29 protein-coding genes and 1 pseudogene (1 of these 30 running past the window's edge) are annotated in these 43377 nt (G+C 68.1%); 15 read left to right on the forward strand and 15 right to left on the reverse strand.

Annotated features, from left to right (window positions below):
* From ABD116_RS08120 to ABD116_RS08135, 4 genes are all read right to left on the reverse strand, one after another.
* On the reverse strand, positions 1-4054 hold the 5' portion of the coding sequence (locus ABD116_RS08120) for a LamG domain-containing protein (protein ID WP_343966512.1). It extends 2597 nt beyond the left edge of the window; only the first 4054 of its 6651 coding nucleotides appear in the window; the start codon lies at positions 4052-4054; the stop codon falls past the left edge of the window.
* Positions 4055-4222: 168 nt separating this feature from the next.
* Positions 4223-5842: an amidase gene (locus ABD116_RS08125; protein ID WP_343966514.1), complete on the reverse strand. Its 1620-nt coding sequence runs from the start codon at positions 5840-5842 to the stop codon at positions 4223-4225.
* Positions 5842-6144 (reverse strand): hypothetical protein, encoded by a 303-nt coding sequence (locus ABD116_RS08130; RefSeq protein WP_343966516.1) that lies wholly within the window; start codon positions 6142-6144, stop codon positions 5842-5844. Before ABD116_RS08130 ends, ABD116_RS08125 begins: the two co-directional genes overlap by 1 nt.
* Positions 6145-6549: 405 nt before the next feature.
* On the reverse strand, positions 6550-9192 hold the full coding sequence (locus tag ABD116_RS08135) for an MXAN_6230/SCO0854 family RING domain-containing protein (RefSeq protein WP_343966518.1): 2643 nt from the start codon (positions 9190-9192) through the stop codon (positions 6550-6552).
* A 457-nt stretch (positions 9193-9649) separates the two neighbouring features.
* Here ABD116_RS08135 and ABD116_RS08140 point away from each other — a divergent pair, with 457 nt between their 5' ends.
* Entirely contained in the window at positions 9650-10891 is a 1242-nt protein-coding gene (locus tag ABD116_RS08140) for an MFS transporter (protein WP_343966521.1), read from the forward strand.
* 83 nt (positions 10892-10974) lie between these two features.
* On the opposite strand, the gene ABD116_RS08145 is transcribed toward ABD116_RS08140, so the two are convergent.
* A complete protein-coding gene (locus ABD116_RS08145; RefSeq protein WP_343966524.1) occupies positions 10975-11160 on the reverse strand; it encodes a DEAD/DEAH box helicase in 186 nt (61 codons plus the stop codon).
* Between the two features lie 117 nt (positions 11161-11277).
* Here ABD116_RS08145 and ABD116_RS08150 point away from each other — a divergent pair, with 117 nt between their 5' ends.
* Positions 11278-12612 carry a GGDEF domain-containing protein gene (locus tag ABD116_RS08150; RefSeq protein WP_343966528.1) on the forward strand — a complete coding sequence of 445 codons (1335 nt, stop codon included), beginning with the start codon at positions 11278-11280 and terminating at the stop codon, positions 12610-12612.
* 94 nt (positions 12613-12706) lie between these two features.
* On the opposite strand, the gene ABD116_RS08155 is transcribed toward ABD116_RS08150, so the two are convergent.
* A complete protein-coding gene (locus ABD116_RS08155) occupies positions 12707-13681 on the reverse strand; it encodes a zinc-binding dehydrogenase (RefSeq protein ID WP_343966530.1) in 975 nt (324 codons plus the stop codon).
* 142 nt (positions 13682-13823) lie between these two features.
* Between ABD116_RS08155 and ABD116_RS08160 the strand changes: the two genes are divergently transcribed.
* Together ABD116_RS08160 and ABD116_RS08165 are read left to right on the forward strand one after the other, a co-directional pair.
* Positions 13824-17240 carry a DEAD/DEAH box helicase gene (locus tag ABD116_RS08160; RefSeq protein ID WP_425552061.1) on the forward strand — a complete coding sequence of 1139 codons (3417 nt, stop codon included), beginning with the start codon at positions 13824-13826 and terminating at the stop codon, positions 17238-17240.
* A complete protein-coding gene (locus ABD116_RS08165; protein ID WP_343966534.1) occupies positions 17233-18522 on the forward strand; it encodes an SWIM zinc finger family protein in 1290 nt (429 codons plus the stop codon). Before ABD116_RS08160 ends, ABD116_RS08165 begins: the two co-directional genes overlap by 8 nt.
* On the opposite strand, the gene ABD116_RS08170 is transcribed toward ABD116_RS08165, so the two are convergent.
* Positions 18505-18696 carry an iron chaperone gene (locus ABD116_RS08170; RefSeq protein ID WP_343966536.1) on the reverse strand — a complete coding sequence of 64 codons (192 nt, stop codon included), beginning with the start codon at positions 18694-18696 and terminating at the stop codon, positions 18505-18507. The genes ABD116_RS08165 and ABD116_RS08170 overlap by 18 nt on opposite strands.
* A 207-nt stretch (positions 18697-18903) precedes the next feature.
* Here ABD116_RS08170 and ABD116_RS08175 point away from each other — a divergent pair, with 207 nt between their 5' ends.
* Together ABD116_RS08175 and ABD116_RS08180 are read left to right on the forward strand one after the other, a co-directional pair.
* Positions 18904-21840, forward strand: a complete 2937-nt coding sequence (locus tag ABD116_RS08175; RefSeq protein WP_343966538.1) for an AfsR/SARP family transcriptional regulator — start codon at positions 18904-18906, stop codon at positions 21838-21840.
* A gap of 104 nt (positions 21841-21944) precedes the next feature.
* Entirely contained in the window at positions 21945-22910 is a 966-nt protein-coding gene (locus tag ABD116_RS08180; RefSeq protein WP_343966540.1) for a glycoside hydrolase family 6 protein, read from the forward strand.
* 21 nt (positions 22911-22931) lie between these two features.
* Here the strand turns inward: ABD116_RS08180 and ABD116_RS08185 are convergent, their stop codons facing one another.
* The 7 genes and pseudogenes from ABD116_RS08185 to ABD116_RS08215 form a co-directional block, all read right to left on the reverse strand.
* Positions 22932-23909: a GDSL-type esterase/lipase family protein gene (locus tag ABD116_RS08185; RefSeq protein ID WP_343966542.1), complete on the reverse strand. Its 978-nt coding sequence runs from the start codon at positions 23907-23909 to the stop codon at positions 22932-22934.
* A 135-nt stretch (positions 23910-24044) separates the two neighbouring features.
* Positions 24045-26945 (reverse strand): CBM35 domain-containing protein, encoded by a 2901-nt coding sequence (locus ABD116_RS08190; RefSeq protein WP_343966545.1) that lies wholly within the window; start codon positions 26943-26945, stop codon positions 24045-24047.
* Positions 26946-26988: 43 nt separating this feature from the next.
* Entirely contained in the window at positions 26989-27864 is an 876-nt protein-coding gene (locus ABD116_RS08195; RefSeq protein ID WP_343966547.1) for a carbohydrate ABC transporter permease, read from the reverse strand.
* Positions 27861-28745 (reverse strand): carbohydrate ABC transporter permease, encoded by an 885-nt coding sequence (locus tag ABD116_RS08200; RefSeq protein WP_343966549.1) that lies wholly within the window; start codon positions 28743-28745, stop codon positions 27861-27863. The genes ABD116_RS08195 and ABD116_RS08200 overlap by 4 nt, the downstream gene beginning before the upstream one ends.
* 6 nt (positions 28746-28751) lie before the next feature.
* Positions 28752-30113, reverse strand: coding sequence for an ABC transporter substrate-binding protein (locus tag ABD116_RS08205; RefSeq protein WP_343966551.1), 1362 nt, complete (start codon positions 30111-30113; stop codon positions 28752-28754).
* A gap of 12 nt (positions 30114-30125) precedes the next feature.
* A complete protein-coding gene (locus ABD116_RS08210; protein WP_343966552.1) occupies positions 30126-31271 on the reverse strand; it encodes an alpha-amylase family glycosyl hydrolase in 1146 nt (381 codons plus the stop codon).
* Between the two features lie 43 nt (positions 31272-31314).
* A pseudogene (locus ABD116_RS08215) lies at positions 31315-31719 on the reverse strand (alpha-amylase family glycosyl hydrolase); the annotation flags it as partial.
* Positions 31720-31845: 126 nt separating this feature from the next.
* Here ABD116_RS08215 and ABD116_RS08220 point away from each other — a divergent pair.
* Both ABD116_RS08220 and ABD116_RS08225 read left to right on the forward strand, forming a co-directional pair.
* A complete protein-coding gene (locus ABD116_RS08220) occupies positions 31846-32862 on the forward strand; it encodes a LacI family DNA-binding transcriptional regulator (RefSeq protein ID WP_343966554.1) in 1017 nt (338 codons plus the stop codon).
* A 98-nt stretch (positions 32863-32960) separates the two neighbouring features.
* A complete protein-coding gene (locus ABD116_RS08225) occupies positions 32961-33410 on the forward strand; it encodes an Hsp20/alpha crystallin family protein (RefSeq protein WP_343966557.1) in 450 nt (149 codons plus the stop codon).
* Between the two features lie 74 nt (positions 33411-33484).
* Here the strand turns inward: ABD116_RS08225 and ABD116_RS08230 are convergent, their stop codons facing one another.
* Positions 33485-34288: a TrmH family RNA methyltransferase gene (locus ABD116_RS08230; protein WP_343966559.1), complete on the reverse strand. Its 804-nt coding sequence runs from the start codon at positions 34286-34288 to the stop codon at positions 33485-33487.
* Between the two features lie 212 nt (positions 34289-34500).
* Here ABD116_RS08230 and ABD116_RS08235 point away from each other — a divergent pair, with 212 nt between their 5' ends.
* From ABD116_RS08235 to ABD116_RS08265, 7 genes are all read left to right on the forward strand, one after another.
* On the forward strand, positions 34501-35487 hold the full coding sequence (locus ABD116_RS08235; protein ID WP_343966562.1) for an ATP-binding cassette domain-containing protein: 987 nt from the start codon (positions 34501-34503) through the stop codon (positions 35485-35487).
* Positions 35484-36308 (forward strand): ABC transporter permease, encoded by an 825-nt coding sequence (locus ABD116_RS08240; RefSeq protein WP_343966564.1) that lies wholly within the window; start codon positions 35484-35486, stop codon positions 36306-36308. The genes ABD116_RS08235 and ABD116_RS08240 overlap by 4 nt, the downstream gene beginning before the upstream one ends.
* A gap of 194 nt (positions 36309-36502) precedes the next feature.
* A complete protein-coding gene (locus tag ABD116_RS08245; RefSeq protein WP_343966566.1) occupies positions 36503-37693 on the forward strand; it encodes a hypothetical protein in 1191 nt (396 codons plus the stop codon).
* Entirely contained in the window at positions 37690-38391 is a 702-nt protein-coding gene (locus tag ABD116_RS08250) for a hypothetical protein (protein WP_343966568.1), read from the forward strand. Before ABD116_RS08245 ends, ABD116_RS08250 begins: the two co-directional genes overlap by 4 nt.
* Complete coding sequence (locus ABD116_RS08255; RefSeq protein ID WP_343966571.1) at positions 38391-39044, forward strand: hypothetical protein; 654 nt, start codon at positions 38391-38393, stop codon at positions 39042-39044. The genes ABD116_RS08250 and ABD116_RS08255 overlap by 1 nt, the downstream gene beginning before the upstream one ends.
* Positions 39041-42334 carry a coiled-coil domain-containing protein gene (locus ABD116_RS08260; protein ID WP_343966574.1) on the forward strand — a complete coding sequence of 1098 codons (3294 nt, stop codon included), beginning with the start codon at positions 39041-39043 and terminating at the stop codon, positions 42332-42334. The genes ABD116_RS08255 and ABD116_RS08260 overlap by 4 nt, the downstream gene beginning before the upstream one ends.
* A gap of 279 nt (positions 42335-42613) precedes the next feature.
* Positions 42614-43267 carry a hypothetical protein gene (locus tag ABD116_RS08265; protein ID WP_343966576.1) on the forward strand — a complete coding sequence of 218 codons (654 nt, stop codon included), beginning with the start codon at positions 42614-42616 and terminating at the stop codon, positions 43265-43267.
* Positions 43268-43377 lie beyond the last annotated feature (110 nt).

Here is a 43377-nt window from a genome sequence, read left to right on the forward strand (position 1 = left end):
TACCGCTCGGCTCGTCCAGACGCCAGTTGTGCGCCAGGGTCAGATCCCGCCCGGCCATCGCGCGGATCTCGTCGGCGAACAGCACCCGGCTGTAGACGTTGACGTCATCGATGGAACCCGGGAAGAAGTCGACCTTGTCCCCGTTGCCCCAGGTGGCCCGGCCGATCTGGACAGGTCCGGCCGCATAGTCCCAGGTGTGCTTGTAGGCCTGGGTCCCGGCGAGCACGCCGTTCACGTAGATCGAGATCAGTCCAGCTGACGCGTCGTACACGCCGGCCAGGTGAGTCCACGCCCCCAGCTGCGGAGCCGGTCCGGTCGCTCGGGTCTCGGTGCAGTTCCAGCTGGCGTCGCAGCTGCGCATCGCGACCACCCACTTCTTGTCCCAGGCCAGGTGCATGTTGAAGGCACTGATCCGGCCCGCGTCCTGGGAGACCACCGCGGCACCGTGGGCGTCGGAGTCGAGCCGCACCCAGGCGGTGGCCGAGAAGCTCTGCTTCAGGTCGAGAGCCGCCGGCGCGGAGACGTGCGCGGTCGTGCCGTTCAGCTTCAGCGACAGGTCGCTCGGCGCGGGGTTGGCCGTCTGGCCACCGGCCCAGGCGACGCCGTCGCCGAGGGTTCCGTTCAGCGCCGGGGTCCGGCCGGAGGTGTCGTTCGCGTTGCCGTCGAGTTTCCAGCTGCCGGCCATGACGTTGCTTCGGGCAACAATTCCCTGGAGCTCGGACTCGGACAGCTCACGGTTGTAGGCACGCAGGTCGTCGACCGAGCCCAGCCAAGGACCGGTCAGGGTGCCACCCCACTTGCCCCGGCCGACGGTCAGCGGCCCGGTCGCGTTGAAGCCGGCGGTCTGCGCGACGGTACCGGCGAGCTTGCCGTCGACGTACAGCTTGATCTGGTGGGCCTGCGCGTCGTAGACACCAGCCAGGTGGGTCCAGACGTTGAGCTTCGCCGTCACGTTGGACAGCACCTGGGCATCGGCCGCACGCGGTGTGCCGGTGTCCGCCGATGGGGAGAGGAACTCCCACTTGCCGACGCCGCTCACGGTGCGATAGCTGAAGAAGAACGCGCTGTTCACGCTCCCCTCGGCCGACATCGCCACCAGGGCCTGGCCCTCCGGCGGCGCCTGGGTCAGCTTCACCCAACCGCCGACGGTGTAGCTCTGGTCGGTCCGCATGACCGGTCCGCTGGTCGCGGCGAAGCTGGTGATGTCGCCATCCAGCTGTACTGCGCCACCCACGGCACCGCCGCTCGTCGGACCGGTCAGCGTCGCGTGGCCGTTGAGCACCAGGTCAGAGCCGCCGTCGACGTCGTTGCGGGCGGTGGTACCGGGCAGGTCGTCGAACTTCCACTGGCCGGTACGGACGTTGTCGCGACCGACCGAGGCGCGGACATCGGCGTCGGTCAGCGCCCGGTCGAAGACCTGCACCTCGTCGATCGAGCCCTTGAACCAGTCGCCGAAGTTGCCGTTCCACTTGTCCCGGCCGATCGTCAGCGGACCGCTCGCGTGCCAGGCGTAGTTGGCCGGTACCGGCGCTTCGCTGACCTTGGCGCCGTTGATGTACAGCCGCAGCTTGTTGGCCTGCTTGTCGTAGACGCCGGTCACCTGACTCCAGGCACCGATCGGCAGCGCCGGCCCCTGGGCCCAGACCGCGTTCGGGCTGTCCTTGTCCTCGCTGGTCAGCTGGAAGGTCGTCTTCTCACCCTCCGCGCGGTAGTTCAGGTAGAACGAGCTGACCCGATCGCCTTCCTGGGTGGCGATCGCGGCCACCCCGTCGGTGACCGGCAGCGACTCCGGCTTGACCCAGGCGGACACCGAGAAGCTCTGGTCGGTACGGACCGCGCTCGGTGCTGAGACCGAGTCGTCGAGCCCGTCCAGCCGGATCGCGTTGCCGAGCGCGCCGGTACCGTACGTCGGTCCGCCGGACAGCGTCCCGTCGTGGTCACCGAGGAACGCGGTGTCGTCCGCGTTCCCGTCGAACGGGTACTGCGAGTACGCGCCGTTGCCGGCCCGGACGTAGATGTGATGGGTGGTGACGGGGCTCTTGTTGCCGGCCCGATCGACGCTCTGCACGAAGATGTCCTGCGGACCGTCGAAGTCCGGGGTGAACGTCGCAGTCGCCGGTCCACCCAGCGCGCCGGTCGCATCGACCGAGTTGTCCGGCGGGTTGACCGTTCCCCACAGGTAATGGTCGACGTCCGCCGTGCCCGCGTCGGGCAGGGGCTGCGATGTGCGCTCGAAGGTCAGCGTGTCCGGTACGCCGACGCCGCCGTGCCAGCGGTTGTCCTGACGGTAGAGCCCGGCACTCACCTTCGGTCCCGAGGACGGCGCCGTCTTGTCGACGATGAACGGACCCGGCCCGTGCACGAAGGCGCTGGACGCCAGCCGCTGGCCGTTGTCCTCATTGGTGTCCCAGCCGCGGACGTACCACTCCATCGTCTTGCCGTCAGTCAGGTTGACCGTGGTGTCATGCGTCGCGCCGTTGGCCTGCAGGCTTCCGTACCGCGTCTCGAGGGCGCCGTTGGTGTAGATGTCCCACTGCGGCAGCACGCTGTTGCCGTCCGGGTCGGACAGCCCGGCGATCAGCCGGATCGAGTTGCCGGCGAAGTACTGCTTGCCCGCGCACCACTTGCAGGGGCTGGCCAGCGCGGGGTCGGTACGGACCGAGCCGGGCGTGTTCGGGGACGCGTTGAACCTGATCCGCAGCTTCGTGGACGCCGGGTCGTACTTGCGCCAGAACGACGAGTCGCCCTCGTTGCCGGCCTGGATGTAGTACGTCGACAGTCCACCGGGGTTGATCTGGTTCGTCGGCAGCCCGAAGGAGAACGGCTTCCAGCCGCCACAGCCGCCGTTGTCGTTCGCGCGGGGCGCTGAGGCGCCGGCGATCTCGGGACCCTGCGGCATGTTGTTCCAGGTCGTACCGCCGCCGACCGCACCGCTGACGTGCAGCGTGTGCCAGCTGTCGGTGCAGTTGCCGCTGTGCACCACGGCCGTGTCGAGCCAGACGCCCATGATCGCCTTGCCCTGCAGGATTCCGCCCGCGCCGGTGTCGAACTGGAAGTACGAGCGCGCGGTCCCGATGCCGTTGCAGCCGCTGAAGTTGCACAGACCGACCTGGGCGACCGTGTTGCCGCCGGGGCTGGTGTTCGGATAGGCAGTGCCTGCCTTGCCGGAGACGACCGAGGTCCAGAAGTTCTTGTCGTAGGTGGCCCAGTTCGGGTCGACAGTGATCGGGAACTTCGCCTTCGGATCGGTCATCAGCTTCAGGTCCGGGGTGAGGGCGAGCTGGCCGGCCTTGATCTCGACCTTCGCGACCGAGCGCAGCGTGCCGGCGTCCCACATCGCCGACGGCGGTGCGGTGAACGCGATCTGCCCCTTGGCGTCCTTGGCCTCCAGACCCCCGGTCTTCGTCGTCGCGACCGTCAGGCCGGTCGTCTTCAGACCGAGCTCGACGCGGGTCAGCTTCTTGGCCGCTTCCGCGTTCTTGACGACGAGGTGCTGCGTGTAGCCGGAGGCCTCGGCGGTCATCACGAGGTCGACGCCGGGGAGGACTTCCTTGTACGTCGCAGTTGCGCCTTCGAGGTCTGGTGTCGGCAGGTTTGCCGGCCAGGTCAACGCCAGGCGCTTGCCGTCCTTGCCGAAGGCCACCAGCGGGGTCGTCTTGCCGCCGCCGGAGAAGCTGACGTCGAGGGTCGCCGCCTTGGGGCCGACCGAGCCGTCGGTACGGCGTACCAGGTCCGTCTCGACGCCGACCCAGGAGTCGCCCCGCTTGACCCGCACGGGGACCGGCGACAGCTCGAGGTTCATCGCGCCGGTCGGGTCGGCGAAGACGGTCTGCTTCTCGGTCCGGAGGTTGGTGACCTCGACCTTGGAACCCTGCCGGCGAGCGGCCGACCGGGCACCCTGGACGTCGGGTGCACCGGCGACCGCCTTCGGCTTCGGCGCCGTCGCCGCCCCGGCGGTTTGGACGATCGGTGCCATCGGCAACAGCGCTGCCAGCATCGCCACGGTGATCGCTCCGGCGACGCGCCTGCCCAGATATCCCTGCAACGGACCCACGGCCCACCCCTCCAGTCACGGCAGGCTGTCACCCCGACAGCCATCGCCGGAGAGGACGCTAGATGGGCGAGGACCGCGGCGCATCACATTCGACCGACGCTGAAAGGGGGACCGTCGGCAATCGATATCCGGCGCTGCTACCTCACGTCCGGCTCCGAGTTGCGGGCGCTACTGCATCAGGTCCGGGACCTCCTCCGCGCGGATCCGGCCACGGTCCTGGCCGATCGTCCTCGCCCGTGCCCCGCCCTGCTGCTCCCCCGGACGGACGCCTTGCGGGTCTTGAGGTCGCCGGTGGTGCCAGTCGGTGAGCGCCTGGTAGGCGGCCGCGACGGCCAGCAACCGCTCCTCGCCGAACGGCTTGCCGCCCAGAATCGTGCCGATCGGTACTCCGGCCGAGCTGAACCCGATCGGTAGGGCCAGCTCAGGGAGGCCGATCGAGTCGAACGGGTTGGGACTGGTCTGCACCACGACATCGCACTGCGCGAACAGGTCGTCGAGCACCCGTCGGAGCAGGAGCACCTTCGCGCGCTGGCCGATCAGGTATTCGTCGGCGCCGAGCAGCGCGCCCTGGAGCCAGCCCGTCACCGAGACGCCGAAGCCACGCAGGTCGGCGCGCAGCATCGGGAGGAACGGCTCGCTGCGTTCGGGGAGCCGGACGTTGTTGAAGGCGGCGTTGGTCAGGACGTCCCATTCGTCGGGCAGGGTGACGTCGACGACGCGGAGGTCCTGGACGTCGGCCAGGGTGTCGAGGGCGGCTCGGCGGGCCGCTGCCACCTCGGTGGTTCCCGCGGTGAAGCCGGGGATGACGCCGACCCTGGTCTTCCAACGGACGCGGACTTTACGGTTTCGGAGTACGGGGGTGGCTGCGGTGATCAGGTCGGGGACCGGCGGGAGGCCCTGGGTGCGGGGATCGTTCGGGTCTTCGCCGGCCATCGTCGTGAGCATGATCGCCGCGTCCATCGCGTCGCGGGCGAGCGGGCCGGGGTGGTCGCGGGTGTAGCTGAGCGGGACGATGCCGTGCAGGGAGACGCGGCCCATCGTTGGTTTGAGGCCGGTCAGGTTCTGCGCGTTCGACGGCGCGATGATCGAGCCGCCGGTTTGGGTGCCGACGCTCGAGGTCGCCATCCGGGAGGCGACGGCGGTGGCGGATCCGGAGGACGAGCCGCCTGGGTCGGTGCTCGGGTTGCCCGGCGTCCAGGCGTTGACCGTGGTGATCCGGCCGTCGGGTGTGGTCGCGCGGGTGGTGGCCAGCGGACCCATCTGGGTCTTGCCGATGACGATGGCGCCGGCCGCTTTGAGTCTGGTCACGGCGGTGGCGTCGAAGGGCGGGACGAACTTCTCGAACAGGTAGGAGTTGGCCGTGGTCGGGATGCCGCGGGTGTAGTAGTTGTCCTTGATCGCCAGCGGGATGCCGTGGAGTGCGCTTCTGCCGCGACCGAGCTGCTTGGCGCGGGCGAGGGCCTCGTCGGCGAGGACGAGGTTGAACGCCTGGTAGATGCCGTCGTATGAGCCGATGCGGGCGAGGTACGCCTCGAGCAGCTTCTCGGGCTTGAGGCGGCCGGTGCGGATGAGGGTGGCGGCCTCGGCGATGGTCAGCTCGGTGACGTCTAGTTGCGCTTCCGGCCGGACGGTGGCGGTGGCGGTGTCTTGTGTCGGCGTGGTGGGCGGGCCGGCGTACGCGATCTCTGGGAGCGCGACGGTGCCGACGGTTGCGACGGCTGCGAGGGCGCTGGCGCGGTGGAGGAAGGAGCGGCGATCGACGCGGGTGTCCTGCGGGGCGTCTTCCATCAGGACTGCCGTTTGATGTCGATGGACGGGTAGAGCGAGGGCGGCGAGAGTTGCTGGGCCAGTGCGGCCCGGTCCTCATCACCGTCCAGGCCCGGTACGGCGAATTGGTACGCGGCTAATGGGGCGACGGTCGTCCGGACGAAGCTGCGGAGGCCGGCCAGCGCGGTGTCGCGGCCGGGGCTGCCTGTCTCGGGGTCCGGCTGGGTGCCGGGTGGGAGCTGATCGAGATCGATGCCGAGGGAGGCGAGACGCGCGCGGATCATCACGTCCAGCTCGGCGTCGGTGGGTTGGCTCAACGTCACCGGAGTACTCCTCAAGTCTGCGGCGGAAACCTGCAGACTCGTTATGTCACGACATGTGAGTCCCCAGGTTTCGCTGACGTCGCGGCGGTGTTAAGGGTGCACGGGAAAGTCTGCTGTCCGGAGGGAGGGACCGCCAGCCCATCAATCGAGCCCACCTTGCCATCGGCACCGCCGTCCGGCAGGCATCGAGCTGCCCCATTGATGGCCTGGCGGTTCTGCCCCGCCGTCAGGACCCTGTCGGGCCGCTGACCAACCGGGGGCAAGCAGGCGCGGTCACCATGGCCGCAATCGAGCAGACCACCCGCCAGAACGGCGAGTCACGCCTACTCGGTCACTCCCGGCGGCAGGCGCCGCGCCCCCAAACGCTCGACGCCCGCCGTCCCCATCGCTTGGCTGAGCTTGTAGTCAGTGGGTCGGGAGGGTGGCTCGGGTGTCCGGAGCGAGGGTGGTGAGCAGGTGGGAGGCGTCGATCAGGTTGAGGTTGGCCGGGTCGAGCAGGTGGGGGTGGAGGGCGTAGACCTCGGCGCCTGATTTGGGGTCGATGTCGCCGTTGACGACCGCGGCGAAGTCGGCGCGGTTGGCGGCGTCGAGGTCCCAGTGGCGGTCGGGCTCCAGGCGCGCGGTCAAGCGGCGGGCGAAGCCGGCGACGTCCTCGGTGCCGCCGCGCAGGTAGCCGACGATCGAGTTGTCGGCGCAGCGGACGACCACCTCGTTGGTACGGGCGGCGGCATGCCAGCAGGACAGCTCCCACAGGCTGACCCGATCGCCTGCACCGTGGACTTCCTCCATCGCCGCGGCCATCAGCGCGATGTGACCGCCGTACCGCGCGATGTTGTGCCCGTACCCGGCTGCGCTGAGGTTGACGTCGTACCAGCGAAGCTCCTTCGTCCGCAGGTCGATGCCGAACGGCAGCAGGATCTTCGCCGGCCCGGTCAGGTCGAACCGCTCCTCCACCGCCACCGGATCGAACAACCCCGACGGCTGCCGCATCACCCCGACGAAGCCACGCTCCAGATGCTCGAAGGCGACGTCGTTGTAGCTGAACACCACCGGCAGCACGTACCGGCCGCCAACCCGCTGCACCGCGACGAGATCCAGGTCGACGAACTCGGTCGCCCCCAGCGGCAGCGGCGCCGACGTCAGATCACCCGAGTGCACCAACGCGTCCTGATCGAACCGGTACCGCGTGTAGTCGCACAGCCCGACGAACGCCCAGTCCTCATCGAACACCGCCACCGAGAGATCCAGATCGACGCGCCGCCCCTCGGGCTCGACCCAGTGCAGGAAGAGCCGCAGCAGGTCGTCCTCCGGAATCGGCTGCGAACTCCCTCGGGTCATCCGCAGCAACGACGAGGACGCGCTCCGCTCCGACCCCGGCGCCGAGAGCCGGGACAACTCCTCATCCAGGAACGCCCGGCGCACCCGCGGCAAAGCCGTTGCCCGACGCAACAACTCCCCCACCAGTACGCCGCCCAGCGCCGCGGCCAGCTCGGCCGGCAACGGCTCCCGCTCGTCCACCGCGGTCCAGATCCGCGTCGCTCCCCCGCGCGGAAAGAACAGTCGCAGATCGCCCGGCGGCGTACGAACCTGGCCGAGCGCAGCCGTCAACACGACCGGCGAAACATCCGACACAGCGGTCGCGGCAGCCTCGACCAACGTCGCCTGCGAATCCCCTTCCACCACCCGAGCCAGTTGCACCAACCGCCGCAACATCTCCCCCGGCCTGGCCCGCAACAACTCCAACGCCAGCTCGGGCCGCCCATAAGCGAACGCCCCTTCAACCCGACTCGCGAAGGTGCTCATCACAAGCTTGCTGTCTTCGAGCCGGATCAGCGGATGACGAGCTGCCTCACCCAGCACGGCGCGCCCGGCTGGGGTCGTCGCGTCGAGTTTCGTCTTGCGCAGGACCGCGAAGGCAAGCGCAGCCGTTGGATAGCTCGCGGCGAACTCGAACGGGTGCAGGTTCTCCGCGAGCCGCTTCCACGCGCGCTCGTGCCGCAGCATGTCCTCGACGAGCAACTCGACCGGCAACCGATCCAGCCGCCCCAGCACCGTACGCCGAACCGCCCGAGGCAACGATCGCCGTCGCACCGGCGGCGTCCGCAACCCGGGATCCGCCCCCATCAGTGCGTACAGCAACCGCAGCGCATCCGTCGCCGTCTGCACCAGTTCGTCAACCAACGCAGGGAATCGCGGCATCAACTCCGCCAGCACGACCGCCCGCGTCTCGCGCACCGGAATCACGTCCGGCAACCAACTCGGATCCGCCTCAGCCAGCAACACGGTCAGATCCAACCGGTCGCGCGCCGACAAGGGAGCCCGCCGCGCAAGCAACTCACCCGCCGTACTCCGCACAGCATCCGCCGGCGCAAGCGACAACAACCGCAGTCGCTCAGCCCGCGCAGACCCCGGGCCCGACCCGGACCCTGACGTCGAACCCAAGCCCGAGCCCCGCCCAGACGCCGAGCCCGACCTTGACGCCGAGCCAGATCCCGACGTCGGAGGCTCGTTGGACAAAGGCTCGAGGAAGGGGTCGCTGAGGTTGATGCGGCGGAGGCAGAGTGGGCAGGCGCTGAAGTCGGCGCCGTCCCAGCACGACCAGCAGACCAGATGCGCGCACGGCGAGACCGGGTGGACCGTCTTCGCCTCGCCGCACAACACGCATGGCTGCTCCGGCTCCTGCAGCAACCGGGCGAAGACCCGATCGATGTAGAAGGTCTCCGTATTGCCCGGCACGCTCTCGGGGAACCCACGGAAGAGCGGCACCTGAGACGCGCTCGCACCCGACTCCTCGTCGAGCAGCTCGAGCACGGCTTTGCCGAGGCCGGCCAGCGCGAGCGGGCTCAGGCCGGCGCAGTGGCGATAGAGGTCGGCGGACAGCAGCAGCCCGCGCTGGATGAGGTCGGCCTGCAACGCGGTCAGCCCGGCCTGGGTGCTCAACGGGTGCCGGAGCCACTGCCAGGCGGATCGGCGTACCGACGGGGTGAGCCGGCCCGCGTCGACCAGCCGTCGGCGGCGCAACAGCAGCGCGGCCACAGAGTCAGGCACGGCGAGCCTCCCCGAGGCGCCCGAACGGCGGGCGAAAGCGTCACGGACATGAGCGCCAGGGGCGGAGAGCGGACGCGCTACATGCCTGGTGAAGGAGAAGGAAGCACGTCCAGGAGCCGCCCCTGGCAATCAGAACGCTACCGGGCCCCACCGACAGTTTCTGTGGCCCATCCGGGAAGAAAGTCACCGGACATGAAAGAGGTCCGGCACCAGGGTCGGGGCCGCCCCGCCCAGACCCCGGTACCAGACATCACCAGGATAGAGCGGCCGGACAAGGAGTGCTGCACCGGCTGCCACTTTTGACACTGATCTGCCCCTTCAAACGCCTGAATTCTGCACACCAGTGCCACCGCTGGTACTGACCAGTGACCGAGTGCTCGCTCACCGCAGCCAACCGCCGCGCGCGGGAAAACCCTAGGTCTCACGGCATGGAGGTGTCGCGCTACGGATAGTGGTTATGTTCGAAGGTGTGGCGGATGCGGTGATGGCGAGGGCTCGGTGGCGGGACGTGTTCGGTCATGCCGAGTTCCGTGCCCTGTTCGTGGCCGGCGTGCTGTCCGTCATCGGCGACCAGCTCGCCCGGGTCGCACTGTCGGTCCTCGTCTTCGACCGCACCGCGTCTGCCGGGCTGACGGCTCTTGCCTACGCCCTGACGTACGTTCCGGATCTGCTCTTCGGGCCGCTATTGGCCGGATTCGCCGACCGCTACCCGCGGCGGCGGGTGATGATCGTCACCGACCTTGCCCGCGCAGTGCTCGTCGCCTTGATGGCGATCAACGCGCTGCCACTGTTGGTAATCATCGGCCTGCTGGTCGCACTGCAGGCTTTCGGCTCCCCGTTCAACGCCGCACGGGCCGCAACCCTCCCGGTGGTACTGCCAGACGACCACTACGTCCTGGGCAAGGCCGCGAACGACATGGTCGTCCAGTTCAGCCAGGTGCTCGGCTTCGGAACAGGCGGTCTCGCGGTGGTCGCGGTGGGGACCTCCGGAGGCCTCCTGGTGGACTCCGCGACCTTCCTGCTGTCCGCTGCGTTCATCGCTTTCGGCGTACGATCGCGCCCTGCACCCTCCCAGAACTCCGGGGACGAGCCCAGGCGCAGCTACCTGAAGGACCTCGCCGCCGGAGCATCTCTGGTGGTCCGTACTCCGTCCCTGCGGTCTCTGGTCGCGCTGGCCACTGTTGCCGGGTTCTACGTCACAGTGGAGGGCGTGGCGGTGCCGTACGCGGCCGAGATCGGGGGCGGGCCAGAAGCAGCCGGGCTCCTGCTGGCCGCCCAGCCCGCCGGTGCCGTCCTGGGGATGTGGCTCATCACCCTGTGGGCGCCCGAACGCCGGATGCGATTCCTCGGGCCGCTAGCGATCCTCGCCTGCGTTCCGTTGGTGTTCTGCGCGCTCCAGCCAGGCTTGCTCGTCACGATGGTGCTCTGGGCCCTGTCCGGCGCCGCGTCGGCGTACCATCTGCCGGCCAGCGCGAGCTTCGTCCAGGCCGTGCCCGACAACCAGCGTGGCCAGGCGTTCGGTGTCGCGAGCACCGCCCTGCGCTCCAGTCAGGGCCTCGGAATCCTGCTCGCCGGGGTCCTGGGCGAGCGATTCAGTCCGTCGACGGCATTGGCCGTGATGGGCTCGGCCGGTGCATTGGCGGCGGTCGGGGCGGGCACCGCCTGGCGGCGTGCCCGCCGAATTCCGGCTGCTCCGTAAAATCGATGTAAATCGATTCTTGAAACACCTCACCGGAAATCAGTCCGGCCATCCGTAAAGAGACGGTAAAGATTTACCTTTCGTCACCAGTCGTTACCGCCGCCGGCGGCCGGGACGAACCAGTCGTTGCCGCCGGTGAACCAGTCGTTCCCGCCGCCGGCGAACCAGTCGTTCCCGCCCGTGAACCAGTCGTTTCCCCCGTGGAACCAGTCGTTGCCGCCGGTGAACCAGTCGTTGCCGGTGCCGGTCGTACGCGCTGCCTTGCTCATGATTTCTCGACCCTTCGAAGAGGTGGTTCCGTGGAATGAATCCGGATTCAGGGGTGACCTGCCGTGAACAGGCCGTTACGATGAACGCATAACCGACTCAGTCGAACTGTGAGGCTCATGATGATTCTGGTCGGTCGGAGCAGCTGGGTGCCACCCCGGCAATGGAAGCTCTGGTCGTTGCCGGCCGCCGCGCTGGGATATGTGATTGCGATTGATTTGATCGCGGTCACGATTACCACACTGGCTGTCCGCGCGACCATGACCGGACCTCATGCCGGCGTTACTTCGTCAGAATGGGCCGCGTTCGCCGTCCTGGCGGCCGCCTCTACGCTGCACCTGGAGTCCGCCCGCGGGATCGAGCGGCGCCGGGAGATGGCCGCCAACACGTCCCCGCACACGAACCTGAAGTGCCTGTGGGTCTTCGCCAGCCTGCTGTTGCTGCCGCTGTCGCTGGTCGTCCCGCTGATCGCGTGGTCGTACCTGTACTCGTGGTTCCGGGTGTACGGCCGGACCGTGGCCCACCGCAAGATCTTCTCCACGTCCACCTACGTCCTGGCCAGCGCCGCCGCTGCCGCCGTACTGCGGGCAGGTGGGCTGATCGCCGAGCCTCGTGTCCCGACCAGTTTCTGGACCCTGCTAGTCGTGATCGCCGCCGCGGCGACCTGGTGGCTGGTCAACTACGCGCTGGTGATCGGCGCGATCCTGCTGGCCTCCCCGGAGGCGACCGCCCGTGAAGCGCTGGGCGAGCTGTCCGACCAACTGGTCGTCTGCGCCGGTCTGGGCCTCGGTGTGGCGATCGCCGCGATGCAGTCGTCATACCCATGGGTCGTCCCCGTGCTGATGGTGACGGTGCTCGCGCTGCACCGGGACCTGCTGCTCCCGCAGTACCAGCGAGCAGCCGGCACGGACGTCAAGACCGGCCTCGCCAACCCGTCGTACTGGGCCAGTGCGGTGCCGGTGGAGCTCGCCCGGGCCGAGACCCTGCGCAGCACGGTCGGGCTGCTGATGCTCGACCTGGACAAGTTCAAGGAGATCAACGACACCTACGGGCACCCAGCGGGTGACCAGGCGCTCAAGGCGGTCGGTGAGAGCGTCCGGGCCGAGGTGCGCCAGGGTGACCTGGTTGCGCGCGTCGGTGGGGACGAGCTGGCCGTACTGCTGCCCGGTGCCTCGGAGACCGAGGTGCTGGAGGTCGCGGAGCGGATCAGGGACCGGCTGGCCACCCTGACCGTCTCGGTCAGCACGACGGGCACGCAGAAGACGGTCATCACCGGCGTACCGGCATCGTTCGGTGCGGCGGTCTATCCGGAGGTGGCGGCGACGATGGACCAGTTGATCCTGGCCGCAGACAACGCGTTGCTCACCGCGAAGCGAACCGGCCGCAACACGATCGTCACCGCGCGACCACTCCCGCCCGCCGTCGGCGAGCGCACCGACCAGCCGGTCGACTGAACATAGGACCGCCTCACGCAGCGACATGGGTCCGCCTTCCTCAAGGCGCTGGTGCCTAGTCAGTGCCCCGAGGAGGGATCGGTCTAACGCAGGGTCATCGAATCCTGATCAAAGCCTTACCGAGCAGTGACCGTCCCTCGACCGCGGTGTGTGCGTCGGCCAGCTGGTCGAGGGTGAAGGTCCGATCGATCACCGGGATCAGGTCTCCGCGGGTGACCCGCTGCAGGACATCGGCACCGGTGATGGTGGTCTGGAGGTTGTCGATCCGCAGGTCCATGATGCCCTTGACGGTGATGTTGCGGCGCTCGGCTTCGGCCGGGTCGTACTTCGCGAAGCCGCCGCTCGGGGCGCCGTGCGCGGAGAACCAGCCGCCGTCCTTCACGGTGCTGAACGCGGCCGCGCCGAGCTCTCCGCCGGCACCTTCGAAGGCGACGTCGACGCCTTCGTTGTTCGTTGCCTCCAGCACCGACTTCTGCCAGCCGTCGACGCTGTAGTCGATCACCACGTCGGCGCCCTGGGCCTTCACGAGGTCGAGCTTGGCCTGGCCGCGCGCTGCCGCGATGACGTGCGCTCCGGCCTTGTGCGCGACCTGGACCAGGAGCACGCCCATACCGCCGGCTGCGGCGGTGATCAGGACCTCTTTCCCTTGTAGATCAGGGGAAAGCTGCTCGAGAAGCAACGTGGTGAAGCCGTCGCCTGCAGCTGCTACCGCCGTTTCGAGGTTCAGTTCGGCCGGTACTTCGACGAGCTCCGCGACCGCGGCGACGCCGACCTCGGCGTGGGCACCGAAGTCGACCGTCCGGCCGATCACCCGACGCCCTACCCACTGCTCGTCGACTCCCGGCCCGACCTCGCGGACCGTGCCACCGAACGAGTTGCCCGGCACGTACGGCGGCTTCACGTCGAAGAACCCACCGTGCTCCCCGTTCCGGATCGCCGTCTCGACGAAGATCAGATCGGTCAGCTCGATATCGACGAGCACCTGCCCGGCACCGGCCACCGGCTCCGGCCAGTCCTGTACTTCGATGACCTCGGCGCCGCCGAACCTCGTCACTACTGCTGCCCGCATCTGTCCGACTCCATCTCGTTTGCGTCCGTCACCTGCTGTCACCCCCGACCCTGCAACCTCAACGTTGGTTCAGGTCAAGCGCGTCCCCTGGCTGTGGACGAACGAACCCGAGATGTCGGTGGCGCTCGGTAGGGTTCGTGAGGTGCTAGAGGTCACCTTCAAACCAGCCGACCCGCCCCGCGCGGGCCGCCTGATCCTGTACGGCGACCTCACCCCCACCGCCCAGATCCCCCACGAGAAACTCGAACTGGTCGTCCCCCGAGGAAACAGCATCCGCCGCGCTCAGATCCCCGCCCTGACCCTCGGGGTCGCGGAGGGGCTGGCCTTCCTCCGGCGCAGCGACGAACGCTCCGGAGGTGCCGGCTCGGGCAGCACCCGGTCGGACCGCATCGGTTCAGACGTCGACTCCCGCGGCGCCGGTCCGGGCAGCACCCCGTCGGACCACGTCGGCTCGGGCGTCGGCTTCGGCGACATCGGGTCGGTTCGCCCCGAGGTGAGCAAGGAGTCGGCAAGCCTGCGGGTGTGGGCGGCCGCTGCGTTGGCTGGGGTTGGGTTGGTTGGGCGCGGGCGGTTGGTGCCGGATGTCAGTCCTGGTGGGTTCGGGGCTTGGCGGGTGGCGCCGTTGGATCCCGCGGATCATGGGTGGTTGCGGAACTTGGTCGCCTCCATGCCCGCGACGGGACATGCGTTGGCGATCGAGGGGTCCCGGCCGCTGCGGTTGGTGGATCCGGAGCAGTTGGTTCGGGCCTTTTGGGATGCGCTGGCCGACACGTTGGTGCGAACGCCCGCGGCAGCACTCGCAGTACGAGCCGGCGCTGCTCCGTTCGCCGACGTCGACCCGATCGAGCTGACCGGTTCGACGGCTTGGCTCGAGGAGACCGCCCGAAGCGAGAACGCCGGAGCTCGACTCGTCCTGAGAATCGAACCACCCGCAACCATCGAGCCGGCCGGGGATGACGCCGCCGTTGTCGGCCGAGGTGATCGACCGGACGCGATCGGCCGGCCGCCGGCGGATGTCGAGCCCGCCACAGGCATCGAGCCAGCTCCGGGTGGCTTGCTGGCCGGCGGTGACATACCGCCTGCGGGTGACCTGCCAGCCGGGGGTGACGTAGCGGCTGGGGGTGACGTGCCGGCTGGAGGTGGTGTACCTGCCGGGGGTCAGGCGCCGGCTGGAGGTGACGTACCGGCCGGGGGTCAGGCGCCGGCTGGGGGTAAGGCGCCGGCTGAGAGTGAGGCGCTGGCTGGGGGTGAGGGCGAGTTCAGGGCTGTGTTGCAGTTGCGTAGTGGGGTGGATCCGAGCCTGCTGGTGGATGTGGCGGATGTTTGGAATGCGCCTCCTGCCGTGCTGGCCGCGTTGGGTGAGCGGGCCGAGACGGATCTGTTGCTGGCTTTGCGGCGGGGGGCTCGGGTGTGGCCGCCGTTGGGGGCTGCGTTGCGGGATGCGGCGCCGGCGGAAGTACCGATTGGTGATGCGGCGCTGGACGAGTTGGCTGGGGACAGCGACGCGCTCGACGGGGCTGGGATCGAGGTGTTGTGGCCGGCTGAGTTGTTTGCGGGTGAGTTGGCGCTGCGGGGCGCAGTACAGGCGACGCCTACTCCTGGTGCGGTGACCGGTCCGGACTTCAGCTTGACCGATCTGCTGGCCTTCAAATGGCGGCCGACGCTGGACGGGCAGGAGCTGACCGAGGCGGAGGTCGCCGCGCTGGCCGAGGCGAAGCGCCCGATGATCCGGATGCGTGGGCGCTGGGTGCGGATCGATCAGGAGCTGGTTCGCAAACTGCGGCAAGGTGGGTCGCGCAAGCTTTCCGGCGCCGAGGCGCTGGGTGCCGCGTTGACGGGCTCGCTGGAGATCGACGGCGAGCTGGTCGCCTTCGACGCGGACGGTTCGCTGCAGACGATGGTCGACAGGCTGCGAACCGCCGAGCAGCCGGAGCCGATGGCTGAGCCGGTCGGGTTGCGGGCGACGTTGCGCGACTACCAGCGGCGAGGGGTTGCGTGGATGGCGCAGCTGGCCGAGCTCGGGTTCGGCGGATGCCTGGCGGACGACATGGGGTTGGGCAAGACGATCCAGGTGATCGCCCTGCACCTGCAGCTGTCGCAACGCGGACGCGGCCCGACGCTCGTCGTCTGCCCGTCGACGCTGCTCGGCACGTGGGAGCGGGAGCTGACCAAGTTCGCGCCCGACGTACCGGTACGCCGGTACCACGGGGCCGGCCGGTCCTTGTCGGACCTCATGCCCGACGAGGTGGTGCTCACGACGTACGGGGTGGTGCGTCAGGACCATCACGTGCTGGGTGAGATCTTCTGGGGACTCGCCGTTGCTGATGAGGCGCAGCATGCGAAGAACCCCTTGTCCCGCACGGCTCGCGCCTTGCGAACGTTGCCCGCAGCAACCAGGTTGGCGCTGACCGGCACGCCGGTGGAGAACCGGCTGTCCGAGCTCTGGTCGATCCTCGACTGGGCCGCGCCCGGGTTGCTCGGGACGTTGGACCGATTCCGGCATGACGTCGCGGTGCCGGTCGAGCGGTATCACGACGAGGAGGCGACGGCCCGGCTGGCGCGGGTGACGCGACCGTTCCTGTTGCGGCGGAAGAAGAGCGATCCCGGGATCGCGCCCGAGTTGCCACAGAAGACCGAGCACGACGTCGTCGTACCGCTGACCGCCGAGCAGGCCACCCTCTATCAAGCAGTCGCCAAAGAGACCCTCGCCAAGATCGAGGAAGCCGAAGGCATCGCGCGCCGAGGTCTCGTCCTGAGCCTGCTCACGCAACTGAAGCAGGTCTGCAACCACCCCGCACAGTTCCTCCACGAGCCCGGCCCACTCCCCCGCCGCTCCGGCAAACTCGCGGCGCTCGACGAACTGCTCGACGTCATCCTCGCCGAGGGCGAATCGGTCCTGATCTTCAGCCAGTACGTCGAAATGTGCCGCCTGATCGAGTCGCATCTGGCCGCCCGCCAGGTCCGCACCCTGTTCCTGCACGGCGGTATCGGGGTGAAGAAACGCGAGCAACTGGTCGAGCAGTTCCAAGCCGGCGAAGCCCAGGTCTTCCTGCTGTCGTTGAAGGCCGGCGGCGTCGGCCTGACCCTCACCAAGGCGACCCACGTCGTCCACTACGACCGCTGGTGGAACCCAGCCGTAGAAGACCAGGCAACGGACCGCGCCTACCGAATCGGCCAGGACAAACCAGTCCAGGTCCACCGACTCGTCACCGAAAACACCCTCGAAGACCGAATCTCCACCGTCATCGCGGCAAAGCGCGAACTCGCCGACGCCGTAGTCGGCTCCGGCGAAGCCTGGCTCAGCGAGCTGTCCGACACCGAACTGACCGAGCTGGTCGAACTGTCGAGCACCCCCGCAAAGTCCGGCGCCGCCAGCGCCTACAACCCGTCAGCAGTAGGCCGCGCTGCAACGTCAGCCGGCAACTCAGCACCTGCCCGGGGCGCAGCCTCAGCCTCAGCACCATCGCCTCACTCCCCTGCGCCCGTGTCGACCTCGGCGGCGCCCTCCTCGTCCTTCTCCGCGGCACAGCCGCCGGATGTGGAGGTAGGCGATGAGTGATCGGACGCCTTGGCAGGGGTGGCGGGACAGGGATCGGGAGAATGCTGGGTTGCCGGCGGCCAAGGGGGCGGGGGCTCGGCGGCCGTTCGGGGGGACTTGGTGGGGGAAGGCGTGGCTGGGGGCGTTGGAGCGGCAGGCTCAGCTTGATCCGAATCGGTTGGGGCGGGGGCGGTCGTACGCGCGGCGCGGGAGCGTGCTGGAGATGGTGGTTGATCCGGGGGTCGTGCGGGCATCCGTGCAGGGCAGTCGGGTTACGCCGTATGTGGTGACGGTGAAGATCCGGGCGTTTGATGATGCCGAGTGGGATGCGGTGCTTGATGTCGTGTCGGCGCAGATCGGGCGGGTCGCCGCGTTGCTTGACGGCGAGTTACCTCCCGAGTTGGTGGACGATGCGCAGGCGGCGGGGCTCGAGCTGTTGCCGGATGCGGGTGAAGTACGGACCGATTGCAACTGCCCGGATTTCGCTGTGCCCTGCAAGCATTCCGCGGCCGTTTGCTATCTGATCGCCGATGCGCTGGACGAGGATCCCTTCGAGCTCCTTCTCCTGCGCGGCAAGCAGAAGGACGAGTTGCTCTCGGCGCTGAGAGCCCGCCGATCGACACCGGCCGGCGAGCAACCAGCCATCAAACCCAAGCCACTCGGCGTCGTCGCCAAGACAGCCTTCGCCAGAACGCCCGGCCCCATCCCGATCCCAGTACGCCCGTTGAACCAGCCAGGCGCGCCAACCGCAGTACAGGTGCTCGAACCCCCACGCCAATCCGGTGTCGACGGCAAGGACCTACTCGCCCTGGCCACCGACGCAGCCAGACGAGCTTGGGAGTTGGCGGCCGGCGATGGCGACGGCGGGCTCAGCCTCACCCGCGACCAAGACCTCGCCCGCAGAGCAGCCGGCCTGCTCGGTACGCCGGCCCTCGCAGACCTAGCCCACCGAGCCGGCCTCACAGCCCGCCAACTGACAAGCTGGGCAGTCGCCTGGCGCGAAGGCGGCCCCGGCGGCCTGGCCATAGCAACCGCCCCACCGACCACCCACGCCCCGGCCGAAGCCGATCCAGCTCGCGCCGGAGCCACGGACCCGCCGGCCGCAGTCGCGGATCCGGGGGCGATGGCTGAGGGGTTGACCGTGCTTGACGGTGTTGTCGAGGGGAACTGGATTACGGCGGAGCGGGTGCAGCTTCGGCTTGCGGGTGACGGGCTCTGGTACTTGTTCACGAAACAGTTCAGCGACTGGATGCTGAGTGCGCCGCCGTCGCCGGATCCGGCCGAGCTACTCGGTCGGGCGTGAGGCGACGAACGCCTGGGCCAGGCGGGCGATCAGGTCGTACGGGATCGGCTTGGACAGTGGGAACTTCAGGGTGCCTTTGCCTGCGAGATAAGGCTCGATCTCCGTCGCCAGCGGCTCGGAGACGGGCGGGATCGGGTAGACGGAGATGTGGTTCTTCCAGCCGCTGAAGTACATCAGGGACTTGCCGTTCAGAGTGATCGCCGGGATCTGGACCTCGGCGGGAAGGTCGCGATGTAGTCGTCGACACTCTGGAAATCCGTGGACGCCATCCAGCCATCGTGACCGCGAGCATGTGTGACGGCAATCGCCAAGCCTTACCATCTGGGTCGAAAAGGTGGCGGCTGTTTGACGGGAGGCGGGGGGATCAGCGCAGACTCTGGTATGGCCGATGGGTTCTGTCTCGATCTGCTCGGGCCGTTGACGGTCCGGTACGGCCGGGTGCCGCTCAGCGCGGGGCCGATCCGGCAGCAGGCGATGCTGGCCGTGATGGCGCTGCACGCCAATCAGGTCACCTCGGCCGAGCAGCTTCTGGACCTCGTCTGGGACGAGAATCCCCCGTCCAGCGGCCTCCGCGTCATCCCGACCTACGTCTACCGAATCCGCCAGACCCTGCCACCCGAGGTCGCTCTCGAGCGCACGACCGGCGGTTACGTACTCCGGCTGCCACCAGGTGCCCTCGACATCGATCGCTTCGAATCGGCCGTGAAGGCCGCCGAGCAGGCCAAGGATCCATCCCTGTACCGCGATGCGCTGGCCCTGTTCCGTGGCGAGCCGTTGAGCGGGTTGCCCGGCAACTACCTGGCCGGTCAGCGGCGGAGACTCACCGAACGGCGAGATGACGCGCTCAGCGAGCGACTGGGCCTTGAGCTCAGCGCGTGCCGCTTCGCGGACGTAGTACCGGAGTTGTCGGCTCTGGTTGCCGAGCGGCCGCTGGACGAGCGGTTCGCCGCGCAGCTGATGACGGCGCTGTTCCACAGTGGGCGGCGGGCCGAGGCGTTGGAGACCTATGCGCGGACGCGGTCGTTGCTGGTCGACGAGTTGGGCGTCGAGCCGGGGCAAGGTCTGCAGGCCGTCCATCAGCTGCTGCTCCGCGACCTCGCCGAGCCGGCCGGCGGTCGCGACGAACTCCCTTACAGCGGCGCGACTTTCATCGGGCGTACGGCGGAACTCGAGTCAGTCGTCAAGGCGCTGACCCCTGGCACCCGTGGCGCGCCGCCGGTAGTCGCCATCGACGGGATGGCGGGGCTCGGCAAGACCGCGCTCGCCGTCCAGGCCGGTCGGCGGGTCGCGGCGCAGTACCCGGATGGCCAGTTGTTCGTGGATCTGCACGGCCACACGCCCGGTCGTGAGCCGCTCGGCGTCGATCACGCGGTGGATCATCTGCTCCGAGGCATCGGCGTACCGGCGGAGAAGCTGCCGTGCGATCCCGCGGAACGTGAAGCGCTGTGGCGATCGGAGACGGCCGGTCTGCGGCTGCTGATCGTGCTCGACAACGCGCCCGACACCCGCGCGATCCTGCCTTTGTTGCCTGGGGCACCGACCTGCGCGGTGCTGGTGACGAGCCGTCGGCAACTCACGAGCCTGGACAGCAGCTTGCGACTCGGCCTCGATCTGCTCGCCGAGGACGAAGCGGCGGCCTTGCTGACCGAGCTGGCCGGCGCGGAACGAGTCGCCGCCGGCGATGCCGTCGACGAGCTGATCGAGCTGTGCGGCCGACTGCCGTTGGCGCTGCGGATCGCCGGTTCGCGGTTGAGGCATCGGCCGACCTGGCCGGTCGCTCACCTCAACGAACGTCTCCGAGCCCGGTTGCTGACTGAGCTCAGTGGCGAGACCGACGGCGTGGGGCCGGCCTTCGCTGTCTCCTACGAGCAACTCAGTGCGGATCAGCAACTGATGTTCCGGCGGCTGAGTCTGATGCCGGGCAAGGACATCGACCGCTACAGCGCAGCAGCGCTGGCCGGGATGACGTCTACCACGGCTGAGGACGTACTGGAGAGCTTGGTCGACGCGAGCCTGCTACTGCAGCCCAGGCCCGGCCGTTTCGAGTTCCACGACCTACTGCGCAAGTACTCCGCGCAGGTGATGACCACCGACGACCAGGGATCCGAGGCGATCAGCAGCCTCCTCCAGTACTACGTACGCACCGCCCGCCGCTCCGCAGCGCACCACCACGACCTACTGCCCGAAGACTGCGACCACCTGGACGCCGACAGCCCCGACGTGAGCCAGGATCTCGCCTGGGCTGACGCCGAGCGGGCCAACCTGGTCGCCGCGGTCCAACTGTCGGAGCGCGAAGGGCATGACGAGCTGACCGTGCCCCTGACCATCGCTGTCGCTCCCTACCTGCACCTGCGCACCAGGCAAGACGAGCTGGACGTAGTACTGACTGCAGGCCTCGCCGCAGCCCAGCGGTCCGGCAACAGCGCAGGCGAGGCGCGCCTGCTCTTCCTCCGCGGCCATATCGGCCAGTTCCGCTGCGGCCCGGCCCATGGCGTGTGCGACCTGCGGCGGGCGGCCGAGCTGGCGACCGGCGAAGCACCTGCTCTGCAGTCACACATCCTCGGCTCACTCGGCTACACGGTCGGCTCGCTCGACCTCCACTCCGACTGGCCCGACCTGCTCCGCGAGTCACTCCGGCTGGCTCAACTGGCCGACGACCAGCGCGCGACAGTCTCCACCCTCGGCCACCTCGCCGCCCTGCACGCCAGGCAGTGGAACTTCGCGGTAGCCCTCGAGTACTACGAGCAGGCCCTCTCCATGGCTCGCACCTTGGGAGACGAGCGCCTCGAGCCCAACCTCCTCAACGGCATGGCCGGCTGCCACCTGGACGCCGGCAACGCCCACCCAGCACTCCAAGCAGCTCGGACGGCGCAGGAGTTGGCCGCGACGCATGCACTGGAGTTCCCGCTCAGCTACGCGCTCTGCCATCTCGGTGAGGCGTACCGGCAGCTCGGCTGGCATGCGCAAGCAGTGGAGACCCACCGCCGCGCGCTGGAGATCGCCGTCGACAACTGCACCTACCTAGACGAGGTGGACGCCCGCCTGAACCTAGGCCGCAGCCTGCTGACCCACAACTGCCGCGACCAGGCCGAAGACCAATACCAGCTCGTACTACGCCTCTGCGAGGACCGGCAGTACCCACTCGGCATCGCCCAGGCACTAGTCGGCCTGGCCGACTGCCGTGAGTCGCTGCAGCCAGGCGAAGCCCACGAGCTCCTACTCCGGGCCTTGGCAGCAGTCAGCGACGGCGTGCACCCAGTACTGGCCGGCCGACTCCAGGACCGCCTGGCCGCGGCGACCTCGGGCAGATCTGCATAACCGGCCAATGTAAGTGATGGGATGTCGTTCTGTCAGTCATCGAGATTTCATCGGTCTGAAAGAGTCTCGGGACGTCCCACCTCCCCGCCCGCAGAGGACCCCGCATGAAACGACTCCTGATCGGCGCGGCCGTCGCGCTGGCCTTCGTAGCCACCTGCACCACCGCCCAAGCAGCACCCGCAGGCAGTCCTGTCTCGATGACGACTGGTTTCTATGTCGACCCGGACTCCAACCCGGCCGTCTGGGTGCGCGACCACCCGTCCGACGCCGCCGCCGCGAGCATCCGCGCGAATATCGCGGAGAAGGCCGGTGGGCGCTGGTTCGGCAACTGGAGTGGGAACATCCAGCAGGCGGTGTCGGCGTTCACCGGCGCCGCGGACGCGGCTGACAAATTGCCGATCCTGGTCGCGTACAACATCCCCGGTCGCGACTGCGGTGGTGACTCCAAGGGTGGCGCCGGGTCGCCGGAGGCGTATCGCACCTGGATCAGCCAGTTCGCGGACGGCATCGGCAACCGTCCGGCCGTCGTGATCATCGAGCCGGACGCGCTGGCGCAGCTGGACTGCATCCCGGCCGAGGTGAAGCAGACGCGGCTCGATCTGCTGAAGTACGCGGTGAACCAGTTCGCGAGCAAGAACCCGAACACCTGGGCCTACATGGACGGTGGCAACGCGACCTGGATCGACGCGGGTGAGATGGCGCGGCGGCTGAACCTGGTCGAGGTGAACAAGATCCGCGGCTTCGCGCTCAACACGTCGAACTACTACACGACCGCGCAGTCCGTCACCAAGGGCAATGCGATCCGGGCGGGGCTGAGCAGCCCGGCCCAGTTCGTGATCGACACCAGCCGCAACGGCAACGGGCCCACCGCGGACAACCAGTGGTGCAACCCGGCCGGCCGCAAGCTGGGCGACACCTCACGCGATGGCAGCCACGTCTCCGGCACGCTCGACAGCCTGCTCTGGCTCAAGGTCCCCGGCGACTCCGACGGCGACTGCGGCTCGGTCCGCGGCATCCCCGCCGGCACCTTCTCCCCCATCCTCGCCACCAACCTGATCACCGGCCACTGACCCCACCCGCTGCGCCCGGCCTCAGCTCGCCGGGCGCAGCAGCTTGGTGAGTTGCTCGGTCAGGTGGCCGGCGATCTTGGCGTGGCCCTCGACGGAGGGGTGGACGTCGTCCGTGCAGTCGGCTTCGGTGATCCAGCCGTCCGTACCGACGTACCGGATCTTGGCATCATCGGCCGCCTTCACCGCCGCCTCGATCTCGCTCGCGTGCTTGCCACTGAAGGGGCTGAGGGCAACGATCTCGCTGCTTCCGTACTTCGACCGCACCAGCCGCAGGTACTCCCCGTACTGCGCAGCGCTCAGCGTCTCGTCGTTGACCCCCAGATTGAGCACCACCAGATCCGGCTCCTCGACCCGCTCAGCGGCCGACCCGGCGAAGTTCCACCCGAACGACTCCAGCCCCGACGGCACCTCCCCGTTCCCCGTCCGCACAATGCCCTGCCGCCCGAAGCCGACCTGGTACGCCGATGCGCCGAGCGCCCGAGCCGTCAGATACGCGAACGACTTGGTCCCGTCCGCGCCTTCCGACTCGGGATGAGCGCTGAGCGCCCGCACGCCCTGCGTGATCGAGTCGCCGTAGAACTCGAGTCGCGGCCCACCCGGTCGCCCGGCCAGGCGCAACCGGGTGTCGGCGTCGAGCACGAGCCCGGCGAAGACGACGGCGCACTCGAAGGGCGGGTTCCAGCGATTGGCGTGTTCGCTCACGTCCTTGACGACGATCTCGACCTTGTGCGGCCCGGCGACGTCTGCCGTCAACTCGATCACCGGTTGCTCAACGACGTACAGGGTCGATGAGCCGTCGTCGATCGTGACCCACAGGTGCGGCGCGGTGGTCAGCCCGCCGACGTCGAACAACGCCTGCACGGCGGTCCCGCTGAAGGTGAAGGAGATCCGCGACCCCGAGTTGACGGTGATCGCCAACCCCGGCTGCTGCCCCCACTGCCCTTCCAGCACGATCCGGGGATCCCCCGGCGCCACTACCTCGCCCGCTACGAATGCCACGTCATCGCTCCTCGCTTCCGGCACCCGAGCATTCTCCCCAACGGGGTCGGTGAGGGGCGGGCGGCCCTGCCGTTCGGAGTACAGGCCGGCCTCCCGCGGCGGTCAGGATCGCGGGAGGCCGGAGCTGGGCGGAGGTCAGAAGCCGGAGTTGCCGGGGCCCCGGATCAAGGTGTAGCCGAAGGCGTTGTTCAGGCCGCCGGAGCCTGTGCCGGAGACGGTGACGTAGTTGAAGGTGGCGGAGCCGGCTACCTGGAGGTCTATGCCGTAGGTGCCGGTGGTCTGGACCTTGACGTGGTCGAAGGTCAGGTTGGTGACGTTCTTCTGCCAGCTCATCAGGATGCCCTGATAAGTACTGTCGATGATGTCGACGTCCTTGATCAGCACGGGTGCGGTGATCTCGCGGGCTTCGGCGTAGATCCACAGGCCGCCTTGACTGCTGTTCCAGTCGGTGTTGAAGCCGCCGGCCCGGGTGATCGTGTTGCGTTGGACGGACGTCGTACCGGAGAACGGCTGGGCCGAGTGCCAGGTGCTGATCGTGATCCCGGACGCGGTGTAGACCGTGTCGGAGAACAGGTTGTCCTCGATCCGGTTGCCGTTGCCGCCGTAGATCGCGGCCGTGTTGGCGAGCGCCGGCAGCGTCGCGGTGTTGAACGTGAACGCGCAGTTCGCCACCGCGCTGTTGAACGACCACATCGCCAGCGCGTCGTCACCGGTGTTGCGGAACACGCTCTGATCGACCCGGCTGTTGCTGACGGCGCTGCCGTCGCCGCTGAAGGTGTTGAGATTGACGCCATCGGCGAACATGTCGCGGATGCGCACGCCGGCGACGTACAGGCCGTTGGTCCCGCTGTTCGCCCACAGCCCGACCTTGGAGTGCTCGAGCCAAACGTTGTGAATCAGCGAACCGGTGCCGAAATTGCCTTCCAGAGCAGCGTCCGTCGTGACCGAGCCGTCCGGATCGCGGTAGCGCACATCACCGGCGAAGTAGAAGTCGGCGAGCTGCACATTGCCACCCGTCGCGAAGAACCCACCACGGCCCGCGTTGCCGCGAATCGTCGAATACCACATGCCCGCACCGCGAATCGTCACGTTGTCGACGTTCACCCGCGCGGTCAGATCGAAGACACCATTGGGAATCCACAACGTTTTGCCGGCCGACTTCGCCGCGCTGATCGCCGAGTTGAACGCCGCCGTGTCGTCACCAGAACCGGACACGGCGCCGTAGGCGGTCACATCAACCGAGTTGGCGGGAATCGTGTAGGCGTCGGCGACCACCTCGGTGTCGATCAGGTCGACCGTGATCGGCGTCGACGTGTCGTTCTGCAGCTTGATCACCGTGCCGGCCGGGTACGACGGCAGCGTCGACCGCACCTCGTCGTAGAACCGGTGACCGTTGCCCAGACCGGGATCGTTCGGGAACGGGTAGTTGCCGTAGACCCAGCTGTACGCCGACGTCAGTGTCAGGTCCTTGACCTTCGCCCCGCCGACATAGACACCGAGCGGCGCCGTGATCCCGGTACCGGCCGCGTTGTCCGGAATCGAGTAGCGCACGACGATCGAGTTGGCCGGCTTGGTCAGCGTGAACTGCGTGTACTTGCCCGCGTTGTCCAGCCGTACCGCCCGCCGCCCGGACGACTCCGACGCAAGCGTGCGATAGGTACGGTCAGGCCCGATCACCACGCCATTGGTACTGCTGTTCTCAGCCTCGTACTCCGTATAGGGCACGGTCGCGCCCCGAGCCGCCAGGTCCGTCGATCCGGTGACCGCGAGATCGTCGAGCGCGACATTGCCGCTGTCACCCGCGTCGTACTGGTACCCGATCAGGTTGAGCCCGGCGCGGAGCGGGAGCGTCTGGGCGACCGTGGCCCAACCGGTTGCGGCAGGCAACGACACCTGGCCGGTCTTCACCCCGTTGGCGTACACACTGAGCGTCTTGGTGGAGCCAGTCGTGTTGCTGTAGCGGAGGGTGGTGGACGCGTTGCCGGCCGCGGTGACGTTGACCGTGCGGATCGCGCGGCTGCCGGTCGTGGTGAATCCGGTGACGTAGCCGGTACCGGCGTACCCGGCGATCGAAGTACCGACTGTGGTGCCGCCGGACAGGAAGGCGTTCTCCAGCGCCGGACCACTGGATGGCGGTGGCGGGTCGGTCGGCGCCGAGACCGTGATGTTGTCTAGGTTCACGTTGCCGGTGTCCGCGGTGTCGAACTTGTAGGCGACGGAGTTGGTGCCCGCGGTGAGCGGGACCGCCTCGGACGCAGTACCCCAGGTGTCCCAGTTGGCCGTGGGCGGGAGGCTGATCTGCCTCACCTTGACCGCGTTGGCATAGAGCGACAGCGTCATCGCGACGCCGGTGCCGTTGGCGTACCTGAGCGACACAGCACTGTCGCCTGCCATCGATGAGCTCACGGTGAAGGTTGTGGCGGCATTTCCTTTGTTGGCGTCCGTATAGCCGCCCACGAACCCACTGCCGGTGTAGCCCGGGTGGTCTGTCGCGACGACCGCTCCCCCGGACAGTGTCGCGCTCTCGGCTTCCAGCGCTCCCGCAGGCGCCCCAGGCACATCGGTCACGGTCAGCTTGTCCAGGTTGACGTTGCCGGAGTCTGCCGGGTCGAAGCGGTAGCTGAGCTGGTTGGAACCCGCCGGGAGCGACAGGGTCGTGTGCAGGTCCGACCAGCTGTCCCAGTTGGCCGACGCAGGCAAGATGAGTTGCTGGACCTTGGTACCGGCGCGGTAGAGCGACAGTGTCTTCGCAGAGCCTGTCCCGTTCGCGTACCTGAGCGACAGGTCGTAGCTAGCGGCTGTGGGGATGTTGACTGCGGCAGTGACCGCAGCAGTCCCCTTGTTCCCGTCGGTGAACCCACCGACGAAGCCCGAGCCGCTGTAGCCGGCATGGTCGGTCTGGACGACCGCACCCCCGGCCAGTGTCGCGTTCTCCGCCTCTACCGTCGCAGTGAAGCTCGCGGCCGCAGCCGGGATCGACAAGTAGGAGGTGGCGAGTAGAGCTGCCAAGAGCGTGACGAACCTCTTTTTGGGCATGACTGTGGAGCCCTTCTGTCAGGGTCGAGCGGGGCGGAACTACTTATCCCTTGACTGCGCCACTGAGTGCGTTGGACTTGAGGAACAGTCGCTGGAACACCAGGAACAGCGCCACCGGAATCACCGTCGAGATCGCGAGTGCCGCCAGGAACACATCGAGTTCGACGAACTTCTGCAGCGCGGGAAGCCGGACGGACAGGGGTTGCAGATCGGGGTCGGGCAGGACCAGCAGCGGCCAGAGGAAGTCCTTCCAGGCCGCGATGATCGCGAACACCGAGACGACACCCAGGATCGGGCGCGACATCGGCAGGACGACGGACCAGAACATCCGGTACGGTCCGGCGCCGTCGACCCGGGCGGCCTCGAAGACCTCCCGGGGCAGGTTGTCGAAGAACCGTTGCACGATCAGGATGTTGAACGCGTTCGCGCCGGCCGGCAGCCAGACCGCCCAGAACGTGTTGATCAACGAGGTCTTCAGCAACGGTGGGTCGACGATCGTGAGGTACAGCGGGACGAGCAGCACGACCGACGGCACGAAGAGCGTCGCGAGCACGATGCCGGTCAGGGCCTTGCGGTAGCGCGGGCGTAGTACCGACAAGGCGTAGCCGGCCGTGGTCGCCACCAGCAACTGGACGAACCAGGAGCCGGCCGCGAGGACGACGGTGTTGAGGAAGTACTTGTCGATCTCCACCCGCGACCAGGCGGTGGACAGGTTGGCCCAGTCGATCCCGTGCGGCCACAACGCGAGCGGCGCGCGCAGGGTGTCCTGGGTTGGAGTGACTGCCGCCTTGGCCAGCCAGAGCATGGGGCCCAGGCCGACGGCGATCAGCGCGGCTAGCAGCAAGACGTGCACTGACCGAGCGGTACGCCGTACGCCGGGGCGGCGCCAGTCCGACGACGAGAGGATGCCCCGGCTCATGAGCGGCTCCAGGATCGGGTCAGGCGGAAGTAGACGGCCGACAGGATGCCCAGGGCAACGGCCAGCATGATGCTGAGGGCGGTCGCGGCGCCGTACTCGCCACCGAGACTGTTGGCGAACGCGTAGTCGTAGATGAGTAGCAGGATGGTGATCGTGGAGTTCGCCGGGCCGCCACCGGTGAACAGGAACGGCTCCAGGAAGACCTGCGACGTTCCGACGATCTGCAGGATGAAGGTGATCAGCAGGACGCCTCTGAGCTGCGGCAGCGTCACATGCCAGATCTTGCGCCAGATCGACGCTCTGTCGATCTCGGCTGCTTCGTAGAGATCAGTGGCGACCCCTGTCAGTGCGGCGAGGTAGATGATGACCGTGCCGCCGGCTGCGGCCCAGGTCGCCTCGATGACCAGTGCGGGCATCGCACTGCCCGAGTCCTGTAGCCAGGAGACCGGGCCGAGGCCTACTGCGCCGAGGATGGTGTTGAAGACGCCGTTGGGGCTGGCGTCGTAGAAGAACTTCCACAGCAGCACTGCGACTACTGGTGGGATCACCACCGGCAAGTAGGCCAATGCGCTGTAGAGACCTTTGAAGCGGCGTACCTCGCTCATCAGGACTGCAGCGACGAGCGGGACCGGGTAGCCGAACAGTAGGGCGAGCAGAGCGAAGTACAGGGTGTTCTTGACTGCTGTCCAGAGCAGGGGGTCGGCCAGGACGTCCCTGAAGTTCTGTAGGCCGGCGAAGGTCGCAGGGGTGACCAGGTTGGTCTCCTGGAAGCTCATCACCACAGCCCTGAGGATCGGGATCCAGGAGAAGACACCGAAGACCAGTAGCAGCGGTAGCAGGAAGACCAGCGTGCTCAGGCCACTACCGCGACCTCTTCTCATCAGTGGCTACTTCCGGTCGAGGAGGGTCTGCGCCTCGGCGTTGGCGTTCTTGAGCAGCTTCGCGATGTCGGCATCCTTGTTGGTCAGGACCGACTGCACGACCGGGTCGAGGAGCTTGTAGACCTCCTGGGTCGACCGGACCGGCTCGGTGAGCAGCGGCTGGTCGAACATCTTGTCCGTGTACGGCTTCATCTGCTCGAGCGGGACGTTCACATACTCCTTCACCCAGCCCAGCGACTCGTCGTACGTCGCCTTGTCGAACACCGGTAGCTGCGGAGCACCCACTGGCTGCTTGGAGGCGGCAACGGTCTTCGCATCGAGCACTGCGGCGTCCTTGTCGGCCAGCTTCTTCATGTAGAAGTAGTCGATCCACTTCACGGCAGCGGCCTTCACACCGTCGTTGGCCTTGGCACTGACCGTCGCCAGCGTCCCACCGCCCAGTACTCCGGCCTGGTCGTTGCTGGCGAGCGGGATGGTCGTCACGCCGTAGTCGGCCGGCTTGAGCGCATTCTGCGTGACCAGTGAGCCGTAGTTGCCGCCACCGGACACGTACATACCGATCTGGCCAGATGCGAAGGCCTGGTTGATGCCGCCCCAGTCGTAGAGGAAGTTGGAGCCCATGCTGTTGTCCGTCCAGCGCATGTCCTTCAGCAACTGCAGCACCGAGGTCATCTCGGGTGTGTCGAGCTGTGCCGTCGCGGTGTCGCCGTCGAGCTTCTCCGTGCGGCCGCCGAACGCGTAGTCGAGGGTGGTGAGGATCCAGCCACCTGTGTTGTCGGTAGTCAGTTCGGCGTACCCGGCCTTGCCTGTCTTGTCCGCGATCTGCTTGGCGTCCGCACGGACCTCATCCCAGGTCGCCGGCGGCTTGTCGGGGTCCAGCCCGGCCTGCTTGAACAAGGACCGGTTGTAGTGCAAGGCCTGCCCGTACGCCGCGATCGGGACGGCCCACATCTTGCCGTCCTCGGCCTTGCCCGCCTTGGCGACGTTCTCGCTGAACTTGCTCGCGTACGGGAGAGCTGAGACGAGGCCGCTGATGTCGGCGATCTGCTTGCGCTGGATCAGGCCACGGCCGTCGGTGAACGGGACCGTGAAGACGTCGGGCAGCGTGCCACCAGCAAGCTGCGCGGTGAAGGTCGTCGCGGTCCAGTTGTACTCCTGCGGGACGACGTCGATCTTCGGGTTGTCCTTCTCGAACTGCGCGACCCTCGCGTCGAAGGCGGCGATCGCGCCCTTGTCGAGGCCGGGGTCGCGGGCGACCTTCAGGGTGACCGGGCCGTCGGGCGTCGCCTTGGTGTCCGAGCCGGAGCCCGAGCAGGCGGTGAGGCTCGCGGCCACAGCGACCACGAGAGCGATGGGAGTGAGCTTCATTGCGTGGTTCTCCTACTTCGTGGTCAGCCAGACGGCTGCGTCGGTGGGGAGGCGATCGTCAGTGAGGGCGGCGCTGGCGAGCAGGACTTCGCCGTCCAGCTGGAGCGGCTCGTCGCCCAGGTTGACCAGGCAGCGGAAGCGCTCTCCGCGGCTGAAGGCGATGACATCGTCGGTGGTGGTTTCGTGCCAGGCGAATTCGTTGGGGAGGCCGCGGCGGAGGTGCAGCGCGGCGCGGTACAGGGCGAGCATCGAGTCGGGGTCGCGTTCCTGCACCTCGACGCAGTGGCTGCCCCACTCGGCCGGCTGCGGCAGCCAGGGAGTGAAGCCTTGCGAGTTGAAGCCGAAGCTCGGGCCAGTAGTTGTCCAAGGCAACGGTACGCGGCAGCCGTCGCGGCCGGGATCGGCGCCTTCGGAGCGGTGGAAGATCGGGTCCTGCAGCGCGGCGAGCGGGAGGTCCTCGACCTCGGGCAGGCCGAGCTCGTCGCCTTGATAGACATAGAGCGACCCAGGCAATGCGGCCGTCAGCAGCGCCGCCGCCCGCGCCCGCCGTTGCCCCAGCGCCAGATCAGTCGGTACGCCGAACCGCTTGGTCTGGAACGAGAACGAGCTGTCCTCGCGTCCGTACCGGGTGGCCGGTCTGGTGACGTCATGGTTGGACAGCACCCAGGTGGCCGGCGCGTCGACGGGCCGGTGAGCGGCGAGCGTGGATTCGATCGACGCGCGGAGCTCGGACGCTCTCCACGGCCGGCCCATCAGGTCGAAGTTGAACGCGGTGTGCATCTCGTCCGGCCGCAGATAGCGGGCGAACCGCTCGGGGTCGGCGAGCCAGATCTCCCCGACGAGCACCCGCGGTTCGGCGTACTCGTCGGCGATGGCCCGCCAGGAGCGGTAGATGTCGTGGAGTTCGTCGCGATCGACGTACGGGTGCTCGGCGGTCTCGCCGTACTCCGGGAAGGCGGGATCCTTGACCGGCATGGTGGCCGAGTCGATCCGGATCCCGGCGACACCCCGGTCGAACCAGAACCTGAGGATCTCCTCGTGTTCGCGGCGGACGTCGGGGTGGTTCCAGTTGAGGTCGGGCTGCTCGGGGGTGAAGAGGTGGAGGTACCACTCCCCCCGGCGTACCGTCGGGGTTCTTGGTCCTGGTCCAGGTGTCACCGGAGAAGCTGGAGACCCAGTCGGTCGGCTGCTCCTCGCCGCCCTTGAACCAGAAGCGTTCTCTTGCCGGTGAGCCCGGGCCATCGGCCAGAGCTTCTTTGAACCACACGTGTTCGCTCGAGATGTGGTTCGGGACGATGTCGATGATCGTGCGGATACCCAGGGCGGCAGCCTCCGCGATGAGTTGCTCGGCCTCCTCGACGGTGCCGAAGGCCGGATCGATCACCCGGTAGTCGGCCACGTCGTACCCGCCGTCGGCGAGCGGGGACAGGTACCACGGGGTGAACCAGATGGCGTCGATCCCGAGGCTGCTCAGGTACGGGAGCCGCGAGCGGACGCCGGCCAGGTCACCGGTGCCGTCGCCGTTCCCGTCGGCGAAGCTGCGCGGGTAGATCTGGTAGATCGCCGCATCCCGCCACCACTGCTGAGTACTCACCTCTTTGCTCACCTGAACTCCGTTCGATCGTGGTAGGTTTAGCGCTCCACCTTGGTGGGACCGTAAGGCCGCTTCCGGGCGGCTGTCAATGGGCGGACGGCGCTCGTATCCTGGCCGCGACAACCGAGAGGAGCCGCTGTGCGGGTCACGCTGAAGGACATCGCCGACGAGGCCGGGGTCAGCATGATGACGGTCTCGAACGTGGTGAACGGCAAGCGCGCCCGGGTCTCGCCGGAGACGATCGAGCGGATCCAGCGGATCGTCGCCGAGCGCGGTTACGTGCCGAGCGCGTCGGCCCGCAGCCTGGCCGCGAAGTCGTCACGGCTGATCGGCCTGCTGGTGCCGGCGGCCGACGAGGACAGCTTGATGATCAGCCCGCACAACGTGGCGATCGTCGGGCAGATCGAGCGGGAACTGCGCAAGGGCGGGTACCACCTGTTGCTCCGCGGGATCGCGGCGCCGGCGGAGGTTGCCGAGGCGTTGCAGTCGTGGAGCCTGGATGGGGCGGTGCTGCTCGGGTTCCTGGACGAGGAGATCGACCGGCTCACTGCTCGCGCGGTGGGGAAGGTGTCGTTGCTCGCGATCGACAGCTATTCGGCGAATCCGTTGACTACCGGCGTACGGTCCGATGACTACACCGGTGCGCTGCTGGCCGCGCGGCATCTGCTGGAGCTGGGGCATCGGGAGATCGTCTTCGCCGGGCCGTCGTTCTCCGATGTCGGTGTCGTGCACGAGCGGTTCGCGGGTTTCCAGGCTGCCTTCGCGGAGGCCGGGTTGTCGTGGCGGGAGCGGCTGGTCTCGGCGAACACGACACATGCCAGTGGCCGCGAGCTCGGGCGGCGGCTGATGTCCTCGCACCCCTCGGCCACGGCCGTCTTCGCGACCGCCGACATCCTGGCGATCGGGATCATGGAAGGGCTGGCGGAGAGTGGGTTCTCGGTGCCTTCGGACGTTTCGGTGCTCGGGTTCGACGACCTCGATCTGAGCGCTTACGTCACGCCCAAGCTGACCACGATCGCGCAGGACATCCCGCGGAAGGCGGCGATCGCAGTACAGCTGCTCCTGGGCACGATCGAGGGCAAGGAGCATCCGGTCGACCCGATCACGCTGGAGGTCCGGCTGATCGAGCGCGCCTCGACCGCCGCGCCACGCTGACCGCCGAAAGTCCTTCAGAACAAGGCCGGAGGACCCTTTGGCGGCTATGAGCCGCGCGCTGGAGTGGAAGTAGGACGAGAGGATTTGGAGGCGAGAACATGAATGACCTCGTCAAGCGTGAACGGCCACTCACGGATCTGACCGACTGGCTCGAAGTGGAGTTCGCGGCCTTCCCCACCTTCCGGCCGTTCACCATTCCGGCCCTGCGGCCGTTCGCCGGCCTGCAGATGATGCGGGTGGAGGACTTCCGCGAAGGTGACGACTACGTGCTGCGTGCCGAACTGCCCGGCATCGACCCCGTCAAGGATGTCGACATCACGGTCGCCGACGGCATGCTCACCGTGAAGGCGGAGCGGAAGGAGACCACCAAGGAGGCGCTGCGGTCCGAGTTCCGTTACGGAGCCTTCTCCCGCAGCATGACGTTGCCGGCCGACTTCGACGACAGCGAGATCAAGGCCACCTACAAGGACGGCATCCTGGAGATCCGGGTGCCACTGAAGGAGGTGCCGAAGCCGGAGCCCAAGCACGTGGACGTCAAGACGACCTGACCACGGCGGCTTCGGAGTCGCAACCTGCACCCGTGGGGCCGGCCCGATGGCCGGCCCCACGGCAATGCCAGAGATCACCAGCCCTCTTTGCGGGCACGGGCCTCGAAGAGCAGGATGCCGGCTGACAAGGCGACGTTGAGCGAATCGGCCTGACCGAGCATCGGGATGCTCACCTTCTTGAAGCCCTGCTCATGCCATGCCTGGTGAAGTCCCTCGCCTTCCGAGCCGACGACGAAGGCAGTTCTTCCTTGGTACTGCGGTGCTTTGTAGCTGCCGGTCGCTGCGGGGTCGGCGAGGTGGACCTCGAACTCGTGCTGCCTGAGCCAACTCGCTGCGCTGGCGATGCTCGTGAACTCGAGCACCGGAGTGGTGAGCACCATGCCGCGGCTGGCGGCGTACACGGCGGGGTGATTCGGGCGCGCCCGGCGGCTGGTGAGGACCAGGCAGTCCGCGCGGGCGGCGTCGACCGTGCGGATCAGGGTGCCGAGGTTGCCGGCGTACTCGACGCCATCGGCGACCAGTACCAGCGAGGACTCACTGAGCCTGAGCTCCTCGGCGCGCCACTCGGGCAGCCGGGCAATGGAGATCAGGCCGTCGGACCGGCTCTTCCGGCTGACTCGTGCCAGCAGCTTCGGTGAGATCCGGTAGACCTCACGTGCTCTCGCGGCGATCTCGGCTGCTGTCCGCGGCTGTTCGCAGACTTCAGCGCAGTAATAGAAGGTGTCGATCACGGTCGGGGTGCTGAGCAGCTGGCTGTGCTCCCAGCTCCCCTCGACCAGGATCCTGCCGGGGACGGAATCCTTGCGAACGGCGAGCAGGGCGCGGCCACGCGGGTGCTGCGCTCCGATCGGCAGGACGTCGGGAAATGACGGTGCCATGAGGTGACTCCGGTGAATGAGAACAGCAGACCGCGCCCGGGGACGCCTTCGTGGGCATCCGCACCGGTCGGGTGTGCTGGGGTCGGCTAGAGCGTTTGAGGACGCACTAGCCGAGGAGTCTCATCATGCTTCGGATGGTAGGGAACGCGGTGCTCGGCGTCATCCGCTTTTTTCCGCATCGGGTTGTCGGCGGCCCGCTCTAGGGTGAGCCCATGTCCAACGGACCCGCAGTCGAAGCGATCGATCTGGTGAAGCAGTTCGGCACGAACCGTGCCGTCGACGGCGTGAGTTTCGTCGTCCCCGAAGGAACAGTGCTGGGCCTGCTCGGTCCCAACGGCGCCGGCAAGACGACGACGGTGCGGATGCTGACGACGCTCAGCGTGCCCACCAGCGGTACGGGCCGGGTGGCCGGCTACGACGTGATCAAGCAACCCGCGGACGTCCGGCGCAGCATGGGCCTGACCGGTCAGTCCGCGACGATCGACGAACTGCTGACCGGCCGGGAGAACATCCGGCTGATCGGCAGGCTCTACGGGCTGCCGACCAAGTACCTGAGCAAGCTCTCCGACGAGCTGCTCGAGCGGTTCCTGCTGACCGACGCGGCCGACCGGGTGGCGAAGACGTACTCGGGTGGGATGCGGCGACGGCTGGACCTCGCGGTCAGCCTGGTCGCCGCACCGCCGGTGCTGTTTCTCGACGAGCCGACGACCGGACTCGACCCGCGCAGCCGCGCGGATCTGTGGGAGGTACTGCGCGGCCTGGTTCGGGACGGCACCACCTTGCTGCTGACGACTCAGTATCTGGAGGAGGCCGACCATCTCGCCGACGAGATCGTCGTGATCGACAAGGGCAAGGTGATCGCGGCCGGTACGCCGACGCAGCTCAAGGACGAGGCCGGCCGGGCCAGTGTGGTCGTCACGGTCGCGGCAGTGGCCGACCTGCCACGCGCTGCCGAACTCCTGCGACAACACGCGCCTGAGGTGCACGTCGAGGAGGTGAGCCGGCGACTCACGGCGCCGGCCGCCGGTCTGGCCGACATGACCCGGATCGCCGGGGTCTTCGCCGATAGCGGGATCGACGTCGACGACCTCGGCCTGAAACGACCGAGCCTCGACGACGTCTTCCTGCACCTGACCGGTCACCGCGCCGAGTCGACCGACACCACCGGGACGCTGACCGAGCAGGAGGCTGTCCGATGACCGCCGTGATGACCAGGCCGCCGATCCACCAGCGCACCTTGCTGCAACAGTCGCTGACCGTGGTCTGGCGCAATCTCCTGCACATCCGGCGAATGCCGGAGATGCTGCTGGACGTGACGATCCAGCCGGTGATGTTCGTGCTGCTGTTCGCCTACGTGTTCGGTGGCTCGATCGACGTGCCCGGTACGTCGTACCGGGAGTTCCTGCTGCCGGGCATCATGGCGCAGACCATCATCTTCTCCTCCGCCATCGTGGCCATCGGCCTCACCAGCGATCTGGAGAAGGGGATCGTCGACCGGCTGAAGTCGCTCCCGATCTCCCGCTCGTCCGTGCTCGTCGGGCGGAGCCTGTCGAGCCTGATCCATTCCGGTATCGGCATCGTGGTGATGAGCGTGACCGGCCTGCTGATCGGCTGGCGGATCCGCGACGGACTGGTCAACGGCGTGCTGGGCTACCTGCTCCTGCTGCTGTTCGGCTTCTCGATGATCTGGCTGGGCATCTGGGTCGGGTCGCTGATGCGCTCGGTGGAGGCGGTGAACGGCTTCATGTTCACCGTGATGTTCCCGCTCACCTTCGTCGCCAACACCTTCGCCCCGACCCAGGACATGCCCCGCTGGCTGCAGTTGATCGCGGAGTGGAACCCGGTGTCGGCGCTGACCGCGGCGTGCCGGCAATTGTGGGGCAACGGTCTGGCGCCCTCGGCGGACGCTCAGTGGCCGCTCCAGCACCCAGTGCTCGCTTCCATCGCCTGGTCGCTGCTGTTCACGGCCGTCTTCGCGCCGCTCGCCTTGGTGGCGTTCCGGCGCCGCTCGCGGGACTGAAGCCTAGGGCGCCTGCGCCGGCAGGCCTGCCGGCTACGTCAGCGGGCCTGCCGCGTGCGTCGGCGGCCCGCCTGGGCGGGTTTGTCCGGAGGAGTTTGTCCACAGGCCCGGCGAGTGCCGATTTCGATCCGCCGTCCGGCGTCGATAAAGTCGCTTCTCTGGCTGTCTTCGGGGGCGGCCGCGGGAGGAGAAGCGTGGACGCGACATTGCTGGATGCGGAGGCCGAAGCGGCTGTCCTGCGCGTCTATCGGCAGGTCTTCGCCGTGCTCGCCCGGGAGGCCGGCGCGATGATCGTCGACCCGGAGCTGCTGGACGCGGATCAGGCGATCCTGGATGCGTTCGCGGAGGCGGGCAGCGACGGGTTGACCGTGGAGCAGGCCGCGCTCGCCTGCCGTGGATGGCCGCATGAGGTGATCGTGCGGCGTTTCGAAGTACTGCGGCAGTACGGCGCGATCACCAAGCTCGTGGACCGGCCCAACGAGTTGCGTCACCGGGCGGCCTTCGCGCCGTACGTGATGCTGATGTTCCTCAAGCGGATGTCGGTGCAGGGCGGGCAGGCCGAGCTGCACCAATTGCTCACCCTCGAAGCACACAGCGTGAGCGATCCGCGGGCGGTCGAGGAGCAGGGGCAGGCATCGATCCAGCGGCTGACGAAGGTGTTCCGGCTGCTGGGAAACGAGCTGTCCATCCTGGTGTCGACCAGCACGACCGCGCAGCTGCGGGAGAACGCACAGCTCGCGTGGGGTAACGAGCGACTGATCGAGCAGGCCGAGAAGGTGCACCGGATCGTGCTCGAGCGGTGGCCCGGGTTGCACCAGGTGTGCACGCAGCTGCGGATGTCGCTGGCTGCTTATGCGGATGCTGTTCAGCTGGCGGCCGGGCGGTTGGTCGAGCGAGCCGGTACGACGCGGGCGCTCGGATTGCTGCCGATCGAGACTTGGCTGACGTTTACGCGGAGCAGCGATACCGAAGTACTGGCTGGTGTGCTGGACGGCTTGCTGTTCGACGCGGCCGCGCCTGACTTCTCCCCGGAGGGCATGCTCGAAGCAGTCGAGTCCGGCCGCCGAACCGGTACTGCGCGGATGGCACCGCCTCGTCCTTCCTCGGAGACAGACGCGCCCGAGTCCGCCGCCGCCACAGACCGCGAGGATCTCCGCGCCGAAGCCGAGCGAATCCTGGCCGGCCGCTCCTCAGTCAGCATCGTGGACGTAGTCGACGACGCCGGCGACTGGGTCACCGCCCGCCGGGTCCTGGCCGAGCTGACCGCTGCCCACCTCCACGACGAGCTCGACTACGAGCTCGTCTGGGGCGACGGCATGCGAATCGACCCCACAGCCGGCACCCCCTGGGCCACCGAGGGAACCTTCCGGCGGGTGACCCGATGACGTCGTCGGAGGTCGCCGAGAGCGGCCGGTCCTACACCGCCCTCTGGTGGGCCAAAGTCCAGTCCGCCGGACCCCTCCAAGTCTCCCCGGACACCCCTGCCGTCCCAGGCCTCACCCGAGCCCCCGAGCCCGACGGCTCCACAATCTGGATGCTGCCCACCCTCCCCGAAGGCGCCGGCCACTCCGTCCTGGAGGAGCTCGGCATGCCCCCGGTAGCGGTCGAGATGCCCAACGAAACCGCCCGAGTCCTAGCCATCTGCGTAGCCTGCTGCTGGCAAGACCGCAGCGGCTCGGTGTGGCCCGGCGTGGTCGGCACCCTCACCCAAGTGAAGGCCGTCTACGCCGGCCTCCGAGGCCGCCCCGAACAATCCAGCGACCTGACCCTGATCATCGGCAGCCTCCGCCGCCTACACGCCACCAGCTGGCTTATCTGGAACGAAAAGGCCGGCGAAGTCCGCCTTGGCCCCCGGGTAACCGCCTGGACCCCTACCGCCCAAACCGGCCTGAGAGAACTCTGCCGAATCCTCCCCGACCCACCCCCAGCCGTCCTAGCCCCACCCCGCACCCCCGAGCCCACCCCCGACCCACTCCCCAACGATGGGGACGCACCCACCCCCGCCCCTGCCACCCCGACTTCCTCCGGGCCAGACCAATCAGCTGCGCCCGGCTCAGACCTACCCGAGCCGGAGGAGGACTGATGAGTGAGCATCATGCGCTCTTCGATCAGTTGTTGCAGGATTTGAGTGATCGGAGCAGGGACGAAGTACTGGCTGCGTTCAGTGCGGTGCAGTATGCGGCGCACCCGGTGGCCGAGGTGCAGCTGGCCGGGCTGCGGGACGTGACGTTGCGCCGTCAGGTGCAGAAGATGTTGAAGTTGATCGGTCGGACGCTGGTGCATGTGGACGGCACGCACTGGACAGCTGGGTACGCCGACGACATCGCCGAGACGCTGACCGCGCAAGGCTGGCAACCGCTCTCAGTCGTGGACCGCGCAGTACTGGTGCTCGTCCTGGTCCACTCGGTAGCGATCCCCCGCAGCGAAGGCATTCTCACCGGCGACAGCTGGAAGTCCGCCCGCCCGACGACCGTCGACGAGCTCCGCACCACCAAGATCTCCAGCGAGGAGCGCCGCCTGGCCCTCCAGCGACTCCGCGCCGCCGGCCTGATCCAGCTGTCCGGCGACCACTCCGGCGGCCCGAGCTACATCCCGGGCCCACAACTCCAACGCCTCACCCCGGCCGCACGGCGCCGCCTGCAGGATCAGCTGATCCTCGCGGCCGCCCCGTCGAGCCCGATCGCGGAGGCCATCCGCGCTCGCAAAGGCATCACCGAAGAAGAAGGAGCGGCATGAGCACCCCCACCCCCGCTGAGGACGGGCCGTACGACATCCTCGGCTCGAAGGTGCTGCTCGGCGTCCAGGTCGTCGACCTGTCCCGGCTGTCGACCCACCCGATCCCGATGGTCGGCCAAGGCCTCGTCACCGTTGCCGGCCAGGGCCCGGTCGACTCCAACGGCGCCGGCAAGTCCTCCTGGATCGCCGCCCTCTCGCTCCTCCACGCCGACGACCAATGGCGCCTCACCAGCGGCGCTCCCGGCGCGGCCGAGCTGCTCTTCACCGCCGAAGCGGCCGGCCAGGAAGGCACCTGGTCCAACGTCGACCGCGGCTACATCGTCGGCGTCTTCTCCGACCCGGACCTGACCGAGCTGGCCGAGATCGAAGCGGCCGCCATCACCGTCTGGATCAGGATCAACCGCAAAGCGTCGTACCTGGACCTGCGCTGGAAGAGCGGCCTGCACGTCCCGTACGGCGTCACCGAGGCCGAGCGCGCAGCCGGCGCCGACGCGCTCTGGGCCGCACTGCCCCACTCCAACGGCCGCACCGACTTCCACGCCAACAAGCTCTCCACAGTCCTGTACGGCGGCCAGGTCCGCTGCGTGTCGTTCCTCTCGACCTCCGTCCGCTCGTCCCCGACCGCCAACCTGCTCGCCGAGCCGCTGAACGAGCTCGGCCCCGCCCGCATCTTCAACGCGATCGCCACGCTCACCGGTCTCGATCACGAGCTGGAGCAGGAGCAGGCCCACCGCTCCGCCGAGCACACGCAACGCGAGGCGACCAAGCAGGCAGCGGCCGACCTCCAGCGCTGGGAACAGGAGATGGCCACGGTCGAGGCCGGCATCCTGCAACGCGCCGCCGCCCGCGAAGCCCTCGCCGCCGCCCGCGAATCCTGGAAGGCCCGCTGCGCCCGGCATCTCGTCGACGGCGATGCGCGCAACAGCGAGATCCTCCAAGAGCTGGGCGTACTGGACGAGCGCGTCGCCGAGCAGGAGGCGCGACGGGAGACCGTCGACACCGAGATCGAAGCGTTCGGCAGCGAAGAGAATCTGCTCCGCGACGTCCAACTCACCCGCCAGGAGCGCGACAAACTCGATGCCCGCGACCGTGAACTGGATCTCGCCCAACGCTCGGTCCGCGAACAGCTCGAGCGCCTCGGCCAAGAGCACCGCCGGCTGCTCGATGCCGGCCGCTCGGCCGACGGACGCGACATGGCGGCCGCCGCCGAGGAGCAAGAAGAAGCCCGCGCAGTCCTCGAGGAGCACATCGGCCGCGACCACGCCGCGCGTTCGTTCGTGGACCAGGCGACCGCCGACCTCCGCGAGGCCGAGAGCGGCCAAACCGTCTCGGCTCCGCAGCAACAGGTACTGGCGAACGCCGGCATCGAGTGCGGCGCCCTCACCGACATCACCGAGCTGGCGACCGCCGACCGTGCCGAGTGGGAGCCGCGGCTGGCACCGTACCGGGAGGCCGTTGTCGTCGACGCGTCCGACGTCGCGATCGCAACGTCTGCCCTGAGCGACGCCGGCTATCCGGGCTTCCTGCTCGTACTCGCCAACCGGCCCGATGCCGCCGCTTTCAAGGGTGGACCGTCGTCGGCGGACAAGCGGTTCAAGCTGGACGGGTTCTTCGCGGCTCTCGCGGAGCGTTCGGCGAAGGAGATCATCGACGAGCCGGCCGGCGTGGTCGCCGTCGGGCAGTTCGAGGAGGCGATCACCGGTCGCACGGCGCGCATCGAAGCGGCCCGCCGTCGCCTCGACGCAGCCGTAGAGGCCCGGTCAGAGGCATCGGCCGCGCTTGAGCAGGCTCGTGCGCGAGTGGACCAGGCCGAGCGGCGTACCGCGGCCGCCCGCGCGCTCGGGACCGCCGCGGACGTACAGGAGCAGATCCTTGCCCTGCGTGAGGCGAACGATCAGCACGAGACCGATCGTGACACGCTCGCACCCGCCTTGCAGGCGGCCAAGGAATCGGCCGAAGCCGCCGCCGGGCAGCAACTCGTCCGCGACGAGCGCCTGAAGAACCTCGAAGCCACTCGCCGCGATCACGACCGCATCCTCGACGAACTCGCCGGTCGACGGCTCGTGCTCCTGGAGGAGCAGACCGGTCTCGACCTGGTCAGCAGGACGACCGCTTGGGGCGGCAGCGCCTCGGAAGCCTCCGAGTTCCTGGTCGCCTTGCCGGATGACGCGGCCCAGCGTCGGACGACGGCCGACTGGAACCACCAGGCCTGCACCCAGCTCGACGACGTCGTACGCCGCTGCTTCCCGAACGCACGCTCGCGGGAAGAGATCCCGTCGGAGCTGTGGGAGATCCTCAATGGCGCCGACGGCTGGTCGAACGGGACCCTCGGCGCACGCGTCGCCCTGGTACCGGCCCTGCAGCGGACGCTCGCAAGCCACCTCGCGCAGCACGAGACCTTCGACAGCCTCCAGCAACAGCAGATCGCCAGCCAACGAGCTGAGCGGAATGCTGCCCTCGAACGCGCTCGCGAGGGACTCGGCGAGGCCGAGAGCACCGCGCGGGCCCATCGCTCGTCGCTTGCGGATGGCATCAAGGCGCGACTGCGACTGGTGTCGGCGGAATTCGACCGGCTGGACCAGCAGTACGGCGGGTACGGCGCGAAGCTCGAGTATCCGGAGCCTGACCCGCCAGCGGAGCCGGACAAGCCGTGGCGCTGGACGGTCACGCCGAAGTGGCGTCGGTCCGAGGGCGGGCCGTTCTCGGCGTTCAACGTCAAGGGCAACACCGCGCAGATGGACGAGAAAGCAGTGAAGCTCGTCTGCGCCGCGGCGTTGGCCGGCGGCAGTGACCGTCCGCTGCTCCTGATCCTGGACGAGCTGGGCCGGAACCTCGGCTCCCAACACCGCCGAGAGGCCGTCGCCCTGTTCGAGCAGATCGGCCGCGACCGGAACATCACGGTCATCGGCGCCCTGCAGGACGACATGGAACGCTACGCGCTGTCCTCATCCCGTCTCTACGTGAAGCTGCGCCGCTCCTCCGACACGATGGCCTACAACCAGGCACCGGTCGTGAAGGGCAACGAGGAGTACTCCGCCCGGGTAGAACTCCTCCGCACCTGGCTCGACTCCTACCGGGGCCCCCGCCCAACCCTCGACCTAGCCGAACAAACCCTCGACACCGCCGAGCTCTCCCAACCTGACTCAACCGTTCTAGCTGATTCCTCCGCCGAGGCTGCCGACGCGGCTCCGGCGAAGGCGTCTGGCCGACGGAAGCCAGCTAAATCGGTCAAGCAATCGACCGATGCCGAGCCGGGCGAAGACACCGAAGCAACGGGAGCCGCAGGCTGACCGGGCTGAACCGCGCGCCGAGCGGGCAGGGTGGGCGGACCGTCGTCGGCCTCCCTCGGCAGCGGTACCGGTTTTGGGCGGGAGGTTGCGGAAAAGGGACCCCGGTGGTCGGGGCTGACCCGTCGCTCGTTCACACTGGAGGGGTGTCGTGTGAGCAGATGGGCGTTCAGGCCGGCCCCCGCTGTTCACACGGAGTAGGCGGAGCTCTGGTCAACCCCTCGTCGTTCGGCGTACCGTCCGTTGGACAGGTCCAGCCGGCAGCTGATCGGAGGGCGTGAGATGGCATCTTGGCTACTGCGCGCCCAGTGGGCTCACCGAGACGAATCGGTCGAACACCGAGCGCTCCGCGTCGGGCGCACCCTGACCGCGGTCGCTGTGGCGTTCCCAGAGGTTCACCTGTGGACGCAGGACGAGCGCTGGGGTTTCCATGTGCTCGAGGCGGACGCCTCCGCACCGCTCCAGGAGATGGTCGAGGCGACCACGAAGGTCCTCTCGAACGGTTCGAGTACCACCCGCCTGCACCTGCAGAGCGCCGGTGATCTCCCCTGGTTGTTCGACCTCTCCATGGGCGGCACCCTCACGACAGTCTCCGACCAACTCACCCTGCACTGGAGTGACGAGGACGCGCTGATCCAGTCAGAGCGCTTCGCCCAGGTCCTCCGCGCGGTCGTCACGATCTGGGAACCCGAATGGGCCAGCATCGCCGACACCGAACTGGCAGCTGCCGCCGGCGTCTTCCGTCGCGGCATCCCGATGATGGGCTGGCTCACCTACGTCCGCGGCCTGGTAGCCGGCGCCCATGGCATAGACATCGGCCTCACCCCGTTCGAACGAGGCACCCTTCTCCAGGCACCCGTCGCCCCCGCAGACCTGACCCCGATCCACATCTGCGCCGCCGCGGCACTGGTAGGAATCTCCCCCGACGACCTCTGACCTCTGGGCTATGCCCTGGCAGGTCCGCAGCTCTCAAAAGGTCTGTAAAACACATTAAGGGCCACCCCTTGCGGGGTGGCCCTTAACAGTGTGAATGTCCGGCGACGTCC

It is taken from the genome of Kribbella koreensis, from assembly GCF_039525325.1.
Taxonomy (GTDB): domain Bacteria; phylum Actinomycetota; class Actinomycetes; order Propionibacteriales; family Kribbellaceae; genus Kribbella; species Kribbella koreensis.

Bases quoted from the DNA above. Each gene is read 5' to 3' on its own strand.
- ABD116_RS08125 (WP_343966514.1), bottom strand. From the start codon at position 5,842: ATGGAAGACGCCCCGCAGGACACCCGCGTCGATCGCCGCTCCTTCCTC.
- ABD116_RS08140 (WP_343966521.1), top strand. From the start codon at position 9,650: ATGTTCGAAGGTGTGGCGGATGCGGTGATGGCGAGGGCTCGGTGGCGG.
- ABD116_RS08145 (WP_343966524.1), bottom strand. From the start codon at position 11,160: ATGAGCAAGGCAGCGCGTACGACCGGCACCGGCAACGACTGGTTCACC.
- ABD116_RS08150 (WP_343966528.1), top strand. From the start codon at position 11,278: ATGATGATTCTGGTCGGTCGGAGCAGCTGGGTGCCACCCCGGCAATGG.
- ABD116_RS08155 (WP_343966530.1), bottom strand. From the start codon at position 13,681: ATGCGGGCAGCAGTAGTGACGAGGTTCGGCGGCGCCGAGGTCATCGAA.
- ABD116_RS08165 (WP_343966534.1), top strand. From the start codon at position 17,233: ATGAGTGATCGGACGCCTTGGCAGGGGTGGCGGGACAGGGATCGGGAG.
- ABD116_RS08170 (WP_343966536.1), bottom strand. From the start codon at position 18,696: ATGTACTTCAGCGGCTGGAAGAACCACATCTCCGTCTACCCGATCCCG.
- ABD116_RS08175 (WP_343966538.1), top strand. From the start codon at position 18,904: ATGGCCGATGGGTTCTGTCTCGATCTGCTCGGGCCGTTGACGGTCCGG.
- ABD116_RS08180 (WP_343966540.1), top strand. From the start codon at position 21,945: ATGAAACGACTCCTGATCGGCGCGGCCGTCGCGCTGGCCTTCGTAGCC.
- ABD116_RS08190 (WP_343966545.1), bottom strand. From the start codon at position 26,945: ATGCCCAAAAAGAGGTTCGTCACGCTCTTGGCAGCTCTACTCGCCACC.
- ABD116_RS08195 (WP_343966547.1), bottom strand. From the start codon at position 27,864: ATGAGCCGGGGCATCCTCTCGTCGTCGGACTGGCGCCGCCCCGGCGTA.
- ABD116_RS08200 (WP_343966549.1), bottom strand. From the start codon at position 28,745: ATGAGAAGAGGTCGCGGTAGTGGCCTGAGCACGCTGGTCTTCCTGCTA.
- ABD116_RS08205 (WP_343966551.1), bottom strand. From the start codon at position 30,113: ATGAAGCTCACTCCCATCGCTCTCGTGGTCGCTGTGGCCGCGAGCCTC.
- ABD116_RS08225 (WP_343966557.1), top strand. From the start codon at position 32,961: ATGAATGACCTCGTCAAGCGTGAACGGCCACTCACGGATCTGACCGAC.
- ABD116_RS08230 (WP_343966559.1), bottom strand. From the start codon at position 34,288: ATGGCACCGTCATTTCCCGACGTCCTGCCGATCGGAGCGCAGCACCCG.
- ABD116_RS08235 (WP_343966562.1), top strand. From the start codon at position 34,501: ATGTCCAACGGACCCGCAGTCGAAGCGATCGATCTGGTGAAGCAGTTC.
- ABD116_RS08240 (WP_343966564.1), top strand. From the start codon at position 35,484: ATGACCGCCGTGATGACCAGGCCGCCGATCCACCAGCGCACCTTGCTG.
- ABD116_RS08250 (WP_343966568.1), top strand. From the start codon at position 37,690: ATGACGTCGTCGGAGGTCGCCGAGAGCGGCCGGTCCTACACCGCCCTC.
- ABD116_RS08255 (WP_343966571.1), top strand. From the start codon at position 38,391: ATGAGTGAGCATCATGCGCTCTTCGATCAGTTGTTGCAGGATTTGAGT.
- ABD116_RS08260 (WP_343966574.1), top strand. From the start codon at position 39,041: ATGAGCACCCCCACCCCCGCTGAGGACGGGCCGTACGACATCCTCGGC.
- ABD116_RS08265 (WP_343966576.1), top strand. From the start codon at position 42,614: ATGGCATCTTGGCTACTGCGCGCCCAGTGGGCTCACCGAGACGAATCG.